This window comes from Chelativorans sp. M5D2P16 (assembly GCF_034427935.1).
GTDB lineage: Bacteria > Pseudomonadota > Alphaproteobacteria > Rhizobiales > Rhizobiaceae > Chelativorans.
Genome location: NZ_JAXQNM010000042.1, coordinates 1 through 56,222, shown reverse-complemented (window position 1 = coordinate 56,222; position 56,222 = coordinate 1). Strand labels below are relative to the sequence as shown.

Annotated in this window: 57 protein-coding genes and 1 pseudogene (1 of these 58 running past the window's edge); 42 read left to right on the top strand and 16 right to left on the bottom strand. The window is 62.3% G+C overall.

Annotation, left to right across the window (positions count from 1 at the left end; all coding sequences use genetic code 11):
* The 5 genes in view from SIN08_RS22500 to SIN08_RS22480 are tightly spaced (at most 4 nt apart) and all read left to right on the top strand, a layout consistent with a single transcriptional unit that may run on beyond the window.
* Positions 1-315 carry the final stretch of an ABC transporter permease gene (locus SIN08_RS22500; RefSeq protein ID WP_322453855.1) on the top strand. It extends 708 nt beyond the left edge of the window, so only the last 315 of its 1,023 coding nucleotides appear in the window; the start codon falls outside the window, past its left edge; it ends in the stop codon at positions 313-315.
* Position 316: 1 nt separating this feature from the next.
* Positions 317-1,243 (top strand): ABC transporter permease, encoded by a 927-nt coding sequence (locus SIN08_RS22495; RefSeq protein ID WP_322453854.1) that lies wholly within the window; start codon positions 317-319, stop codon positions 1,241-1,243.
* Complete coding sequence (locus SIN08_RS22490) at positions 1,240-2,082, top strand: ABC transporter ATP-binding protein (protein ID WP_322453852.1); 843 nt, start codon at positions 1,240-1,242, stop codon at positions 2,080-2,082. Before SIN08_RS22495 ends, SIN08_RS22490 begins: the two co-directional genes overlap by 4 nt.
* Entirely contained in the window at positions 2,082-2,849 is a 768-nt protein-coding gene (locus tag SIN08_RS22485; RefSeq protein WP_322453851.1) for an ABC transporter ATP-binding protein, read from the top strand. The genes SIN08_RS22490 and SIN08_RS22485 overlap by 1 nt, the downstream gene beginning before the upstream one ends.
* A gap of 4 nt (positions 2,850-2,853) precedes the next feature.
* Positions 2,854-3,921 (top strand): dipeptidase, encoded by a 1,068-nt coding sequence (locus SIN08_RS22480; RefSeq protein WP_322453850.1) that lies wholly within the window; start codon positions 2,854-2,856, stop codon positions 3,919-3,921.
* An 86-nt stretch (positions 3,922-4,007) separates the two neighbouring features.
* On the opposite strand, the gene SIN08_RS22475 is transcribed toward SIN08_RS22480, so the two are convergent.
* Positions 4,008-4,304, bottom strand: a complete 297-nt coding sequence (locus SIN08_RS22475; RefSeq protein WP_322453849.1) for a DUF982 domain-containing protein — start codon at positions 4,302-4,304, stop codon at positions 4,008-4,010.
* A gap of 604 nt (positions 4,305-4,908) precedes the next feature.
* On the opposite strand from SIN08_RS22475, the gene SIN08_RS22470 reads away from it, so the two are divergent.
* Complete coding sequence (locus SIN08_RS22470; RefSeq protein WP_322454059.1) at positions 4,909-5,325, top strand: DUF983 domain-containing protein; 417 nt, start codon at positions 4,909-4,911, stop codon at positions 5,323-5,325.
* 46 nt (positions 5,326-5,371) lie between these two features.
* On the opposite strand, the gene SIN08_RS22465 is transcribed toward SIN08_RS22470, so the two are convergent.
* Positions 5,372-5,800 (bottom strand): hypothetical protein, encoded by a 429-nt coding sequence (locus SIN08_RS22465; protein ID WP_322453848.1) that lies wholly within the window; start codon positions 5,798-5,800, stop codon positions 5,372-5,374.
* A gap of 197 nt (positions 5,801-5,997) precedes the next feature.
* On the opposite strand from SIN08_RS22465, the gene SIN08_RS22460 reads away from it, so the two are divergent.
* Positions 5,998-7,014 (top strand): serine hydrolase, encoded by a 1,017-nt coding sequence (locus SIN08_RS22460; RefSeq protein WP_322453847.1) that lies wholly within the window; start codon positions 5,998-6,000, stop codon positions 7,012-7,014.
* Between the two features lie 95 nt (positions 7,015-7,109).
* On the opposite strand, the gene SIN08_RS22455 is transcribed toward SIN08_RS22460, so the two are convergent.
* The gene (locus tag SIN08_RS22455) at positions 7,110-8,204 is read right to left on the bottom strand and encodes a DUF475 domain-containing protein (RefSeq protein ID WP_322453846.1); all 1,095 of its coding nucleotides are present in this window, start codon (positions 8,202-8,204) and stop codon (positions 7,110-7,112) included.
* Positions 8,205-8,558: 354 nt separating this feature from the next.
* Here SIN08_RS22455 and SIN08_RS22450 point away from each other — a divergent pair, with 354 nt between their 5' ends.
* A complete protein-coding gene (locus tag SIN08_RS22450; RefSeq protein ID WP_322453845.1) occupies positions 8,559-9,551 on the top strand; it encodes a ribonuclease Z in 993 nt (330 codons plus the stop codon).
* Positions 9,552-9,754: 203 nt separating this feature from the next.
* Here SIN08_RS22450 and SIN08_RS22445 read toward each other — a convergent pair whose 3' ends face one another.
* Genes SIN08_RS22445 through SIN08_RS22435 form a run of 3 tightly spaced genes read right to left on the bottom strand, consistent with a single transcriptional unit; the run spans position 9,755 to position 12,219 of the window.
* The gene (locus tag SIN08_RS22445) at positions 9,755-10,684 is read right to left on the bottom strand and encodes a dihydrodipicolinate synthase family protein (RefSeq protein ID WP_322453844.1); all 930 of its coding nucleotides are present in this window, start codon (positions 10,682-10,684) and stop codon (positions 9,755-9,757) included.
* Complete coding sequence (locus tag SIN08_RS22440) at positions 10,681-11,400, bottom strand: ribonuclease activity regulator RraA (protein WP_322453843.1); 720 nt, start codon at positions 11,398-11,400, stop codon at positions 10,681-10,683. Before SIN08_RS22440 ends, SIN08_RS22445 begins: the two co-directional genes overlap by 4 nt.
* A 33-nt stretch (positions 11,401-11,433) precedes the next feature.
* Positions 11,434-12,219: an SDR family oxidoreductase gene (locus tag SIN08_RS22435; RefSeq protein ID WP_322453842.1), complete on the bottom strand. Its 786-nt coding sequence runs from the start codon at positions 12,217-12,219 to the stop codon at positions 11,434-11,436.
* Positions 12,220-12,309: 90 nt separating this feature from the next.
* On the opposite strand from SIN08_RS22435, the gene SIN08_RS22430 reads away from it, so the two are divergent.
* The 3 genes from SIN08_RS22430 (at position 12,310) to SIN08_RS22420 (ending at position 15,712) form a co-directional block, all read left to right on the top strand.
* Positions 12,310-13,170, top strand: coding sequence for a LysR family transcriptional regulator (locus SIN08_RS22430; RefSeq protein ID WP_322453841.1), 861 nt, complete (start codon positions 12,310-12,312; stop codon positions 13,168-13,170).
* A 192-nt stretch (positions 13,171-13,362) separates the two neighbouring features.
* Positions 13,363-14,148 (top strand): hypothetical protein, encoded by a 786-nt coding sequence (locus SIN08_RS22425; RefSeq protein ID WP_322453840.1) that lies wholly within the window; start codon positions 13,363-13,365, stop codon positions 14,146-14,148.
* Between the two features lie 73 nt (positions 14,149-14,221).
* A complete protein-coding gene (locus SIN08_RS22420) occupies positions 14,222-15,712 on the top strand; it encodes an amidohydrolase family protein (protein ID WP_322453839.1) in 1,491 nt (496 codons plus the stop codon).
* 39 nt (positions 15,713-15,751) lie between these two features.
* Here SIN08_RS22420 and SIN08_RS22415 read toward each other — a convergent pair whose 3' ends face one another.
* Positions 15,752-17,392 (bottom strand): Na+/H+ antiporter, encoded by a 1,641-nt coding sequence (locus SIN08_RS22415; protein WP_322453838.1) that lies wholly within the window; start codon positions 17,390-17,392, stop codon positions 15,752-15,754.
* A gap of 261 nt (positions 17,393-17,653) precedes the next feature.
* Between SIN08_RS22415 and SIN08_RS22410 the strand changes: the two genes are divergently transcribed.
* Positions 17,654-18,259 carry a GNAT family N-acetyltransferase gene (locus tag SIN08_RS22410; RefSeq protein ID WP_322453837.1) on the top strand — a complete coding sequence of 202 codons (606 nt, stop codon included), beginning with the start codon at positions 17,654-17,656 and terminating at the stop codon, positions 18,257-18,259.
* A gap of 28 nt (positions 18,260-18,287) precedes the next feature.
* Here the strand turns inward: SIN08_RS22410 and SIN08_RS22405 are convergent, their stop codons facing one another.
* Positions 18,288-19,010 carry a GntR family transcriptional regulator gene (locus tag SIN08_RS22405; protein WP_322453836.1) on the bottom strand — a complete coding sequence of 241 codons (723 nt, stop codon included), beginning with the start codon at positions 19,008-19,010 and terminating at the stop codon, positions 18,288-18,290.
* Positions 19,011-19,144: 134 nt separating this feature from the next.
* Between SIN08_RS22405 and dctP the strand changes: the two genes are divergently transcribed.
* The 6 genes from dctP (at position 19,145) to SIN08_RS22375 (ending at position 24,719) form a co-directional block, all read left to right on the top strand.
* The gene (dctP, locus tag SIN08_RS22400; protein WP_322453835.1) at positions 19,145-20,170 is read left to right on the top strand and encodes a TRAP transporter substrate-binding protein DctP; all 1,026 of its coding nucleotides are present in this window, start codon (positions 19,145-19,147) and stop codon (positions 20,168-20,170) included.
* Between the two features lie 108 nt (positions 20,171-20,278).
* Entirely contained in the window at positions 20,279-20,767 is a 489-nt protein-coding gene (locus SIN08_RS22395) for a TRAP transporter small permease (protein WP_322453834.1), read from the top strand.
* Entirely contained in the window at positions 20,757-22,073 is a 1,317-nt protein-coding gene (locus SIN08_RS22390) for a TRAP transporter large permease subunit (RefSeq protein WP_322453833.1), read from the top strand. Before SIN08_RS22395 ends, SIN08_RS22390 begins: the two co-directional genes overlap by 11 nt.
* A 12-nt stretch (positions 22,074-22,085) precedes the next feature.
* Positions 22,086-22,247 carry a hypothetical protein gene (locus SIN08_RS22385; protein WP_322453832.1) on the top strand — a complete coding sequence of 54 codons (162 nt, stop codon included), beginning with the start codon at positions 22,086-22,088 and terminating at the stop codon, positions 22,245-22,247.
* Positions 22,248-22,251: 4 nt separating this feature from the next.
* A complete protein-coding gene (gene araD / locus SIN08_RS22380; RefSeq protein WP_322453831.1) occupies positions 22,252-23,985 on the top strand; it encodes an L-arabinonate dehydratase in 1,734 nt (577 codons plus the stop codon).
* An 8-nt stretch (positions 23,986-23,993) separates the two neighbouring features.
* Positions 23,994-24,719 (top strand): ribonuclease activity regulator RraA, encoded by a 726-nt coding sequence (locus SIN08_RS22375; protein ID WP_322453830.1) that lies wholly within the window; start codon positions 23,994-23,996, stop codon positions 24,717-24,719.
* Positions 24,720-24,778: 59 nt separating this feature from the next.
* Here the strand turns inward: SIN08_RS22375 and SIN08_RS22370 are convergent, their stop codons facing one another.
* Entirely contained in the window at positions 24,779-25,747 is a 969-nt protein-coding gene (locus tag SIN08_RS22370; protein WP_322453829.1) for a LysR family transcriptional regulator, read from the bottom strand.
* Between the two features lie 243 nt (positions 25,748-25,990).
* Between SIN08_RS22370 and SIN08_RS22365 the strand changes: the two genes are divergently transcribed.
* From SIN08_RS22365 to SIN08_RS22345, 5 genes are all read left to right on the top strand, one after another.
* Positions 25,991-26,974 carry a TRAP transporter substrate-binding protein gene (locus SIN08_RS22365; protein WP_322453828.1) on the top strand — a complete coding sequence of 328 codons (984 nt, stop codon included), beginning with the start codon at positions 25,991-25,993 and terminating at the stop codon, positions 26,972-26,974.
* A gap of 60 nt (positions 26,975-27,034) precedes the next feature.
* A complete protein-coding gene (locus tag SIN08_RS22360; RefSeq protein ID WP_322454058.1) occupies positions 27,035-27,829 on the top strand; it encodes an Asp/Glu racemase in 795 nt (264 codons plus the stop codon).
* On the top strand, positions 27,826-28,329 hold the full coding sequence (locus SIN08_RS22355; protein ID WP_322453827.1) for a TRAP transporter small permease: 504 nt from the start codon (positions 27,826-27,828) through the stop codon (positions 28,327-28,329). Before SIN08_RS22360 ends, SIN08_RS22355 begins: the two co-directional genes overlap by 4 nt.
* Positions 28,330-28,338: 9 nt before the next feature.
* On the top strand, positions 28,339-29,619 hold the full coding sequence (locus SIN08_RS22350; protein WP_322453826.1) for a TRAP transporter large permease: 1,281 nt from the start codon (positions 28,339-28,341) through the stop codon (positions 29,617-29,619).
* 75 nt (positions 29,620-29,694) lie between these two features.
* Complete coding sequence (locus SIN08_RS22345; RefSeq protein WP_322453825.1) at positions 29,695-30,681, top strand: glyoxylate/hydroxypyruvate reductase A; 987 nt, start codon at positions 29,695-29,697, stop codon at positions 30,679-30,681.
* Between the two features lie 175 nt (positions 30,682-30,856).
* On the opposite strand, the gene SIN08_RS22340 is transcribed toward SIN08_RS22345, so the two are convergent.
* Positions 30,857-31,510 carry a FadR/GntR family transcriptional regulator gene (locus SIN08_RS22340; RefSeq protein ID WP_322454057.1) on the bottom strand — a complete coding sequence of 218 codons (654 nt, stop codon included), beginning with the start codon at positions 31,508-31,510 and terminating at the stop codon, positions 30,857-30,859.
* 448 nt (positions 31,511-31,958) lie between these two features.
* Here SIN08_RS22340 and SIN08_RS22335 point away from each other — a divergent pair, with 448 nt between their 5' ends.
* From SIN08_RS22335 to SIN08_RS22315, 5 genes are all read left to right on the top strand, one after another.
* Positions 31,959-32,945, top strand: coding sequence for an ABC transporter substrate-binding protein (locus tag SIN08_RS22335; RefSeq protein WP_322453824.1), 987 nt, complete (start codon positions 31,959-31,961; stop codon positions 32,943-32,945).
* Positions 32,946-33,067: 122 nt separating this feature from the next.
* Complete coding sequence (locus SIN08_RS22330) at positions 33,068-33,886, top strand: ABC transporter permease (RefSeq protein ID WP_416208120.1); 819 nt, start codon at positions 33,068-33,070, stop codon at positions 33,884-33,886.
* Positions 33,883-34,689, top strand: coding sequence for an ABC transporter ATP-binding protein (locus SIN08_RS22325; protein WP_322453823.1), 807 nt, complete (start codon positions 33,883-33,885; stop codon positions 34,687-34,689). Before SIN08_RS22330 ends, SIN08_RS22325 begins: the two co-directional genes overlap by 4 nt.
* 4 nt (positions 34,690-34,693) lie before the next feature.
* A complete protein-coding gene (locus tag SIN08_RS22320) occupies positions 34,694-35,446 on the top strand; it encodes an ABC transporter permease (RefSeq protein WP_322453822.1) in 753 nt (250 codons plus the stop codon).
* Positions 35,447-35,448: 2 nt separating this feature from the next.
* Positions 35,449-36,165: a fumarylacetoacetate hydrolase family protein gene (locus SIN08_RS22315; protein WP_322453821.1), complete on the top strand. Its 717-nt coding sequence runs from the start codon at positions 35,449-35,451 to the stop codon at positions 36,163-36,165.
* A gap of 88 nt (positions 36,166-36,253) precedes the next feature.
* Here the strand turns inward: SIN08_RS22315 and SIN08_RS22310 are convergent, their stop codons facing one another.
* Positions 36,254-36,685 (bottom strand): SgcJ/EcaC family oxidoreductase, encoded by a 432-nt coding sequence (locus SIN08_RS22310; protein ID WP_322453820.1) that lies wholly within the window; start codon positions 36,683-36,685, stop codon positions 36,254-36,256.
* Positions 36,686-36,770: 85 nt separating this feature from the next.
* Positions 36,771-37,103: a hypothetical protein gene (locus SIN08_RS22305; RefSeq protein WP_322453819.1), complete on the bottom strand. Its 333-nt coding sequence runs from the start codon at positions 37,101-37,103 to the stop codon at positions 36,771-36,773.
* A gap of 548 nt (positions 37,104-37,651) precedes the next feature.
* Between SIN08_RS22305 and SIN08_RS22300 the strand changes: the two genes are divergently transcribed.
* From SIN08_RS22300 to SIN08_RS22260, 9 genes are read left to right on the top strand one after another with little or no spacing between them, the layout of a single operon-like run.
* Positions 37,652-39,067, top strand: coding sequence for a mannose-1-phosphate guanylyltransferase/mannose-6-phosphate isomerase (locus tag SIN08_RS22300; protein ID WP_322453818.1), 1,416 nt, complete (start codon positions 37,652-37,654; stop codon positions 39,065-39,067).
* A gap of 23 nt (positions 39,068-39,090) precedes the next feature.
* Positions 39,091-40,077: a GDP-mannose 4,6-dehydratase gene (gene gmd, locus SIN08_RS22295; RefSeq protein ID WP_322453817.1), complete on the top strand. Its 987-nt coding sequence runs from the start codon at positions 39,091-39,093 to the stop codon at positions 40,075-40,077.
* A gap of 22 nt (positions 40,078-40,099) precedes the next feature.
* Positions 40,100-41,059: a GDP-mannose 4,6-dehydratase gene (locus SIN08_RS22290; RefSeq protein ID WP_322453816.1), complete on the top strand. Its 960-nt coding sequence runs from the start codon at positions 40,100-40,102 to the stop codon at positions 41,057-41,059.
* A gap of 16 nt (positions 41,060-41,075) precedes the next feature.
* Positions 41,076-41,861, top strand: a complete 786-nt coding sequence (locus SIN08_RS22285) for an ABC transporter permease (protein WP_322453815.1) — start codon at positions 41,076-41,078, stop codon at positions 41,859-41,861.
* Complete coding sequence (locus SIN08_RS22280; protein WP_322453814.1) at positions 41,858-43,102, top strand: ABC transporter ATP-binding protein; 1,245 nt, start codon at positions 41,858-41,860, stop codon at positions 43,100-43,102. The genes SIN08_RS22285 and SIN08_RS22280 overlap by 4 nt, the downstream gene beginning before the upstream one ends.
* Positions 43,099-44,466, top strand: a complete 1,368-nt coding sequence (locus SIN08_RS22275; protein ID WP_322453813.1) for an FkbM family methyltransferase — start codon at positions 43,099-43,101, stop codon at positions 44,464-44,466. The genes SIN08_RS22280 and SIN08_RS22275 overlap by 4 nt, the downstream gene beginning before the upstream one ends.
* 11 nt (positions 44,467-44,477) lie before the next feature.
* Positions 44,478-46,982: a glycosyltransferase gene (locus SIN08_RS22270; protein WP_322453812.1), complete on the top strand. Its 2,505-nt coding sequence runs from the start codon at positions 44,478-44,480 to the stop codon at positions 46,980-46,982.
* Between the two features lie 32 nt (positions 46,983-47,014).
* Positions 47,015-48,259: a glycosyltransferase family 4 protein gene (locus tag SIN08_RS22265; RefSeq protein WP_322453811.1), complete on the top strand. Its 1,245-nt coding sequence runs from the start codon at positions 47,015-47,017 to the stop codon at positions 48,257-48,259.
* Between the two features lie 9 nt (positions 48,260-48,268).
* A complete protein-coding gene (locus tag SIN08_RS22260; RefSeq protein ID WP_322453810.1) occupies positions 48,269-49,444 on the top strand; it encodes a glycosyltransferase in 1,176 nt (391 codons plus the stop codon).
* Here the strand turns inward: SIN08_RS22260 and SIN08_RS22255 are convergent.
* Positions 49,404-50,507 carry a glycosyltransferase gene (locus SIN08_RS22255; protein WP_322453809.1) on the bottom strand — a complete coding sequence of 368 codons (1,104 nt, stop codon included), beginning with the start codon at positions 50,505-50,507 and terminating at the stop codon, positions 49,404-49,406. The genes SIN08_RS22260 and SIN08_RS22255 overlap by 41 nt on opposite strands.
* 196 nt (positions 50,508-50,703) lie before the next feature.
* Positions 50,704-51,276, bottom strand: coding sequence for a hypothetical protein (locus SIN08_RS22250; RefSeq protein WP_322453808.1), 573 nt, complete (start codon positions 51,274-51,276; stop codon positions 50,704-50,706).
* Between the two features lie 154 nt (positions 51,277-51,430).
* On the opposite strand from SIN08_RS22250, the gene SIN08_RS22245 reads away from it, so the two are divergent.
* From SIN08_RS22245 to SIN08_RS22235, 3 genes and pseudogenes are all read left to right on the top strand, one after another.
* A complete protein-coding gene (locus SIN08_RS22245) occupies positions 51,431-51,991 on the top strand; it encodes a glycine betaine ABC transporter substrate-binding protein (protein WP_322453807.1) in 561 nt (186 codons plus the stop codon).
* A 22-nt stretch (positions 51,992-52,013) separates the two neighbouring features.
* The gene (locus SIN08_RS22240; protein WP_322453806.1) at positions 52,014-52,517 is read left to right on the top strand and encodes a hypothetical protein; all 504 of its coding nucleotides are present in this window, start codon (positions 52,014-52,016) and stop codon (positions 52,515-52,517) included.
* A gap of 229 nt (positions 52,518-52,746) precedes the next feature.
* A pseudogene (locus SIN08_RS22235) lies at positions 52,747-53,000 on the top strand (hypothetical protein); the annotation flags it as partial.
* A 230-nt stretch (positions 53,001-53,230) separates the two neighbouring features.
* On the opposite strand, the gene SIN08_RS22230 reads toward SIN08_RS22235, so the two are convergent.
* Positions 53,231-53,428: a hypothetical protein gene (locus SIN08_RS22230; protein WP_322453805.1), complete on the bottom strand. Its 198-nt coding sequence runs from the start codon at positions 53,426-53,428 to the stop codon at positions 53,231-53,233.
* 1,313 nt (positions 53,429-54,741) lie between these two features.
* On the opposite strand from SIN08_RS22230, the gene SIN08_RS22225 reads away from it, so the two are divergent.
* Positions 54,742-55,194, top strand: a complete 453-nt coding sequence (locus SIN08_RS22225) for a hypothetical protein (protein WP_322453804.1) — start codon at positions 54,742-54,744, stop codon at positions 55,192-55,194.
* Positions 55,195-55,396: 202 nt separating this feature from the next.
* On the opposite strand, the gene SIN08_RS22220 is transcribed toward SIN08_RS22225, so the two are convergent.
* Complete coding sequence (locus SIN08_RS22220; RefSeq protein ID WP_322453803.1) at positions 55,397-55,594, bottom strand: hypothetical protein; 198 nt, start codon at positions 55,592-55,594, stop codon at positions 55,397-55,399.
* Positions 55,595-56,037: 443 nt separating this feature from the next.
* On the opposite strand from SIN08_RS22220, the gene SIN08_RS22215 reads away from it, so the two are divergent.
* Complete coding sequence (locus SIN08_RS22215) at positions 56,038-56,217, top strand: hypothetical protein (protein ID WP_322449901.1); 180 nt, start codon at positions 56,038-56,040, stop codon at positions 56,215-56,217.
* Positions 56,218-56,222 lie beyond the last annotated feature (5 nt).

Genomic DNA, 56,222 nt, shown 5'->3' with positions numbered 1-56,222 from the left:
TCGCAGGAATATGTCGTGACTGCCCGCGTGAAGGGCCTCTCGGAGCGGCGCATCATCTGGCGCCATGCCCTGCGCAACGCCATCGTGCCGCTGATCACGGTCATCGCGCTCTCCTATGCCCATCTGCTCGAAGGCTCGGTGCTGACGGAGACCGTCTTCGCCTGGCCGGGGCTCGGGCGCTACATTACCAATTCGCTGCAGAACGCGGACATGAGCGCGGTTCTCGGCGGCACGCTCGTGATCGGGGTCGTCTTCGTGGCGATCAACACCTTCTCCGATCTCCTCTACCGTCTCTTCGATCCGAGGACGCGCTGACATGACGGGCAGCCTCGAACGACCCCAAACGCTGCGCGAATGGCTGACGACGAGCGAGCCGTCCTCCCGCACGCAGGCGCGGCTCGGCCGCACCTATCTCTCGTGGCGGACCTTCTCGCGCAATCCGCTCGCCATGCTCGGCCTCCTGGTGGTGGTCGGGCTGATCATCGTCGCCATCTTCGCCGATCAACTGGCCACCCATTCGCCGATCGTCGGCGGCGATCTCCGGACGGCGCGGCTCCTGCCGCCGAGTGCCGAGCACTGGCTGGGCACAGACAGCCAGGCGCGCGACATCTATTCGCGCCTTGTCCACGGCTCGCGGCTGACCCTCATGATCGTCGCGCTGGTGACGGTGCTCGCCATGCCGGTTGGCCTCCTGATCGGCACCGTGGCGGGCTATGTCGGTGGCTGGGTGGACGCGACCTTGATGCGGATCACCGACATCTTTCTCGCTTTCCCGCGCCTGATCCTCGCGCTCGCCTTCGTCGCCGCGCTCGGGCCGGGCATCGAGAACGCCATCATCGCCATCGCAATCACCTCCTGGCCGCCCTATGCGCGCATAGCCCGCGCGGAAACGCTGACGATCCGCAACAGCGACTTCATTGCCGCGGTGCGGCTGCAGGGCGCGTCCAGGGCGCGCATCATCGCCCGCCACATCATGCCGCTCTGCGTGCCCTCGGTGATCATCCGCGTCACGCTCGACATGGCCGGCATCATCCTGACGGCCGCCGGCCTCGGCTTCCTGGGGCTCGGCGCACAGCCGCCCATGCCCGAATGGGGCGCGATGATCGCGGCCGGGCGGCAATACATCGTCGACTACTGGTGGGTCGCCACGATGCCCGGCATCGCCATTTTCGTCGTCTCTCTGGGCTTCAACCTGCTCGGCGACGGCCTGCGCGACGTCCTCGACCCGAAGGCCGCGCGATGAGCGAGCAAAAACCCCTCCTGGAGGTGGAAAACCTCAATGTCCGCTTCCACCTGCGCACCGGCACGGTTGAAGCCGTGCGCGGCGTTTCCTTCAGCCTCGGGCGCGAGCGGCTCGGCATCGTCGGCGAATCCGGGTCCGGCAAGTCGCAGACCGGCCGCGCCATTCTCGGCCTCACCCCACCGCCGGGCGAGGTGACCGCCGATCGGCTGACCTTCGACGGTATCGATCTGCTTTCCATTCCGCGGCGGCAGTTGCGCAACCTGCGCGGCGGGCGAATGACGATGGTCATGCAGGATCCGAAATACTCGCTGAACCCGGTCATGACCATCGGCGACCAGATGATCGAGGCCTATCGCGCACACAGGCGCGCCGGCCGCAAGGAGGCGCGGGAGAAGTCGCTGGAGATGCTGGAAGCCGTGCAGATGCGCGATCCGGCCCGCGTCTTCTCGCTCTATCCGCACGAGGCCTCCGGCGGCATGGGGCAGCGCGCGATGATCGCCATGATGCTTGTCACCGATCCCGATTTCCTGATCGCCGACGAGCCGACCTCGGCCCTCGACGTGACCGTGCAGCAGGAGGTGCTGCGTATCCTCGATCGGCTTGTGGCCGAGCGCGGCATGGGCCTGATCTTCATCAGCCACGACCTGCGTCTTGTCTCGTCCTTCTGCGACCGGGTGCTCGTCATGTATGGCGGCAAGGTCATGGAGGAACTGGCCGCGGGCGATCTCGACGCGGCACGGCATCCCTATACGCGCGGACTGATGAACTGCCTTCCCGCCCTTGAAGGCTCCGCCCATCCTCTCCCCACGCTCGAGCGCGATCCGGCATGGACGCAGTAATGATCGATATCCGCGACCTTTCCGTTGTCTTCGGCAGCGGCCGCCTCCGCGTGGAGGCGGTAAAGGGGCTCAGTATGCGTATCGCCGAGGGTGAATCCTTCGGCCTCGTCGGCGAGTCCGGCTCCGGCAAGTCGACCGTCCTGCGCGCCATCTGCGGCCTGGCGCCGGTGTCAGCCGGCACGATCGCGGTTGCCGGCAAGCCGGTTCCCGTACCCCGCAACCGCGCCTTTTTCGCCACGGTCCAGATGGTTTTCCAGGATCCCTACGGATCCTTGCATCCACGTCAGACCGTCGACCAGATTCTGTCGGAACCGCTCGCGATCCACCGCCTGAGCGACCGCGACAGGCGCATCGCGCGCGCCCTCGCCGATGTGGGACTCGGTTCGTCTTTCCGCTTCCGCTATCCGCACCAGCTTTCCGGCGGGCAGCGCCAGCGCGTCGCCATCGCGCGGGCGCTGATCCTCGACCCGCGCGTGATCCTGCTCGACGAGCCGACCTCCGCGCTCGACGCCTCGGTGCAGGCCGAAATCCTCAACCTTCTGGAACGGCTGCGTGCCGAACGCCGTCTCACATACATTCTGGTGAGCCACGATCTGGCGGTCGTGACGCATCTTTGCGATCGCCTGCTCGTCATGCGCAACGGCGAAACGGTCGAGGAGACCGATACGGAGCACTTGCGTGCCGGCAAGGCCGAGACCGCCTATACGCGTGCGCTGATGAAGGCGACGGAAGGTTTCACGCGGGCGGCGCCCGCCAGCACGGAATGATGCCATGGCCGATAAGATCGCGATATTCGACGGACACAACGACACGCTTCTCAGGCTTTATCTGAAAGGCGGCCCTGATCCCGAGGCCGCCTTTTTCGATGGCAGCGGAGAAGGGCACATCGATCTGCCGCGCGCCAGGGCGGGCGGCCTGGTGGGCGGGCTTTTCGCCGTCTTCATCCCCTCATCCGAACGGGGTGCCGACGCGGATCTCCTGATGCGCCAGCCGCGCTACGACGTGCCGGTACCGGGGGCGCCCGAGGTCGATGCGGCGCTTGCGGCGAGCGTGGCGATGGCCGGCATCCTGTTTCGGCTCGAACGGCGCTCCAAGGGTGGGCTCCGCGTCTGCCGGTCCGCCGCGGATATCCGCAGCGCGAAGGTCGACGGCGCGCTCGCCGCCGTACTGCACATGGAGGGCGCGGAGGCGATCGACCGCAATTTCCGCAATCTGGAGGTGCTGTACAGGGCGGGACTGCGTTCGCTCGGTCCCGTATGGAGCCGGACCAACGCCTTTGGCCATGGCGTGCCCTTTCGTTTTCCATCCTCGCCTGACACCGGGCCGGGCCTCACCGATCTCGGCCGGGAGTTGGTGCGTCAATGCAACCGCCTGGGGATCGTCGTCGATCTCTCCCATATCACCGAGAAGGGTTTTTGGGATGTGGCGGAATTGAGCGATGCGCCACTGGTCGCCTCCCATTCCAATGCCCATGCGATCAGCCCGCATGCGCGCAATCTCACCGACGGCCAGCTCGACGCCATTCGCGAGAGCGGCGGGCTCGTGGGCGTCAACTACGCGACGGCCTTTCTGCGTCCGGACGGCCGCATGGACGCCGACACCTCCCTCGATCTTCTCCTGCGCCATGTCGATCATCTGGTCGAAAAGCTGGGCATTGACGGGGTGGGGCTCGGTTCCGATTTCGACGGCGCGGTGATCCCCGCAGCCATCGGCGACGTCGCCGGTCTCCCGCGCCTTGCCGACGCCCTCCGCCAGCACGGTTATCACGCCGAGGAGGTCAGGAAGATCTGCTTCGACAACTGGGTCGCGGTTCTGGAGAGGAGCTGGAACGCGATCTGAAGGTGATGGGCGGATGGATGCGCGGCGGAACCCGGACGAAATGCGAACCGGCGCAAGCTGAACAGGCGGCCCGCGCCGGCGGCTGACTATTCCCGCAGCTGCTTCAACCGCTCGCCCTCGTAAAGGCTGTCGAGCGGGACGTCCCGGGCGAGGATACCGGCCGTCCGGGCAAAGGTGGTGAAGCTTCTTCGCGCCTCCTCGCCCACGCCGGGGTTGGCGCTGGCAGCAAGACAGGCGGCCATGGCGCGCTCGAAGATGGGGCCGTCCTGTACCGGCCAGCCCATGAGGAAGTCGCAAGCTTCCTCGGCGCTGTATATCTCCATCACCGGGTCGCCGCTCCGCACGAGGATACGGACGGGTAGATCAAACTGGGCGGTATCCATGTCGAGATCCTCCAGCGCAGTTAACCGGCAAAAGGCGGGAAGGTTGCACCACGGGGCAATCGCGCATGTCGGGTTCCTCCATCTCAGCCGGAACCGAAAATGAGATCATCGCACCTGCACGGGCGATCGGCAATACGGTCGGTCCCGGGAGCCGGTGCAAGGTTGGGTTTGTCGATGGCCGGCCGCGTCTTCCCCACGCAGCCGCCGGTTACCGTGTGCGCGGCGTTGACGGTCTCCCGCGCCAAGGACAGGCTGGCCCAGTACCACGCCGCCGGCTGCATAGACGCCGCGGCTGCGAAAGCCGTCATGGTCGTCGGAATAATGGCCGCTGTCATAGACGCAGCCCGACAGCACCGAGACCGTGAGGATTACAATCGAAACCAGCACTGCTTTATTCGGCATCGTCCTGCCTCAAGCGTACGCTGCGGTTCTATCCAGCGGGAACAGGAGGGCGCCAACCGATATTGAAGCCGCTGTTCGGGGAACGAGACCCGCGCAGGGAAGTTCCGGAAGGTGGCCCTTTGTCGCGCGACAGATGGGCGGGTTGCGGCGGAGCCGGGCCGGAACGATGAAGGGGCCGGATTGCTGGAGCCGGAGTGAACCGATGAGCAGTGAAGAATATAATGAAACCGAGGTCCCTGCGGTGACCGGCATCCGCGGCAGGTGCCCGCGCTGCCAACAGGGCCATCTGTTCGCCGGCTATCTCACCCTCGCCGACAGGTGTGACGTGTGCGGCCTGGACTTCGGCTTCGCGGACCCCGCGGATGGGCCGGCATTCTTCGCAATGAGCATTGCCGCGGTCCCGGCCCTTGCGTTCGCGCTCTGGTTCCAGTTCACGTTCGAGCCGCCGATCTGGGCTCACCTGTTCACCACCCTGCCGCTTACGGTCGGCGCCTGCCTTCTGTTGTTGAGGCCTTTGAAGGGATGGCTTGTTTGCTCGCAATATTTCCACAAGGCACAGGAAGGCACGATCGACCGCCAGTGGCATGCCGCCGAAGCGCGGCGGCGCGACGAGCATTGATGCCATGGCGGTGGCGCCGGGACGTTCTCCTTCCGCATGTCGGACGCTATTGAAAGGACCGCCCATCCCACTGGACGGTCGCGGCACGCCCGCCGGCCCCATGCATCCGGATTCGCGGAGTGGCGCCATCCTCGATGCTGACGCCGGCACCCAGCATTTCCCGTTCCAGATGCAACAATCCCCCGCGCCGGACGTAAAAGTTCACCGTACAAAGCTGCGCGCCGCAGAAGATGCTGCGCGACTGTCCCGGGCCGGCGCAGCCGATCCCCTCGTGGCTCAGGACGAGATCGGTTTCTCCATCGCCCGTCAGGTCCGTCTCGATCACGGCGGCCGGATCGATCTCGCCCGGGCGGCCCTCGCAGGCCGCGGCGATCTCCTGGGTAATGAGATACTCCGTGGCGTTGGAATAGGCGCCCGCCGGCGCACACAGCGCGGCGACGAAACCTGTGGCGAAGAGCAGGCGGATGACGGTCACGGACACACTCCCTTGACGATCCGAATTCATCCTATCCCGGCCTCGACATTCGACTAGTCGGTAAATCGGGTTAACCCCAATGTCACTTGCACGCCTGAATACCGGCCGCCGCGGCTCCACGCCTCACATTGCCGTGAAATGTCGGATTTTTGCAGCGCACCCCCATTCTCGCCGGAAACGGCACTTAGCCGATCACCATGCGCCATAGATCTTTCCTGATTCTCGTCTTTTTTCTCCTCGTTTTTTCAGTCGCGGCGCGTGCCGCGGAGGGGCTGGCAGAGCGGCTCGAACCCATTCTCGACGATGCCGAGGAGCTCACGCCGCTGCACACCGTCGTCGTGGCGCACGAGGGCACGATCGTCGCCGAGCGCGGCTATCGCGGCCATTCTCCGGAAAGCCCCGCCAACATCAAGTCCGCGTCGAAGTCCATCATGTCCGCGCTCGTCGGCATCGCCATCGATAAAGGCGTGCTCGAAGGCACCGAACAGAAAATCGCTGAACTGCTTCCGGACGATCTTCCCGCGGACCCGGATCCGAGATTGCAGGAGGTGACCGTCGGTCACCTTCTTTCAATGCAGGCCGGGCTCGGCCGAACCTCCGGCCCGAATTACGGGCGCTGGGTGGCGAGCGACAATTGGGTGCGGGCGGCGCTCGCCATGCCGTTCGATGACGAGCCGGGCGGCGCCATGCTCTATTCCACAGGTTCGACCCATCTCTTGTCGGCGATTCTCACGCGCCTGACGGGCCGCTCGACGCTGGCGCTCGCGCGGGAATGGCTGGGGCCGCAGGAGGGTTTTTCGATCGCCGCATGGGATCGTGACCCGCAGGGCATCTATTTCGGCGGCAATCAGATGTCCATGAGCCCGCGCTCGTTCCTTGCCTTCGGCGAGCTCTATCGCAATGGCGGCGTCAGCCGCGATGGCGAGCAGCTCGTGCCGGCGCGCTGGATCGAGGCCTCATGGCAGCGGCGCACCGCCTCACGCTTCACCGGCGACGGCTACGGCTATGGCTGGTTCATGCGCCGCATCGCCGGTGAGGACGTCTATTACGGCTGGGGCTATGGAGGCCAGATGCTTTATGTCGTGCCGGGGCAGGGCCTGACTGTGGTCATGACATCCGACACGAACAGTCCGGCCGGCCGCAGCGGGCACCGCGACGATCTCCACGCGCTGCTCGGCCGGATCATGGAAGCGGTCGAGGGTGAGGACCGCTGAAGCGGATTGGGGAATCCCCGCCCGTAGGGCGCCATCCCGGGCAGTTTTCCGGTTTCCCGGGATGACGCACGCTCCGAAGGGCCGGGCCGGCCGCTTTACTTCTCGCCCGTACCGTTCACCCTGTTCCAGCGCACCGAAGACCAGAACGACAGCCCGATCAGCGCCGCGCCGCCGAGGCCGGTGATCAGCTCGGGAATGTGCACGAGCGACTGGGTGTACATGATCACCGAGAGCGCGATGATCGCGTAGAAGGCGCCGTGTTCGAGATAGCGGTATTGGGCGAGCGTGCCCTTGTCGACCAGCATGATGGTCATCGAGCGGACATACATGGCGCCGATGCCCAGCCCGATGGCGATGATGAAGAGGTTCTGGGTGAGCGCGAAGGCGCCGATCACGCCGTCGAAGGAGAAGGAGGCGTCGAGAACCTCGAGATAGAGGAAGGCCCCGAGACCTCCCCTGGCGGCACTGCTCATGGTTTCCTGCGCGCGGTCCAGGAACGCGCCCACCACCTCCACCAGGAGGAAGGTCAACAATCCCCAGATGGCGGAACTGAGGAAGACGCGCGCTTCCTCGCCACCGAGCAGCCGCGAGAAGGTCAGGATCAGGATCAGCACGAAGGCTATCTCGATGCCGCGGATCGTGGCGTATTTCGCCAACCGCCGTTCCAGCCACTTAACCCAGTGCACGTCCTTCTCGTGGTCGAAGAAGAAGGACAGGCCGACCATCATCAGAAAGGTACCGCCGAAGGCGGCGATCGGCAGATGCGCCTCGCGCATGATGCGCGCATATTCCGAGGGTTCCGTGGCAGCCAGGAGAATCGCCTGCCATGGCCCGATTTTGGCGGCGATCACCACAATCAGCAGCGGAAAGACGATCCGCATGCCGAAGACCGCGATCAGAATGCCCCAGGTCAGGAACCGGCGCTGCCATTCGGGGCGCATGTCCTTGAGCTTGTTGGCATTGACGATTGCGTTGTCGAAAGACAGGGAAATTTCGAGAACGGCGAGAACGCAGCAGATGAGAAAGATGGTGAGCGTGCCGCCCACCGTGCCGGTCATCTCCCATCCCAGGAAGGCGCCGAGGACGAGTCCGAGCGCCGTGACGATGAAGGCCCACCTGAAATAATACAGGAGGGACGTCCCGGAACCTGCAGACGCGGCCTCTCTTTGAAGAGTGGTCCTGCTATCCATGATGTTTGAAGTGAATCCAGGCGGCTGGAAAAGGTCGCGGTGCCGACATCGCGAAAGCGCCGCCACTTCCGCCAGAGGGGCCCGGTCACCGAACAACTGCCCGCCAGAACGCGGCAGAACAGTAGATAGCGGCTCGGCCGCCTCCCGGCAAGCCCGATCGCACAATTGGCCATTCGAGGGACCGGCAGGCCGTACGCGCGCGCAACCCTGCTCGGAACCAAGCGCCTTTGCCCGGGCGTTGAAGTGCAGGCAAAGGAGCGCCGATATGCATTGCGTTACGGGACGTGCCGGCAAGGTGAGTACCTGCTATCGAGGAGTGACTCCACGTGGAGCGCGGACTTCCGCCGACAGCAGATGAGCGTCCTTCTGGTCCAGCCACGCCTCGCGGGCGATCCCTTCGCCGATCCGGTCCTTTATCTCGACTTCCGCTTCGGCAGGCGCGCGCTGCTGTTCGACATCGGCGACCTGGCGCCGCTTTCACCCCGTGAGATCGCGCGCGTGACACAGGTGTTCGTGTCGCACATGCACATGGATCACTTCGCCGCCTTCGATCGGCTGCTGCGCCTCAGTCTCTACCGGGACGCCAGGATCGATCTCGTCGGGCCTCCCGGGCTGGCGAATGCCGTGGAATCCAAGCTGCGCGCTTATACCTGGAACCTGCTCGACGCCGAATCGCGCGACTTTTCGCTTTCGGCGTCCGACTGGGCGGAGGGTGGGTTCATGCACGCCAGTCTCTTCCGTGCGCGCGACGCCTTCCGGCGGCAGGAGATCGCGCCACCCTCGCTGAACGGCACGGCTCTCATGGACGATCCGGAGTTCACGATTGAAGCGGCGTCGCTCGATCACGGCGTCCCCTCGCTCGCTTTCGCCTTTCAGGAAAAGACGCGCGTCAATGTGCACAAGGCGCGGCTGGACGCACTCGGTCTGCCAGTGGGGCCGTGGCTGACGGAGGCGAAGCGGTCGGTGCGTCGCGGGGACCTGTCGCGGCGTCTTTCGCCGGCCGACGGCCGGCAGGTCACCATCCGGGATCTGCTGGAGGCGGGCGCGCTGAGAACCGGTGCCGGTCAGCGGATCGCCTATGCCACCGACCTCGCTTTCACCGAGCTCAACACGAAACGGCTGGTGGCGCTCGCGCACGGCGCCGACCGCCTGTACATCGAGGCTGGATTTCTGGAGGAAGACCGGCTGCTCGCCGCATCGAAGAAGCACCTGACGGCGGCGCAAGCCGGCTCGATCGCCCGGCTGGCGGGTGTGGCGGAAGCCGTTCCGATGCATTTCTCGCCGCGCTATGCCGACCGCGCGGACGAACTCAAAGCCGAATTCGCGAGCGCAATGGCGGACGGCTAGAGTCTTCGTTCTTTCCGAAGACCGGTTTCCAAAAGCACGACGTGCAGGTTCGAAGGCCGCAAAGTCCTTTGTGCGTCCGAATGGGCGCACGGCGCTATTGCCGGGGCGCCGCTCCATGCGAATCCGCGGGCAAGATCGCCGCCGACACATCCCGTGGCGGCTGCACGCCATGCTTTTTCAGCGCGGCGATGCATCGCGATTTTTCATTGGGCGGCGCGGGGGTCGTGCCGCGCCAGCCGGGCGAGAAGGAAATCGACCTCCGCCCGCGCCTTCTGCGAAAGGGCCGCTCCGGGGACCCGCAGATCCGCATGGGCGATGACGCCCCGCTTTGCCAGAACATACTTCCGCACGGCAAGCCCCACGCCCGCCTGGTGCTCGTAGCGCAGGAGCGGCAGATGGGCATCGTAGAGGTCGTGCGCGGCCTCCCGGTCGCCCGCCTGGCTCATCCGAACGACGTCGATCAGCATTTCCGGGAAGGCATAGCCGGTCATTGCGCCGTCGGCGCCGCGCTCCATCTCGAAGTCGAGGAAGAGGGCGCCGTGGCCGCAAAGGATGGAGACGTGGCGCAGTTCGCCTTGTCCTTCCCAGTTGCGCAGCGCGCTGATCTTTTCGAGGCCCGGCCAGTCCTCGTGCTTGAGCATCACGCAGGACGGGTTCTCCGTGATGATACGGCGCACCACCGCGTTCGACATGATGACGCCGGTGGCGGTCGGGTGGTCCTGCAGAACGAAGGGGACGTCTTCGCCGATCTGCGCCACCGCCTGCCCGAAATAGCCGGCGATCTGGTCGTCGGTACGCATGGCGGCGGGCGGCGTGATCATCACGCCGGCCGCGCCCAGCCCCATGGCTTCGTGCGCCAGCCGCTTCATGGCCGCGAAGCCGGGCGCTGAGACGCCCACCACGACCGGCATGCCGCCCGCGTGGGCAACCACCTCGCGGACGACTGTCAGCGATTCCTCGGGTTCGAGCTTCTGCGCCTCGCCCATGATGCCCAGGATCGTCAGCCCGTCGCAGCCCGCCTGCGCATAGAACGCCGTCATGCGGGCAAGCGAGGCCTTGTCCAGGCTGCCGTCCGGGAGGAAGGGCGTCGGCGCGATCGCGTAAACGCCCCGGGTTTGCGTGCCGAAGCTCATGAGGTCCGTCCCTGCTTCTCCTTCAGATAGGCCGCGTAGCGCGCCTTGGTCTCCTCGTTCATGGGATAGAGGCCCGGCAGCTTTTCTCCGCGCTCGACCTCCTCCACGATCCAGCCTTCCATCTCCTCCTGCGCCGGCGCCTCCGCCAGTACCTCCTCGAGAAGCGCCTGCGGGATGACCACCGCACCGTCGGAATCGGCGACGACGATGTCGCCGGGGATGACCGCCACGCCGCCGCAGCCGATCGTCTCGCCCCAGCCGACGAAAGTCAGGCCGGCGACGGAGGGCGGTGCTGCGACCCCGCGCGCCCAGACGGGCAGGCCGGTGCCGAGAACTCCCTTGCCGTCGCGCACCACGCCATCCGTAATCAGGGCGGAAACCCCGCGTTTGCGCATTCGCGCGCAGAGGATGTCGCCGAATACACCGGCATCGGTGATGCCCATGGCGTCGATTACGGCGATACAGCCCTCCGGCATGTCCTCGATGGCCGTGCGCGTGGAAATGGGCTTGCTCCAGGCGGCGGGCGTGGCGAGATCCTCGCGCGCGGGGACGAAGCGCAGCGTGAAGGCGGGGCCGACCAGCCGTTCCTGGTCTTCCTCGAGCGGCATGGCGCCGCGGATCCACACGTTGCGCAGCCCCTTCTTCAGGAGGATGGTCGTCAGTGTCGCCGTGGTGACGTTCTTGAGGGTTTCGATCGCTTCGGGCGAAAGTGTCATGTGCGCGTTTTCCTTTTTCGATTGCGCGGAAGATCAGATACTCGAGATGTAGCCGCCGTCGACGCGGATGCTGCTTCCGTTGATGTAGGAGGCGCGTTCGCTCGCCAGGAAGGCGACGACGTCGCCATATTCGCGCGGATCGCCGTAGCGGCCCGCGGGAATGGAGGCGAGGCTCTCTTCGCGCACCTCGTCGACGCTGCGCCCCTCGCGCTTGGCCTTCTGCTCGTCGAGGAAGGTGATGCGCTTGGTGGCGACCCGGCCCGGCATGACGATGTTGGCGGTGATCCCGTCGCGCCCGACTTCGCCGGCAAGCGTCTTCGACCAGCCGACCAGCGTGCTGCGCAGCGCGTTGGAGATGCCCAGATTCGGGATGGGCGAGACGACGCCGGAGGAGGTGGAGGTGATGATGCGGCCCCACCCGCGCGCCTTCATGCCCGGCAGCACCCGATCGGTGATGGCGAAGACCGACAGCACCATGGATTCGAAGAACTTGCGCCAGGTCTCGGGCGACTGGCCGGCCACGCCTCCGGGCGGCGGCCCGCCGGTCACGGAGACGAGGATATCCACCTGTCCGAGCGTCTTTTCGATGCTTGCCACGTTCGGTTCGACGACGTCGAGTTGTCCGAGGTCCCAGGTCAGCGGCATCGCCGTGCCACCCCCTGTCTCGATGGCCTTCGCGGTCTTTTCCGCCGCATCCTTGTCGATGTCGGCCACGGCCACCTTCACGCCCTCTCGGGCAAGCGCCTCGGCGATCGCTCCACCCAGACCGCCTCCGGCCCCGAGCACCAGCGCAACCTTTCCGTCAATTCCCAGATCCACGGATCCCTCCTGTTTCCTTGTGCGGTGAGGCGGGTTATAGCAAAGGGGAAACTATGTTTTTCTGCGATCAAACAGAAAAAGAATTTCGGTTTGGATACGCGCTATATCGAGACGCTTCTCGCGGTCGCCCGCCGCGGCTCCTTCGCCGGAGCCGCCCATCAGCTCAACCTCACCGCCACCGCCGTCGCCCAGCGCATCCGGGCGCTGGAAGAGGAGTTCGGCGTACGGCTGGTCACGCGTTCAGGGCGTACGGTGCGGCCGACGGAGGCCGGCTATGCGGTTTTGACCCGCAGCGAGCAGTTCCTGCGCGAGTACCGCAGCCTGCGCGCGGCCGTCGCCGGGACGGTGACGGGTGGCCGGCTGCGGATCGGCGCGATCGCCACCGTGCTCACCGGCCTCCTGCCGGAAGTGCTGAGCACGCTTGCAAGCGAGCATCCCGACCTGCATGTCTTCGTGGAGCCGGGCACCTCGAGCGAGCTCTACGATCGGGCGCAGGCGGGCTATCTCGACGCGGCGGCGATCATCCGGCCCGCCTTCGAATTGCCCAAGGGATGGGAGTTCCGTGCCTGGCGGCGGGATCCTCTGGTCATGCTCGTGCCGAAATCCGAGACGCGCACCGACTGCGCGGCGATTTTGAAGGACTGGCACTATATCCGCTACGACCGCCAGCAATGGGGCGGGCGGCTGCCGCAGATATGGCTCGACGCGCACAGCCTGGAGCCCGACATCCGCTACGAGATGGACGCGCTGGACGCCATCGCGGTGCTTGTAGGACGGGGCCTCGGCGTTTCCATCATCCCCGATTGGGTCGGCCCCTGGCCGGAGGGAATAGAACTGAACCGGGTCGAACTGCCGGAGCCGTCTCCGCAACGCGAGATCGGCTTCATCTGGCCGCGCAACTCGCCGCAGACGCATCTTTTGCGCCTGGTCGCCAGGGCGGCGCGGATATGAGCCTTCCGCGCGGATCTGTCGTCGCTGCAGGTCTGTGCTTTAATGACAGCGGCATAGGCTTACGGAATATCAACGCAGACGTTAGGAAGTGGTCATACGTTCGCGGATCGGGATGTCATCAGGAATAAATGATGATATCATAAAGCGAGGAATACATCGTCTATATTGATCGATTTGCGATGAGGGATTTTGATGAAGGGGCGGCTGCTACTCGGGATTTGCGCCTGGCTTGCCGCGGGCGCGGCGCATGCGGATGATTCCTGGCGCTTCCAGGTGACGCCCTATATCTGGGGTCCCGGGTTGGGCGGGGACGTCCAGCCGATCTCCAGGCTGCCGCCGGTTCACTTCGACAGGTCCCTGGGTGAGATCCTGGACAACCTCGACGCAGCATTCTTCATGAATGTGACAGCACGCAAGGACCGTTTCGTCATCTTTGGCGATTTCACCTACGCCAACCTGACCGAGGACCACAGTTTTACGATTCCCTCGATCCACGTCGGCGGAATCACCATTCCTTCCGTGCACGTGCCGGTCGATGTCAAGATATCGCAGTCGTCCATGACGGTGGCTGGCGGATATTCGGTGATCGACCAGCCGCAATTCGTTCTCGACCTTCTGGGCGGTGCCCGGTTGTGGCACGTGGAGGCGGAGATCGACATCCCGGTCCATATTCCGCATTTCCCGCACCTGCCGACCAGCGCTTCCGAGACGCGCACATGGGTCGATCCCATCATCGGTGCCCGCGCCAGACTTCAGCTCACGCCCGACTGGTCGCTGATCGGCTATGCCGACGTCGGCGGATTCGGTGCCGGATCCGACACCACCTGGCAGGCGGTCGGCACAATCAACTACCGGGTGACGGACAAGTTCTTCGTGTCCGCGGGATACCGGCACATGGCCTTCGACTATGACAAGGACGGGCTCAACCTGGATGTGGAGATGGGCGGACCCTTGGTCGGCGTGACGGTGAGGTTCTGATCGGTTCACCGCATGGTGCCGGTAGACGCGTGGCGGCATCACTGGCTGAAATTACCGAACGAGTGAGGGTAGCATGTATCTTTCCGGTCCCCATACGCCGAGTGGCTTTTTCTGCGAGGAAGCCACTGCCGTTTCCAATACCCCCTGCGCCTGCTGCAGTCCCCAGGCGCGCGCGCTCAGCGAGCGCCTCGGCACTGATCTGAAACGCCGCATGTTCGTGCTCGGCGGTGTCGCCGCCGTCGTGGCGCCGTTCATGGAAATGCGTTCCGCCCATGCCCTGGGCGAGCAGCCCGCCGCGCCCGAACGGCCGCTCCTGTTCACCAATCTGCGGCTCTTCGACGGCGTGAACCAGACCGTCCGGGAAGGGGTCAACATTCTCGTCAGGGGCAACAGGATCGACGCGCTGCCGGGTGCCGCCGAGAGCGTGGAGGATGCCGAGGTCGTGGACTGCGGCGGCAGGCTGGCCATGCCGGGTCTGATAGACGCGCACTGGCATTCGACCATGTGCGCGATCAGCGAACTGGAAGCCTTCACCGCGCAGACCGCCTACCTCCATCTCGTCGCGGCCCGCGAAGCCGAGCGGACGCTGATGCGCGGCTTCACCACCGTGCGCGATGCGGGCGGCCCCGCCTTCGCATTGAAGACGGCGATCGATCGCGGGATCATCAACGGTCCGCGCATCTATCCTTCGGGTTCGATCGTCTCGCAGACCTCCGGCCATGGCGATTTCCGCTTTCCGAACGAGCTTCCGCGCGGGAACACGACGCCGCGCAGCTATGCGGAGGTTGCGGGGATGTCGTCGCTCGCCGACGGCGAAGCGGAGGTTTTGCAGTCCGTACGCGAAAACCTCATGCTGGGGGCGACCCAGATAAAGCTCGCCGCCGGAGGCGGCGTCTCGTCCTTTTTCGACCCGATCGACAGCACGCAGTTCCTGGAGGAAGAACTGCGCGCGGCGGTGCGGGCGGCGGAGGACTGGGGCACCTATGTCACCGTCCACGTCTACGTGCCGCGTGGCATCCAGCGCGCCATCCGCGCCGGCGTGAAGTGCATCGAGCATGGCCAGCTGGCCGACGAGGAGACGGCACGCATGATTGCCGATGAAGGCATCTGGTGGAGTCTTCAGCCCTTCCTGGCCGATGAGGATGCCAACGTGAAGCCCACGCCTGAGCAGCGTGCGCAGCAGGAGGAGATATCCAAGGGCACGGTGCGGGTCTACGGAGAACTGCTCAAGAAGTTCGATATCAAGTCCGCCTGGGGCACCGACATCCTGTTCGGGCCGCAGCAACTGCCGAATCACGGGCGGCAGATCGCCAAGCTCACGCGCTTCTACGATCCGCTCGAACTGCTCAGCATCGTCACCGGCAACAATGGCGAGCTTTGCCGCATGTGTGGTCCGCGCAATCCCTATGACGGCAATCTGGGCGTTATCGAGCCGGGGGCTCTCGCCGATCTCCTGATCGCCGAGGGCGATCCCACGCAGGATCTCGATTTCCTGATGGATCCGGAGGAAAACCTCAAGGTCATCGTCAAGGACGGCCGGATTCACAAGAACACGCTCGCGTGAATCGACGCGCCGCGGCCGGGGCGTGGTGCCGGCTGCGGGTCAGGATGCGGTGAGATGCGTCTCGAGCAGGTCGATTTCGCGTATGAGGTCGCGCGCCTGCTCTTCCGAGATCTCGTGCATCCGGCGCAGACGGAAGAGTTCGTCCCGCTCGGCCCGCAAGGCCGAGAGGCGCAGTTCACGCTCGACCCTTTCGACGGCGCGGGCGCGCTTTGCTTCGTCGCCGGTTTTCGCGCCGCCGTCGATGCGCTGGCGATAGGTTTCAATCACGCGCGCGCCGGCCTCGGTGTAGAGTTCGCCGTCTCCATATCGCGCATCCGGTGCGCGCTGTGCGCGTGTCACGGCCTTGATTGCCGCTTCGGCAGCGGCGACCCGCGCCCGGTCCTCCTTCTCCTGGAGGGAAGGCTCGGGCGGCAGTTGCAGTCCCTTCAGAACGAAAGGCAGACCTATGCTCGCCGCCAGCAGCGAGACGACAATGACGCCGGCCGCAAGAAAGACGGCGAGTTCGCGCGCGGGAAAGGGCGAGCCGTCGGCCATGGCAAGAGGCAGGGTCAGAACGCCCGCCAGGGTGACGGCGCCGCGTGCGCCCGCCAGTGTGGTCGCGGCCAGCAGGCGCCAGCCGGGACTGCGCACACGCTGGCTTTGACGGGACGCGCGAAACAGAATGAAGCGCAACGTCACCCAGGCCCAGACGAAGCGCAGAAGCGCCAGCATGCCGGTAATGGCCAGGACGTAGATCGCGAGCAGGGCCGGATCGAAGTGATCTGCCTCGCTCACCGCTTCACTGGCATCGCCGATGATGTCGGGGATCTGTTCGCCGAGCAGGACGAAGATAGTGCCGTTCGCCGCGAACTGGAGCGTATCCCACACGGCCGTCCTGTTGACGCGCGTCGAAGCCAGTCCCGCGCGCGACTGGTCGGCGTAGCTCATGGTGATCCCGGCTGCGACCGCGGCGAGAATCGCCGAGCAGCCCAACCGATCGGCAAGAAGGTAGGCGCCGAAGGGGATGAGCAAGCTGACCAGGATGTGCGCGCCCACTTCCTCCCCAATCCGTCTTGCCACCATTTCCTGCACCTTTGTGACACCCCATGTCACGCCGATGCCGATTGCGACGCCGCCCGTGGCGAGCCAGAGGAAGGTGCCGACGGCGTCGACGAGAGAGAACGCCCCGGTCAGTGCCGCCGCCACGGCAAACCGCATGCAGACGAGACCGGATGCATCGTTGAGCAGCGATTCGCCTTCCAGCACATGCATCAGCCGCTTGGGAACGGGCACGCGCGCGGCGATCCCCGAAACGGCCACGGGATCCGTCGGGGAAATGACGGCGGCAAGCGCAAATGCCACCGCGAGCGGCATTGCCGGGATCATCCAATGAATGAAGAAGCCCAGCCCGAGAACGGTGAAAACCACCAGGCCGAAGGCCAGCGCCAGGATGGTTTCCCTGTCCCGCAGTAGGCCCTCCTTTGGGATCCGCCAGCCGTCGAGAAACAGGAGTGGCGGCAGGAACAGGAGGAAGAAGACGTCCGGGTGCAACTCCACCTTGAGATCGGCGATGGCGGCCAGGAACGCCCCCAGGCCGATCTGGACGACAGGCAGCGGCAGCGGAACAGGCAAGGCGCGGGCAATCGCGCCGCTGATCACGACCGAAAGAATGAGAACGAGGATTGTCGCGATAATTTCCAAGGCCGTACCTGCCCCTCGATTGTGAACACCTACCAAGTCCCGCCTCAGCGCTCAACGCGATACGGGTTTGAAGCGATCACGCCTTTCCCGTGGCGAACGCCCCAAACGTCCTCGTCTATCGGGGGCAGATGGCCGAAAAGCCCCGGCCTTGTCCCATTCCGCCCTTTAAGAATCCCCGCCGGTGCCTATCAGGTTCGCTCCCCATGCCGAAGGAGGAGGAGCGATGAACACGATCCTTGTGCGCGCACGGTTGAAGTCGCCATGCTCGACCATGTGAACCCTGTCCTGATCCGTGACGCGGTACCCGGCGATGCCCGGATGCTGGCCGAGTTGATGGCCATCGCGGGCGCAGGCATTCCGCAATGGCTCTGGTCTTCCCAGGCGGCGCCCGGCGAGGCGCCGATCGATGTCGGCACGCGTCGCGCAATGCGTGAGGAGGGCGGTTTTTCCTGGCGCAACGCCATCGTGGCCGAAAGGGAAGGCGCCGTCGTCGGCATGATCCTCGGCTATCCGCTGGAAGCCGACGAGACCGATCTTGCCGAGATCGATCCGCTCCTGCGGCCTTTCATCGTCTTGGAGCGTCTCGTGCCGGGGAGCTGGTACATCAACGCCTTCGCCGTCTTCGCGCCCTGGCGGTCGACGGGGATCGGCGCCCGGCTCATCGACGCGGCAAGAGACCGGACCCGAGCCCTCGGTCTTGCCCGCATGAGCGTGCAGTACTTCTCCGAAAATCCGCGCGCGGGCGCCTTCTACGCCCGCCACGGTTTCGTGGAGACGGCATCGAAGGCGTTGCCGGACAACGATGTCTGTACCTATCGCGGCGATACGGTGCTGATGGTGGCGCAGATTCCCGCAAGGGATGGATAGGCAGGAAGCGGGCCGGGGCCGGCCCGTGTCAGAAATATTCCGGATACCGTGCCATGATCTGGTCGGCGGCGCCGAGCGTGCCCGACAGGTGCTCGCGCACCGCCGATTGCGCGGCCGCCGTATCGCCGGCCTCGATCGCTTCGAGGATGCGCTGGTGGTAGAACAGGATGTTGGCGGGCTTGCCGGGTTCCGGCAGGTTGAGGTTGCGCAGGCGGTCGATGTGCCCGGAGCGCGCGGTGACGAGCTGCCAGAGATTAGCCACGCCGACGGCCTGGCAAAGTGCTTCGTGAAAGAACCGGTCGAGCCTTGAAAAGCGCTCGATCTCACCGGCCTCCAGCGCGGCCTGTTGCAGGGCGAATACCTTGCGTGCGCTCGAAACAGCCTCCTTTTTGCCTTTCGCCGCCAGCCGCCGCATCACTTCCAGTTCGATCGACAGGCGCAGAAACTGAGTCTCGCGCGCCTGTTCGACATCGATCTTTGAGACCTGGGTTCGCGATTGCGGATAGATCACGAGGAGGCCTTCCTCCTCGAGCTTGAGCATCGCATCGCGTACCGGCGTCTGACTGACGCCATAGTGCTCGGCGATTTCGGCGCGCGAGAGGTTTTGTCCCGGGGCGAGTTCGAGCGAGATGATTCGCTCACGCAGCGCTTCGTGAATCTGCTGGCTGACGGAGACGCGCTTGATTCGCGTGCGCTGGTGCGCGCCCGGAAACGCTTCCCTCTCGGCGGTCAGGGCAATGTTCTCTCTCATCGTATCAGCCGCTTTTTGCGTGCATGAATCTCGTCCATTCCTATACACGTCGCTTGACGTAAATGCACTAATATTTTAGTGCATCAGAGTCGCGGGGCCGTGTCGGTCTCGTCACTGTTCCCAGGGAGGACAATATGGCATTCGCAAGAACCGCGTTCCTGGCGGCATCCGTCTCGCTTCTGGCCGGAGCCGCCCACGCCGAGACGTTCAATATCCAGACCTCTTTCAACGCAGGCGATTTCTCGACCAAGTACATGACAGAGAACTGGCTGCCCAAGATCGAGGAGATGACCGAGGGCCGCGTTGAAATCGTCTTTACGCCGAACGGTTCCGTCGTTCCGGCAAAGGACACGCCGGAAGCCGTTGCGGCCGGCGTGCTCGACGGCGACTTCACGTCGGTGAACTATTTCTCCGGTCTCGAGCCGGCCTACGCCATCATGGGCGACCTGATCTCGGGCTATGACACGCCGGAGCAGATGCTCGATTTCTGCCGCGAGGGCGGCGGCGAAGCGGTGATGCAGAAGGCCGCCGATGCCGTGACCGGCGGCGAGGTACACGTGGTGGCTTGCGGCCCCTATTCACGCGAGGCGCTGGTTGCCCGCGTGCCGATCCGCACCTTCGAGGACCTCGAGGGCAAGAAGATCCGCTCTCCCGAAGGCCTGGCGGCAGCCGTCTTCCAGGCGGCCGGCGCTTCGCCCGTGTCGATCCCCTTTTCGGAGGTCTTCGGCGCGCTGGAGAAGGGTATCGTCGATGCGGCGGACGCCTCCGCCTATGTGAACAACGACGCAACCGGCATGCACGACGTGGCGCCCTATCCGCTCTATCCGGGCATCCACTCCATGCCGTCGATGCAGTTCACCATCAACAAGGCCAAGTGGGACGCGCTCTCGGAGGCGGACCAGCAGGCGCTGCGTGACTGGTGGTACGAGGCCATGTACGCCATGGCCGCCGAGGTTTCGAAGCAGGACGCCGAGCTTGCGGCCCGCGACGACGCCACAGACGACATCGAGGTCATCGATTGGGCGCAAGAGGACCGCGATCAGCTGAGGGTCGTGGCCCGCGAGCAGTGGGAGATCTACGCCGAGAAATCCGATCTCGCCAAGGAGGCGCTCGACGCGAACATCGCCTACATGACCGAGATCGGCCTGTTCGGCGAATAGGCCTCCGCTCACGCGCCGCCTGCAGTAATGCCGGGCGGCGCCCCCTTCTTCCTATAGATGTCCGGGGGATGCGCGATGAGGCGCGCTCTTGCTTCCTACGCGGGGTACATGGACAGGTTCAGCGTCTTCATCGGCCAGGCCTGTTCGGTTCTCCTTTTCACCTGCGTTGCGGTTTCCGCCTTCGAGGTGGTGATGCGCTACGGCTTCGATAGCCCGACGGTGTGGAGCATCGAGCTGGCGATGGCGCTTTGCGCGAGCGCCTGGGTGCTTTCGGTCGGATATGTGACCCAGCGCAACCGCCACATCTCCATCACCATGCTGGAGCTGCTGGTCGGTCCGCGTGTCTGGCGCCTGTTCCGTCTCTTCCAGATGCTGATATCCATCGGCGCCGTCTTCGTTCTCACGCTGGCGCTCTGGGATCCGGCAATGAAGGTGTTCGAGCGGCCCGAGCGCTCCGGCACCGCGATGAACTCGATCCAGCCGAGCTATCTCAAGGTCCTGCTCGTCGTCGGCTGCGTTCTCTACCTGCTGCAGCTCCTGGCGAATGTCGTTCGGTGGGCGCAGCGCACCGAGGGGGAGGTGGACGGTGGGCATTGAGACCATCACCCTTCTCATCGTCCTTGCGCTGCTGGCGCTCATGGCGCTCGGCGTGCCGCTGGGCATCACCACGCTCACCGTCTCGCTGGTCACTGCGATCCTCTATTTCGGCGAGCGCGCAGGCTTCTTCATCGTCGCCGCGAACGTCACCGAGGTCCTGCACAAATACGAGCTCATCGCCGTCCCCTTCTTCGTCTTCATGGCGAATGTGCTGGAGCGCTCGGGCATCGCCAAGTCGCTCTTCGATTCCATGGCCATCATGGGCGGGCGCTTTCGCGGCTCGGTCGCCGTCCAGACCTGCATCGTCGCGGTGGTCCTTGCCGCCATGTCGGGCATCATGGGCGGCGAGATCGTCATGCTCGGGCTGATCGCCCTGCCGCAGATGCTGCGACTCGGCTACGACCGCAAGCTGTCGATCGGCATCATCTGCGCCGCCGGGGCGCTCGCCACCCTCATCCCGCCGTCCGTGGTGCTGATTATCTACGGGCTTGCCGCGCAGGTCTCGATCACAAAGCTTTTTGCGGCCTCGGCCGTGCCGGGCCTGATTCTGGCGTCGCTCTACATCACCTACATCCTCGTTCGCGTGCGCATCAGTCCCGAGATGGCGCCTATCTACGACATCCCCGAGACCGGCCTGCCATTTATCAAGCGCTTGAAGTTCCTGAAGGGCGTCATCCTGCCGGGCCTTTTGATCGGCGCCGTCCTCGGCGTCATCTATTCCGGCGTGGCCACGGTCACCGAGGCAGCCGCCATCGGCGCCGTGGGGGCTCTGTTCGTTGCCGCGGCGCGCAAGGAACTCACCTGGGTGATGGCGCGCGACGCCATGCGCCAGACCGCGCTCACGGTCGGCTCGATCATCTGGCTCGTGCTCGGCGCTGTGTCGCTGATCGGCATCTACAACCGGATCGGCGGCGGCGACTTCCTGCGCGGGGTGCTCACGTCGCTGGACATCGCGCCGATCTGGGTGATCGTCGTCATGATGCTGATCGTGATGGTGCTCGGCACCTTCCTCGAGTGGATCGCCATCATCTTCATCACGGTGCCGATCTTTGCGCCGGTGGTGGTCGATCTCGGCTTCGATCCGGTCTGGTTCGGTGTCCTCTTCGCCATGAACATCCAGATCTACTACCTGTCTCCGCCCTTCGGACCGGCCTGTTTCTTCCTCAAATCGGTGGCGCCGAAGAGCGTGGAGCTGCAGGAGATATTCGCCGCCGTCCTTCCCTTCATCGCGCTGCAGGCGGTAGGCCTGTTCCTGGTCCTGTTCTTCCCGGACCTGGCACTGTGGCTTCCCGCCATGCTGGATTGAGGAGGTGCTGAAATGAGCGACCCTGAACTGACCCGGCAGGACGAAGAGATCTCGGCGGCCGCCTTCAGCGACGAAGAGGAGCGGGACCGGCATGATTTCGGAAACCGGCCGGAGGCGGCGGGTGTCGTCCTGACGCTCTTCGTCGTCTGGCTCATCTTTGCGTTTACTGGATAGGACAATGCCCACACGTGACCCCAAGCGACTGCGTTCGGCACGCTGGTTCGCCCCCGACGATCTGCGCAGCTTCGGACACCGCTCGCGCATGATGCAGCTCGGCTACGCGGAGGAAGACTTTCGCGACCGGCCGATTATCGGCGTGCTCAGCACCTGGTCGGAGCTGAACACCTGCCATTCGCATTTCCCCGAGCGCGTGCAGGACGTGAAGCGTGGGGTTGCCCAGGCGGGCGGCTTTGCCGTGGAAATGCCCGCCCTCTCGGTGGACGAGAGCTTCACCAAGCCGACCTCCATGCTCTACCGCAACCTGCTTGCCATGGAGACGGAGGAGATGATCCGCTCCCATCCGCTCGACGGCGTCGTGCTGATGGGCGGCTGCGACAAGACCACGCCCGGCCTCGTCATGGGCGCGCTGTCGGCCGGCGTGCCGACGATCTATCTGCCGGCCGGCCCGATGCTGCGCGGCAACTATGCCGGCAAGGTGCTCGGCTCAGGCTCCGATGCCTGGAAATACTGGGACGAGCGCCGCGCCGGCAACATTACCGACGACGAATGGCTGGGCATCCAGGCGGGCATCGCACGCTCGGCCGGTACGTGCATGACCATGGGCACGGCCTCGACCATGACGGCGATCGCCGAGGCGTTGGGGCTTTCGCTGACCGGCGCTTCCTCGATCCCGGCCGTCGACTCCGGCCACCAGCGCATGGCCGCCGCATGCGGGCGGCGGATCGTCGAGATGGTCTGGGACGAGGTGACGCCCGACAGGATCGTCACGGAGGCCGCCTGCCGCAACGCGGCGACCGTCGCCATGGCGACCGGCTGCTCCACGAACGCCGTCGTTCACCTGATCGCCATGGCACGGCGGGCCGGCGTGCACCTGACGCTCGACGATCTGGACGCGCTCGGCCGGACGACGCCGCTCATCGCCAATGTCCGCCCAGCCGGCAAGGAGTACCTCATGGAGGATTTCTACTATGCGGGCGGCCTGAGCGCGCTGATGAAGCAGATTGAGAACCGGCTCGACTGCTCCGTCATGACCGTCACCGGGAAGACCCTGGGAGAGAATCTCGAAGGCGTGCAGGTCTACAACGAGGACGTCATCCGACCCCTGTCGAACCCCGTCTACCATGAGGGCTCGCTGGCGGTGCTGCGCGGCAATCTCTGCCCGGACGGCGCGGTGATGAAGCCCGCCGCCTGCGATCCGAAATTCCACGTCCACGAGGGCCCGGCTCTGGTATTCGACAGCTATCCGGAGATGAAGGCGGCCGTCGACGACGAAACCCTCGACGTCACGCCCGATCACGTCATGGTACTGCGCAACGCCGGTCCGCAGGGCGGCCCGGGCTTTCCCGAATGGGGCATGCTGCCCATTCCGAAGGCCCTGATCCGGCAGGGCCACCGGGACATGCTGCGCATTTCGGATGCGCGCATGTCGGGCACGTCCTACGGCGCCTGCATCTTGCACGTGGCGCCCGAAAGCTACATCGGCGGGCCGCTCGGCCTCCTGAAGACGGGCGACATCGTTCGTCTCGATCTGCCCAACCGGCGGCTCGACATGCTGGTGGCCGAGGACGAGCTCGCCCGCCGGCGGGAAGCCTGGGCGCCGCCGGCGCCGCGTTTCGAGCGCGGCTACGGCTACATGTTCTCGCAGCACGTGACCCAGGCCGACCAGGGCTGCGACTTTAACTTTCTGCAAACCGACTTCGGCCGCACCGCCGGCGAACCGGACATCTTCTGAGGGATCCCATGACCGACTACATCCTTTCCGACGAAACGCGCACCAAGCTCAAGACGGTCTCCACCGCCTCCATCGCCACTGCCCTCTACAAGCGCGGCCTGCGCAAGCAGTTCATCCAGGACGTGGTGCCGGTGAGCCCCAAGAAGGAGAACATGGTGGGGCAGGCCTTCACTTTGCGCTACATCCCCGCGCGCGAGGACCGAAACCCCATCACCGTCTTCCGCAACCCCGATCATCCCCAGCGCGTGGCCATCGAAGAATGCCCACCCGGCCATGTGCTGGTGATGGATGCGCGCAAGGATGCCCGGGCGGCCACCGCCGGCTCGATCCTCCTGACGCGGCTTGCCCTGCGCGGTGCGGCCGGTGTGGTGTCGGACGGCGGGTTCCGCGATGCCGAGGGGATCGGTGCGCTGGATATGCCCGCCTACTATGCCAAGCCTTCCGCGCCGACGAACCTCACATTGCACGAGGCGCTCGACCTCAACGTGCCGATCTCCTGCGGCGATGCGCCGGTATTCCCGGGCGACGTGGTGGTCGGTGACGGTGACGGCGTCATCGTCATCCCGGCCCATCTGGCCGACGAGATCGCCGAGGAATGCAGCGGCATGGAAGCGTTTGAGGCCTTCGTGCTCGAGGAGGTCAAGGCCGGTGCGCCGATCATCGGTCTTTATCCCTGCACCAAGGAAGAGAACCAGAAGAAATTCGATGCGTGGCGGGCGAAGACCGGGCGCTGACAGTCCCGGCGCACCCGGTCAGGCCGCTGCTGGAAACGAGCGGCCTCAGACCGGTTTGCTCAATATACAGCTTCGGCGCGCCGTGCCTTTGCATCGAGACTCATGAGATGCGTGTCCGAGTGGAACATGCCGCCGGGCGCGAAGGCCTCCTCGAGGAAATGCGCGAATGTCTGCACCGCGGGGCGCATCCTGCTGCGACCGAGATGGAGGCACATCACCTGCACGGCCGGCAGCTTCTCGACGATGGGACGGGCCGTGACGAAGCTCCCGTCATAGGTGAGCGAGGTGCCGGGCAGCGCATTGTGGATCGTGTAGCCGCAGCTGCGGCCGACCAGCCCCCTGATCAGCTCGTATGATTGCGATCGGTAGATGATCTTCGGCAGCACGCCGCAGGTCATGAAGAGGTTCATGAAATAATCGCGCGAGTGCGGCAGGTCGAGCAGGATGAAGGGCTCGCCCGCGACCTCCTTCAGGCTCACTGCGGGTTTCGAGGCCGCCGGATGGTCCGCCGACAGAAGGAGATAGGGCGGCAGATCGATCAGCCGCTCGCCCTCGATCTCGCCGGGCAGTGCGTAGGCGTAGGCCAGCGCCAGTTCCGTGCGCCCCGTCAGAAGATCCTCCACCACTTCCTGCTGGTTGCCCTCCTTCAGCCGCACGGTGATCCCCGGCATCCTGGTCGCGAACTCCGACAGGAGTCCGGGCATGTAGCGTGTAGCGAGCGTGACGAACGCGCCGACGGTGATCTCGCCCGTCATGCTGGCGCCCAGGGAATCGATGCTGCGCTCGAAATCCCGCGCCTGCTTGAGCAGGAGCCGGGCCTCGTTGACGAAGCGCCGTCCGGCCACGGTCGGCGTGACGCCGCGGGCGTGGTGGCGCACGAAAAGCTGGATGCCCAGGGCCTCTTCCGCGGCATTGAGTGCGCTCGAAATCGACGGCTGGGAGATGTTGAGTTGACGCGCGGCCTCCGTCATCGCGCCGGTGTCGGCGATCGCTACGATGTATTTGAGGGTCCGCAGGGAGAACTGCATAGACCCAGCCTATCACAAACAACGAATAATACTATTTTAATTATGCAAGGGCGTGCGGCAACATGTCTGTATGCGCCGACGAACGGCCCGCCAAAGCGGCTCCGGTTGTCTGTCTGGGACATCAGGTAGAGATTGGTCGCACGTTGGGACCGATTGCATCGTTGCCGGAAAATCGGCGCTGAGAGCGTGAGCGGACTTAACCCGCCACAGCTTCGAATGCAAACCATAAAAGGGGAATGAAGAATGGGAATCCTGGGCAGAAAAGTACTTGGACTTGCGGCCGCGGCAGCCCTCGCGCTCTCCGCGCACGGAGCGGCCGCGCAAACGGAGTTGCGCCTCGCCGTCGAAACGACGCCGGGTGATCCCTTGAACGTGATGCTGACGCATTTCCGGGATGCGCTTTCAGAGAGTGCCGGCGACGAGGTGACGCTCGACTTCTATGAAGGCGGCGCACTCGGCGACGAAGTCGCATTGATGGAGATGATCCGTGTCGGGGAGGCGGATGTCGTTCCGCTCGGATCGGACGTGGTGCAACTCGACGAGAAGTTCGCCATCTTCGATGCGCCGTTTCTGTTCGGCTCCAAGGAGGATGCTCGCGCGGCGCTGGACGGTGAGCTCGGAGACATCCTGGCCGAATCCCTGCGGGAAAAAGCCAATCTCCAGGTCCTCGCCTTCGGAGAGCTCGGATTCCGGGCCATCAGCAACAATGTCCGCCCGATCGAGACTCCCGACGACCTTCAGGGCCTGAAGCTGCGCACGCCGGGCAGCGAGACCCGCATCATGGCCTTCGAAATGCTCGGTGCGGCACCGACGCCGATGTCGCTCGGCGACGTCTATGTGGCGCTGCGCCAGGGTGCGCTCGACGGGCAGGAGAACCCGCTGTCGGTGATCAAGGAGTTCTCGCTGCACGAGGTGCAGGACTACATCTCCCTGACCAACCACGTCTATTCGCCGATCACGCTCGCCATGAACGGCGACACCTGGGACAGCCTGTCCGAAGACCTGCAGGCCAAGGTGGTCGAGGCCGCCAAGATCGGAGCCGAGGCGACGCGCGAACTTTCCGAGGAGAGTGACAACAACCTGATCTCCGAGTTCGAGGAAGCCGGCGTTGCCGTCAACGAGCCGGACATTGCCGCCTTCAAGGAAGCCGCCGCGCCCATCCATGAAGAGATCGGCCAGATCGTCACGCCGGAATTCATGGCGAAGGTCGTCGAGCTGACGCAGTAGCAAGGCGCAAGCTCAGACCGGAAAGACAGGCGAGACGTCCCAGGGAGGTTTGACGTGGCAATGGACAACAACAGCGCGCGGCAACCCGTGTTCCGCTATGACGGAAACGGCACGCGTGCCCGGATCGGCTTGATCTTCATGGCTTCCAGCATCGTGATGGAATCCGAAATGTGGGCGATGGCCGCGCCGGGCGTGGCGGTCCATACCACCCGCATCAAGCTTCCCAAGGTAACGGTCGAGGGCATCGAAGAGATGATGAATGCCCCCGAACTCAAGCAGGCGGCGGAGCTTCTGGGCTCCGCCCCCATCGACGTCTTATGCTTCGGCGGCACCAGCGCTTCCTTCCTGCACGGCACCGCCTATGACCATGGGCTGATCGAAAAGCTGAAAAGCTGGGCGCCCGGCCCGAAGGTCACCACCGCCTCGACCGCCACGCTCGCCGCGTTGGCGAAGGTCAAGGCGGGCCCGGTCGCGTTGGCCACGCCCTATGTGGACGGCGTCCATGCGCGTGCCATCCGTTTTCTGGAGGAGAACGGACACAAGGTCGTCTCACATAGCAATCTGGGCATCGACAGCGACCAGGCATTGGCCGAAGTGCCGATTTCGAAGGTCTACGACCTCGTGCGCGCGGTCGATACGCCGGAAGCCAGCGCCGTCTTCATCAGCTGCACGAATTTCTGGTCGGTGGGCGCCATCGACGCGCTCGAACAGGCGCTCGGAAAGCCGGTGGTTTCGGCCGTACAGGCCTCCTTCTGGCATTGTCTGGAAATTGCCGACGTCAACGGCGCCAAGCCGGGCTACGGGTGCCTCTTCGACGGCCGCGTCGCTGCCGACCCGGACGAGGGCCGAACATGAGCCGGGTTTCGGAAATCGAGGCTTTGAAATCGGAAACCGTCGTCCGCCGGAACTGGATCGAAGCCGGTATCACCGTGGCCCTGGAATGGGCGGCGACGTTCCTGATCGGCACGCTCACCGCACTGGTCTTTGCCAACGCCGTCGGCCGCTATTTCCTGGCCAAACCGTTGCCGTGGACGGAAGAGATGGCCATCAATCTCCTGATCTGGATCGCCGGTGTGGGGATCGTGCTGGCCGGGATGCGCCAGAGTCTCATCTGCTGCAACATTCTGTCCGAGCGTATGTCCGGCCGCCAGATGCGCGTGCTCGCGGCTTTCTGCGCGCTCCTTGGGGCCGTCGTCATGGCCTATCTCTCCTGGCTGACTTGGCGCTACATCGGAAAATTCGGCGGCGATCTCTCGCCGATCCTGAAAATTCCGAAATATGTCGGCATCTCTGGGCTGTTCTTCGCGACGGCCGGGCTGACCGCCACGCTCCTTCTCTCGATCTTCAAGCGCTGAGGTCAGGTCATGCTCCTCCTCGCACTTGCCACCATCCTCACCCTTTGCACCCTGGCCGTGCTCGGGATGCCGATCATCATATCGCTCGCCACCTCGGTGGTGGTCTTCCTTCTCCTGAGCGGCGGGTGGGACCTTGCCATCCCACAGCAGACCCTGAGCGGGATCACGGACTACATCCTCGTCACCCTGCCGCTGTTCATCCTGGCCGGCGGCATCATGAACGCCTCCGGCATCGCCGACAGGCTCTTCGCCTTCGCGAGCGCCATGTTCGGCTGGCTCAGGGGCGGCCTTGCGCATGTCAACGTGGCGGTCAGCCTCATGTTCGGCGGCATGATCGGCACCTCGGTGGCGGACCTTGCCGGAAGTGGCTCGATCGTCATCCCCAAGATGAAGCAGAACGGTTATCCGGGTCCCTTTTCGGCAGCGCTGACGGCGACGTCCTCCGGTATCGGTATTCTGGTCCCGCCGAGCTCGCCGATGATCCTCTATTCGGCGGTGACGGGGACGTCGCTGGGCGCGCTGTTTCTCGCCGGCCTGATCCCGGGGCTGCTGCTTGCGGCGGTCCTGATGCTGGTCGTGTCGATCCTCGCGCGCCGGCACGGCTGGAAGCCGATGCAGGGCTTCGCCTGGAGCGAGCTCATACGTACCGGCAGGCAGGCGATCCTGCCCATGGGCCTTCCCACCCTGGTGCTCGGCGGCCTCGTCTTCGGCCTCTTCACGCCGTCCGAGGCTGGGGCGTTCGCCGTCGCATACGCATTGTTCCTGGCCATGGCCATCTATCGCACGCTCAGGCTCGCCGATCTGCGCCGGGTGACCGTGGAAGCGGTGGTGCTCACCGGCGAGGTGCTGATCGTGGTCGGCTTTTCAGTGGCGCTCGGTTGGGCGCTGTCCCAGGCGCGGGTCCCGGTCGCCCTTTCGGACGGGCTGCAGTATCTCTTCCCCTTCGATTCGAATGTCGTCCAGATCTGTCTGCTGCTGCTCCTGGCGCTGATCGCCGGCATGATCCTCGATCCGCTGATTCCGATGATCATGCCGGTTCTGCTGCCCTCGCTCCTGATGCTCGATGTCGATCTGGTTCACTTCGGCGTGCTGATCGTCGTCACCGTCGTCATCGGCCAGATCACGCCGCCGGTGGCGCTGGCGCTTCTGGTGGCAGCCCGAATCGGCCAGGAGGAAGTGGTCTCCGTGATAAGGGCCAACACGCCCTTTCTGATCGGCCTCGTCATCTTTCTCTTCGTGCTGATCCTCTTTCCCAGCCTGTCGACATGGCTGCCGAGCTTCATGAAGTAACAGTGCCCGGCCGGCATTCCCGCCGGCCGGCGCACCCAATCGAAAAATATCGTCGCCGAATTAAGGGAGGACATCATGTCTGACGTCATCAATTCGCCTGTGGCTCGGGGGCAGGGCCGACCGGCGGACGACCTGGGGGCTCTCGTCTTCTACTCCGAGTTCGACGAGCCGGAGCCGTGGGCTGAAGCGCTGCAGCAGTTGCTGCCCGCGCTCGACTTTCGGGTGCATCCGGATATCGGCAACCCGGACGATGTGCGCTACGCACTCGTCTGGCGGCCGAAGCCGGGCTTCTTCCGGGATTTCAAGAATATCCGGCTTGTCGTGAATCTCGGTGCCGGGGTGGACTCTCTAACAAACCGCGACGACCTGCCGGACGTGCCGATCTCGCGTTTGTCGGATCCCGGCATGGTCGCCCTGATGCGCAGTTATGTCCACTTCGCCGTCATCCGCTATGCCCGCGACATGCCGGAGTTCGAACGCGCCAAGCAGCGCCGCGATTGGCATTATATCCACCCGCGGCCGCTGCATCACACACGTGTCGGTATCCTGGGGCTCGGCGCGCTGGGTGCGGCGGTGGCGGAATCCCTGGCCGGACTGGGCTTCGACGTGCGTGGCTGGGACCATGCGGCCAAGCAGGTGCCTTCCGTCACCTGCTTTCACGATCCGAAGGACTGGCAGCGTTTCGTCGGGGAATTGGACATCCTGGTAAACATGATGCCGCTGACCCCGCAGACGCGGAAATTCATCGGCGCCGAACTCTTCGACCGTCTGCCGCGCGGTGCCAAGTTCGTGAACGCCTCGCGGGGTGAGGTGGTTGAAGAGGATGCGCTTGTGGCGGCCCTGCGCAGCGGCCATCTGGGGGGTGCCACGCTGGACGTGTTCGAAAACGAACCCCTGCCGGGCGACCATCCCTTTTGGGAGATGGAAAACGTCTACATCACGCCGCACCTTGCAAGCATCACCGTGCCGGAAATGGCCTCCCGTGACGTGGCCGAAAGCATCCGCCGCGTGCATCAGGGGCAGGACCCGCTGCACCGCATCGATCCGCGGAAGGGCTATTGAGCCAGGATCGGCTGGTACGGTGCGCAAGCGCCCGGTGGAAGCCGGTTTTCCGGTTGGAATTGCGTGGAATCAAATGGTTAGATCAGTTCACCGTTTCCGTGAAGGTGAACTGATCTAGCGTACGAAGCCCTTGCGCAAGCCTGAAGGACACGCGGCGCTGTGGCAGCGGCTGAACTCAGTCTCCGGCGAAGTCGCGCTCGATCAGGTTGCGCTCCACCGCGCGCAAGTGCAGGTACATGGCGCGGCCGGCACTCTCCAGATCACGGCTTTCGATCGCTTCGATGATGCGGTCGTGCTCGGCAAAGGAGTGATGGTCCTCAGGAGGCCGGTCGGTGTTGGCGCGCAGGAGTCCCCAAACGACGGCACGGCGCACCGCATTGAGGGCGTCGAAAAGAGCCAGGAGCAGCCGGTTGTCGGTGGCTTCGGCGATGCAGCGGTGCAGCTCGTTGTCGGCGGTCTCGTACTGTCGCCAGGTGGTGGCCTTGTGCGTCCGGCGCACGCAGCGCCGCAAAGCTTCGAGATGCTTCGACGTGGCGTTCAGCGCCGCCTCGCGGGCGATGATCGGCTCTATAAGGAGGCGGGTCCGCATGACCTCGGCCGGATTGGTTTCGCGATCGATCTCGGCGAGGCTCATGACCTCCATCTTGCGGGCGCCGATGAAGGTGCCCTTGCCGACATGCCGCCACAGATGCCCCTCGGCTTCGAGCGTGGCGAGCGCCTTGCGCAGATCGCCACGCGAGACGCCGAGGATGACGGCCAGTTCCCGCTCCGGCGGTAGCCGCGTGTCGGGCGGGAAGTCGTGTCGCGTCAGCCATGCGCGCAGTTGCACGAGTGTCGCGTCATGGGGGGCGTGAGCTTCGCCCGTGCTCTGGACGTTCGCCTCCGGCTCGCTGTTCCTGTCCGTTTCACCGCGCAAAGCCTTGTTCCCTTGCCCTTACTTGTTTAACCAATTCAAATTGGTTCAAGCACCCTAGGAATATCGCGCTCCCTTGTCAATCGGGAGCGTTACCAGCTCATAGGGTCAACGGCAGTTTCACGTCGGTTTTGCTCTTTGCCACTACCGGTGCCGCTTAGGGCGGATATTCGGCTGTGGGCAGCTGTTTCTCCCATGATGAAAACAGCGAAAACAGCGGGATGTCTCCTGTTGACCTATAACCAATCGTGTGTTTTCATCTAACCAATATGAAAATTGGCCACGGTATTGGAGGTGTCGTGGCCGCGCCGGCACTGCCCGGCACCGCCCGGCCGTCTTCGGGCAGTTCACAGGGAGGATCGCAATGACAATTTCACGCCGAACATTCACAACACTTGCGGGCGGTGCCTTCGCCCTTGTCGCCACGGCCTTCACTTTGCCGGCAGCCGCTCAGGACGACTCGATCCACGTCGCCATGGGCGATGTCGCCAGCGTCGAAAGCCTTGGCCTGCTGATTGCCATGGAGCGCACCAAGGAGCGGGGTGTGCCCATGGAGATCACCTTCTTCAACTCCGAAGACGTGGCGACCCAGGCTGTCGTCGGGGGCCAGGCCGATGTGGGCGTAGGCGCGCCCTATGCCTTCATCCAGAACTCGGGGGCGCCGATCCGCATGTTCTACCGCATGAGCACGCTCCTCTTCTTCCCCGTCGTCAATACGGAAGTCTATTCCGGCTGGGAGGACCTCGACGGGCAGGAGGTGACCGTCCATTCACGCGGCTCCGGCACCGAGGCGCTGATGCGGCTGATGGAGAAGGTGCACGGGATCGAGTATTCCAACATCAGCTACGTGCCCGGCTCGGAAGTGCGCGCCGGCGCCATGCTGCAGGGCACGGTCAACGCCTCGATCGTCGATGCGGCGGCGTTCCGTTTGCTGCAGGATCAGGGCGGCGGCAAGTTCGCGCGGCTGCCGCTGGAAGGCGTCAACGCCACCGACGAGGCTCTCTACGGCAACACCACCTTCCTCGAGGAGCGTGCCGACGATGTGACCGTCTTCGTCGAGGAGCTTTTGCGTACCTGGCAGGATATCAACGACGATCCAACGATCGTTGCGGAACTGCGTGAGCAATACGGCCTTCTGCCCGACCTGCCGGAGGAAGCGGCCGCCGATATAACGCCCTTCTACCAGGAGGTTGTCGAGAGCGGCATCTTCCCCACTGACGGCGGCGCGCCGGAAGATGCGCGCGACGATCTGGAGTTCCTCGCCGCGGCCGGTCAGGTGGAGGTGCCGGGCGAGGATTTCGACCCCGGCATGTATTGGGACTTCACCGCGCTCGAGGCGGCGAAGAACTAGGACGGATGGTGCCGGCCCGCAGTACCTGCGGGCCGGCAACCGCGCCGCCTGACGTCTCGCGCGCCCGGCGATATGCGCGGCGCGGTCTCCCGCCTTCGCGGCCCACGGAACGGTATTTCGACATGACCCAAACAGCAGCCGTCGCTTCCGCCCGTCGCCGGGACAGGCCCGGCCTTATGCAATGGCTGGGCGAAACGACGCTCTTCTGGAAGATTCTTTCGGTCGTGCTTTTCGCGACGACTTGGGAAATCGCCGGCCGCACCGGGTTCAACTTTTCCTTCCCGACGTTCCTGGAAACGGCCACGGCCTTCTTCGAGATGGTCGCCGATGGGTCCATGGGTGCGGCTTACTTGCGTACCGCCGAGCCGCTTTTGATCGGCCTCGCATTCTCCATCGTCGTCGGTGTCTCTTCGGGTATTGCCATGGGGTTGCGCCAGGACGTCGAATGGTTCTCGCTGCCGCTCTTCATCGTCATGCAGGCCGCGCCGATGAGCGCGCTCATTCCGCTCGTCACCTTCGTCTACGGCATCGGCCTGACGGCCAAGGTGCTCGCCGTCGTCATGCTCGCCCTGCCGGTGATCGCGATGAACAGCTACAAGGCCGTGCGCAACGTGCCGCCGTCGCTCATCGCCATGTGCAGCTCCTTCATGGGCAGTCGCCGCCAGCAGGTCCTGCAGATCATCCTGCCGGCGGCGAGCCCGATGATGTTCGCTGGCCTGCGGCTCGGCGTGGCGGAGGGTTTTTCCGGCGTGGTCCTGGCCGAACTGCTGATCACGCCGACCGGCATCGGCGACCTCATCACCTTCCATCGCTCGGTGGCGAATTTCGCCCACATGTACGCGACGATCGTCTCGATCGTGCTCGTGGCGATCATCACCGTCGGTTTCCTTCAATGGGTCGAAGGCAAGCTCTTCCGGCCCGAGAAACGGAGTTCCGCATGAACCTCGCCCTGGCCAGAAACGATATACCGTCAGATCGCATGCAGTCCACCGATCCGATCATCCAGGTCCGCGGCGTCTCCAAGACCTATGGCGACGTTCAGGCGCTCGAGAACATCGATTTGGAATTCGAGGCCGGGCACCTGACAAGTCTCCTCGGTCCCTCGGGATGCGGGAAGACCACGCTTCTGAAGATCGTCGCCGGCCTGTTGGCGCCGACCGCCGGTGATGTGTTGGTGAAGGGAAAGCCCGTCGAAGGGCCCGGTCCCGAGCGCGCCTTCGTCTTCCAGGATTTCGCCCTGATGCCCTGGGCCTCGGTGCTGGACAACGCCGCTTTCGGCCTGAAGATGCATGGTGTCGGCAAGGCCGAGCGGGAAGAGCGGGCCCGCCACTACATCAATGAAGTCGGGCTCACCGGGTTCGAGGGCAAGTATCCGCACGAACTGTCCGGTGGCATGCGCCAGCGTGTCGGCCTGGCGCGGGCTCTGGCGGTCAATGCCGACGTGCTCTTGATGGATGAGCCCTTCTCGGCGGTCGACGAGCAGACCCGCCGCAAGTTCCAGGAAGATCTGATAAGGCTGCGCGAGGTGGAGAAGAAGACGTTTCTCTTCGTGACTCACTCGATCGAGGAGGCGGTCTACGTCTCCGACAGGATCGTTCTTCTCTCGCCGCGTCCGGGTCGCCTGTCGCAGATCATCGAACCGCAGGTTCCGAAGGACATCGATCCCGACGATCTGCGCCGCGATCGTGTCTACCTCGATACGGTCGAGGAGATCTGGCACGCCATCAAGCAGTATGTGGAATGAGCGGATGACGTTGTTCGGCAAAAAACTACCGATGATGAGTTCGCTCATCGTCTGGCTGATCCTCTGGGAAATCATCGGCCGGTTCGAGCTCCTGATGCTGTTCCCGCCCTTCAGCGAGGTGCTGATGGCCCTCGGCGACGTCGTCACCTCGAGCAGTTTCGCCGAGGCGATACGGATCACGGCTGTTTCCTATGTCGGCGGTCTGGCGCTGGCGCTCGTGGTGGGAATACCGATCGGCATCGCCATGGGGCTGGTTCCGGCGATCGACAAGCTCTTGAACATGTGGGTCAACACCTTCCTGTCGGCACCGCTTTCCGCGCTCGTGCCGATCTTCATGATCCTCTTCGGGCTGGGCACGCCGACGGTGATCGTGACCGTCTTCATGTTCGCCGTCTTCATCATCATCCTCGACGCGCGCGCCGGCGTGCAGAACATCTCGTCCTCGCTTCTGGAGATGTCGCATTCCTTCGGCGCCTCGCGCTTCGAGCGCGGCAAGATCATCGTGCTTGCCGCGCTGCCGGAAATCCTCGCCGGGATCCGCCTCGGCATGATCCGCGGGGTGAAGGGCGTCGTGATCGGCCAGCTTCTGGTCTCGATCATCGGTGTCGGCGCCCTGTTTTCCCTCTACCAGCAGAACTTCCTGATGGCGCATTTCTGGGCCCTGATTCTGCTGTTGTTCGCCTTCGCCCTCACGCTCGCCGAGCTGGTGGCGCGCCTTGAAAAACGCATCGAGTACTATGCAGGAGTCAGGAGCTGACGATGTCCGAAAGTGCCCTCAAGAAGACCAACCAAGAAGCCTATGTGATCGCGCCGCCGGCCATTGTCGCGCTGCCGGTGGAGGGGAGCGATCAGCTCTTTCCCGTCAACAGGGTCTTCTGCATCGGTCGAAACTACGCCGCCCATGCTGTCGAGATGGGTCACGATCCGGACAAGGAGCCGCCCTTCTTTTTCCTGAAGAGCGCGGGCAACGTGGCTACCGGCGGCGAATTTCCTTACCCGAGCAAGACTTCCGACGTGCATCACGAGATCGAGATGGTCGTCGGGTTGGCAAAAGGTGGCGTCAACATTTCCGTCGATAACGCCCTCGACCATATCTACGGCTACGGCCTCGGCCTCGACATGACGCGCCGGGACCTGCAGGCGGAGGCAAAGAAGCTGGGGCGCCCGTGGGAGGTCGCCAAGGCGTTCGAGAAATCGGCTCCCTGCGGGGCGATCGTGCCGGCCTCCAGGATCGGCCATCCGAGCGAAGGCGCGGTGACCCTCGATGTCAACGGCGAGCGCCGCCAAGCCGGAGACCTGAACCAGATGATCTGGAAGGTGCCGGAAATGATCGCCATTCTTTCGGACTATTTCGAGTTGCAGCCGGGCGACCTGATCATGACCGGCACGCCTTCGGGCGTGAATGCTGTCACAAGGGGCGACACCATGGTCGGCAGGATCGAAGGTGTGGGAGAGATCTCCGTGCGCGTGGTCTGATCCCGGCCCGCTTGCCATCGCCCGGTTGCAATCGGGGAGGCTGGCGGGGCGCCGTTCGCGGCGCTCCGCTTCGCCAGTCTGTCACCCGTCAGTCGGCATGGATATGCGTGACGTCCTGGCGAGCATCCATGTAGATTTCCGAGAGGATCTTCCACGAGCCGTCCAGTTGCCGGGCGATGAGCTTGAGTGAATAGTTGTGGCGAACCGGCAAGGTGCCGCCGTCCACCGTGCGCTGCCCCTTGACTTGCGTGTAGATTTTTGCGGCGACCACGTCCTCGCCCACCGCACGGACCGAGACCTCCGGTTCTCCGACGAGCTCTCCATTGGAAAAATTGGTGTCGGCGAAGAGCTCCTCCAGGTAGGCAACAATGTTGTCGCGCCCCTTGATCGTGCGGCCGAAGGCGTTGGTCCAGTCGGCGTCCTCGACGTAAACCTCGCGCATGAGCGCGGCGTCGCGCGTGGCAAATGCCCGATACTGCGTCATGAGCAGCGATTCGATAGGGTTTTCGTCTGCGCTCAATGCACCGCTCCCGTTATTGAATGTGGGTAGCCGGATGCCTAACACAGCATCGTGCAGTTTCAAGCGGGAGGGGGTGCAGGCGGCCTCAGGCCGCGCTTTCGCAGCCTTGCCTGCGCAAGGAGTGGTTCATGGCGGCGATCCTGCCGCGGGCCTTCCCCGCCTCGCGCGCCGTCCTTGACCGCATGTCGGGCAGGATCGAGCCGAGCGGCGGATGGTTCCGGATCCACTCCGCCCACCTCTGGTCGATCTCGGCGTCGCGCGGCAGGCCGAAGCGGCTGGCTTCCTGGTCTCGTAGAGCGGTCAGTTCCCTGCACGAATAGCGGTCATAGGGAATGGACGAGACGACCTCGTTCAGCGTCGCCTTCGTCACGCTTTCGCATCCGGTAAGCAGACCGATCACGGCGAAGAGCGCGCCCACCCTCGCACCGCGTGATCTTTGCTCTAGGGATCGGATGCCGGTTCCGGGCAAGGTGCTTCTCCTCTGAAATCGCGTGACAGGCAATCGGCTCGGTCAAATCCTTCCGCCGTGTGGCGAACGGTCTTCGTTATCCCGCAGCCCGTCAGCAGGGCAGCGAGCACCACCATTTTGACGATGTAAGACATGTTAGCCACCAATCATTTCATGCATTGCCTGGAAAATCCCCACGCTGGCGCCAACCGGGTTGCGGCGATGAGCGCCGCCTGATCCTTGCGCCACGGTGATTCGTTGCCGTGTCGACCGATCAGTTGGGCGCCTGGTGCGGTCGGCAGACAAACCGGAGTCACCCTTGCGACCATGGGTGAAAACACAAAACCAGCCTATTGACCATCGCCCAGAAGACAGTATTTTCCGCGCGATCTCGGCGTCGGCATTCAAATCTGATGATTGCCAGAAAAAAGCCCTACAAGAGTATTAGCGACTTCGACTTGTCGTAAAAGCTGGTGTCCGTGAAAAGCATCAGCGCACGTGCAAATTTGAGGGGACAGATGACGATTGTTCCGGTAATTATCAGCGGCGGTGCGGGCGCGCGGCTTTGGCCGCTCTCCCGAGAGGCGCATCCCAAGCCGTTCATCGAACTGCCCGAGGGCGGAACGCTGATCGGCAAAACCTATTTGCGGGCCACGGCACTCGCCAATGTGGATGAACTGATTACCGTCACCAGCCGTGATTCGCTGTTCCTTACGGTGGACGCTTATGCCGAGGCGGGTGAAGCCGCGTGCAAGAACACGTTCCTGCTGGAGCCGGTGGGGCGCGACACGGCAGCCGCCGTTGCGCTCGCCTGCGTTCATGCGGCTGAGACGCTTGGCGGTGACACGCTTCTCCTCATTCTTCCGGCCGATCACCTGATTCAGGACGAGGTATCGTTCAGCGCGGCTGTCGAAAAGGCGGCCTCCCTGGCAACAGAGGGGGCGATCGTCACTTTTGGGATCAAGCCCGACCGCCCTGAGACGGGCTACGGCTACGTCGAAGCGGAGGACGGGAAAGTCCTGCGTTTCGTTGAGAAGCCCGACGCTCAGACGGCTGCGGACTATATGGAAAGCGGCCGTTTCTTCTGGAATTCGGGCATGTTCTGCTTTAGCGCCGAGAGCATGTTGAAGGCCTTTTCGGCCCATCGGCCTGACATATTGAGCGGTGCGCGCGCAGCCTATCTGGCCGCGCGGCGCAGCGATTCCTCCGATCGTGTGGTTTACGAGATCGACAAGGAGACCTTCGCCGAGACGCCCGCCACCTCGATCGACTATGCGGTGATGGAAAAGGCGGACAATATGGCCTGCGTTCCGGTCGATTGCGGCTGGTCGGACATCGGCTCCTGGTCCGCGGTGGCCGAACTGCTGGAACCGGACGAGAAGAACAACCGGGCGACGGGCGAGACGATCCTGGAGGACACGACCAACTGCTTCGTGCATGCCGAGGACAGGCTGGTAGGCCTTGTCGGCGTTTCCGACCTGCTTGTCATCGACACGCCGGATGCGTTGCTTGTGGCCGACAAGGGCAAGGCCCAGCAGGTCAAGTCGGTCTTCAACCGCCTGAGATCGCAGGGGCACGAGGCGGCCAAGCTTCACCGTACCGCGCACCGCCCCTGGGGCACCTACACGGTGCTTGAGGAAGGGGACCGCTTCAAGATCAAGCGCATTGAGGTGAAGCCGGGGCACCGGCTTTCCCTGCAGGCCCACCACCACCGCTCCGAGCACTGGGTGGTGGTGTCGGGAACGGCACGCGTGATGAATGGCGACCGAGAGGTCCTGCTGTCCACCAACCAGTCGACTTACATTCCCTGCGGGCACAAGCACCGGATGGAAAATCCCGGCATCCTGCCCCTCGTCCTGATCGAGGTGCAGAGCGGTGAGTATCTGGGTGAAGACGACATTGTCCGGTTCGAGGATGTGTACGGGCGGACCTAACTCACAAAAGCAGAGAGTTCCTAATGAAGAAAGTGACGCTGATCACCGGGGTGACCGGGCAGGACGGGGCCTATCTATCCAAGTTCCTGCTTAATCAGGGCTATGAGGTCCACGGACTGTTGCGTCGCAGCGCATCTGCCGATGTCGTCGATGCTCGTCTGAAATGGCTCGGCATCAACGGCAAGATCAAGCTCCATGACGGCAATCTCACGGATCTTTCGGGCCTTATTCGCGTCATGCAGGAGGTCCGGCCTGCCGAGGTCTACAATCTCGCGGCACAATCTTTCGTCAAGTCGTCCTGGCAGCAGCCGCTGCTGACGGGGCAAGTGACCGGAGTGGGCGCGGCCAACATGCTGGAGGCCGTCCGTATCGCCTGTCCGGAGGCGCGCTTCTACCAGGCGTCTTCGTCGGAAATGTTCGGGCTTATCCAGGAGCCGGTGCAATCTGAAACGACGCCATTCTATCCGCGCTCTCCCTATGCGGCTGCAAAGCTCTATGCGCACTGGATGACGGTGAACTACCGGGAAAGCTTCCATATGCACGCTTCGAGCGGCATTCTCTTCAACCATGAATCACCGCTGCGCGGCATCGAGTTTGTCACGCGCAAGATCACCGACGGCGTGGCTCGTATCAAGCTTGGGCTTGAGAAGACCCTGGCGCTGGGTAATCTTGACGCAAAGCGGGACTGGGGGCACGCGCGCGATTACGTGAAGGCCATGTGGCTCATGCTGCAGCAGGATAAGCCCGACGACTATGTGATCGCGACCGGCCGAACGGCTTCCGTCCGTGAGTTCTGCCAGCTGGCCTTTGGCCATGTGGGGCTGAAGATGGAAGACCACGTCGTCGTGGACGAACGGTTCCTGCGGCCCGCTGAGGTGGACGTTCTCTTGGGAAATCCGGCCAAGGCGAAGCAGAAGCTGGGTTGGGCGCCGGAGACCTCGTTGGAAGACCTCGTCGGCGAGATGGTTGAAGCGGATCTTCAACGCCTGAGAGGTCAAGAGCATCTGTAAGCGCATTACAGAGGCAGGCTCTATGCATGTTCTGATCACCGGAGGAGCAGGGTTTGTAGGATCGCATGTGGTGCAGGCGTTGCGGCAGGTCTTCGGCGATCGGGCCGACCTTATCGTGACGTCCAAGGGTGCGGCCCATGCGGATGCAAAAGGACTGCATACGCTTGATGTTACCGACCGGGAGGCCGTGCGGGGGGCGATCGAACATTGGCAACCCGCGCATGTGATCCATCTGGCGGGGGTTGCCGCGCCGCGAGCGGCCGCGGCCGACCCGGATCTGGCCTGGCGCGTCCATGTTTTCGGCGCACTCAATCTCGCGCACGCCATTCTGGACAAGGCCCCGCATTGTCAACTGGTTCATGTCGGCTCCGGCCTCATCTATGGCGATAGCGCCCGCGCGGGCGTGCCTCTTGACGAGAGTGCGGTTCCGGCGCCGCTGGACGACTATGGTGTGACCAAAGCAGCCGCGGATCTCGCTATCGGCGCTTTGGCGCAGCGGGGTCTGCGGTCGGTCCGCTTCCGGCCCTTCAATCATACCGGGCCGGGGCAAAGCGAAGACTTTGTCGTGCCGGCCTTCGCCATGCAGATCGCCCGCATTGAAGCGGGGCTCGCCGAGCCGGTGCTGCGTGTTGGCAATCTCGATTCCGAGCGTGACTTTCTGGACGTTCGCGATGTTGCGCTTTGTTATGCCCTTGCTGTAGCGAAAGCGGATTCGATCGAGCCGGGAACGATACTGAACGTTGCCTCCGGAAAGGCCCTTCGCATCGGGAGTATCCTCGATATGCTTCTCTCCCTTGCGACCTCCAGGATAAAGGTCGAGCCGGACCCCGCGCGCATGCGGGCGAGCGACATTCAGCGCGTCGTCGGCGATGCCAGCAGGGCACAGAACCTCCTTGGATGGAAGCCAAGCTATCGGTTCGAACAAACTTTGGCCGATATCCTCGATGATAGCCGTCATCGCGTCGCGGGGCAGGGTCTGTAAGAAAGAGAGAAGGGACATGCTGAGCGCGCTCTGGCGTTATCGATATTTCGTGATGGCCTCGATCGTCGGGGAGTTGAGAGGGCGTTTCGCGCGCTCGCGGCTGGGCCTGCTCTGGTCGATCCTGCACCCGCTTGCGCAGGCGGCCATCTTCGCGCTCGTTCTGGCGGAGGTTCTCGGCGCGAAGCTCGGCGGCATCGACGACAAGGCCGCCTATCCGATGTACCTCTTGGCGGGAATGGCCGCGTGGACGCTGTTCAGCGAGATCGTGAGCCGCAGCATGACGGTCTTCATCGAATATTCCGCGACACTCAAGAAGATCGCCTTTCCAAGAATCTGCCTTCCGGTGATCGTGTGGGGAAGCGCGCTGGTCAACCATGCGCTGTTGCTGGTGGCGATCGCCGTGGTCTTCCTGTTCCTGGGCAAGGTGCCCGGCGTGGCCTGGCTCGCGCTGCCGCTCGGCATTCTGTTGATCTCCGTCTTCGCCTTCGGCCTGGGCATGCTGCTCGGCGTCTTCAACGTCTTCGTGCGCGATATCGGCCAGGCGGTGGGCGTCGTCCTCCAGCTCTGGTTCTGGCTCACCCCGATCGTCTATCCCGTCTCGGTCGTGCCGGATCATCTGCGCTGGGTGATCAACCTCAACCCCATGGTTCCGCTGGTGGAGATCTATCACGAGGCAATGGTGTTCGATCGCTGGCCGGATTTTGCGCCTCTGATCGTCCCCGTGATCCTGTCGGTCGTGCTGCTCGTCCTGTCGTTCATGGTCTTTAAACGCGCCAGCCCTGAACTGGTGGATGCGCTATGAAACCGGTCGTGCTTCATGTTGAGGATGTCGGCAAGTGCTATGCGGCCTATTCGTCCAATATGGCCCGCTTCGCCTCCTGGTTCGGCGCCAAGGTGCGCCCGGTCAGCGAATCCTGGGCCGTGCGCGACGTCGGTTTCACCCTGAACCGCGGCGAGGCGCTGGCGCTGATCGGGCAGAACGGCGCCGGCAAGAGCACGCTGCTCAAGCTGATCACGGGCACGGTGCGGCCGACGACGGGCCGCATCTCCGTTGCCGGGCGCATCAGCGCCATCCTGGAGCTGGGGCTCGGCTTCAACCCCGAATTCACCGGCCGGCAGAATGTCTACCAGGCGGGCGGCCTGATGGGGTTTTCCCAGGAGGAGCTCACCCGCCTCATGCCCGAGATCGAGGCCTTCGCCGAGCTCGACGAATATTTCGACGAGCCCCTGCGCGTCTATTCCTCCGGCATGCAGGCGCGCCTCGCCTTCTCGCTGGCGACCGCCGTGCGGCCGGAGGTGCTCATCGTCGACGAGGTCCTGTCCGTCGGCGACAGCTATTTCCAGCACAAGAGCTTCGACCGCATCCGCCGGTTCAAGGAGGAGGGCACGGCAATCCTCTTCGTCACCCACAGCATGGGCGACGTGCGCGCCCTGTGCGAACGGGTCATCCTCCTCGACCAGGGAAAGGTTCTGCGCGACGGCGCCCCCGACGAGGTGGTGGACTACTACAACGCGCTGATCGCCGAAAAGGACAACGCGCGGCTCACCGTGGAGCAGCGGCGCGAAAGCAACGGGTGGCAATACACGCGCTCGGGCACGTTCGAGATTACAGCCAAGAAATTTGAATTGCTCGATGCCGAGACGCGCAAGCCCGTCGCGACGGCCCGTGTGGGGCAGAAGTTGGCGCTGCGGCTCGTGGCAATGGCGGAATCAGACATTCCACAGCTCGTGTTGGGTGTCATGCTGCGCGACCGCACCGGCCATATAGTCTGGGGCACGAACACTTGGCACACGGAGCAGATCCAGAGGGAAATCAGGAAGGGTGACGAAGTAGAGTTCACGCTGAGCTTCACCTGTAGCCTCGGCCCGGGTTCCTATTCCTTCTCACCGGCGCTCACGAGCTCCGACACGCATCTCGTGAACAATTACGAATGGCAGGACAACGCCGTCGTGTTTGACGTGTTGAATGCGGACCGGACCTTCTTCGTCGGTAGTTCCTGGCTGGACGCGAAATTCACTGTTGATCATCGGGTCGAAGCGTGACGATAACCTCCTACGCACAGAATTTAGAAGACGTCATCCTGTGGCGCGCGCTGAAGCATGTTGAGAACGGCTTCTATATCGACGTAGGCGCGCAGGACCCAGTATTTGATTCTGTTAGCCTTGCATTTTATGAGCAAGGCTGGCGCGGAGTCCATGTAGAGCCATCCACTGATTTTGCTAATAAGCTCCGTGTCGCGCGCCCCGACGAAGAAATTATTGAAGTAGCAGTCGGCGGGACGAACGGCGAGATACGTTTTTTTGAAATCCCTCAAACTGGTCTCAGCACAGGGGATGAGAATGTGGCACGTCAGCACGAGGAGAGAGGTTATACCGTAAGACCTATTCTGGTCCCGTGTAGACCACTTTCCACCATCCTGGATACATACAAGGGCCGTGAAATTCATTGGCTCAAGATTGACGTGGAGGGGATGGAAGAGAATGTAATAAACAGCTGGGAGCCGTCAAAGGTGCGGCCATGGATCGTTGTAGTAGAGAGTACAAAGCCTACTACGGCAGACCCGAGTCATGCCGGGTGGGAATCGAAACTCCTATCTATGGGGTATGATTTTGCATATTTTGATGGTCTAAATAGATTTTTCATTAGTAAAGACAATGTCGATATAAAGAGTGTTTTTGGACCAGGTCCAAATATATTTGATAACTTTTTGATAGCTAACGATGCCTATTTCTCTCCACGCTTCAGCACTCTAAAAATAGCTGAAGAAGAGCTTTCGAATGAGCGAAATTTGAGGGCTGTTCTAGAGCAGGATCTGGCAGATGAACGGCGTGCCAAAGGGGCAGCCGAGCAGGATCTGATAGCTGAACGGCGTGCCAAAGGGGCAGCCGAGCAGGAGTTGGCAGCTGAACGGCGCGCCAAGGGAACAGCCGTGCAGAAGTTATTTTCCGTACTTGACGCCAAGCAGGTTGCAGAGCAGAGCGCTCATGAGTGGAAAGAAAATGCTGAACGCCTGTCCGAAGAACTTCACAGCGTCTATAGGAGCCGCTCTTGGCGTCTCACCAAGCCGTATCGATTTGCCGGCCGATCGCTAGGACGGATACGTTCGCTGCTGCGGGATACCATCAAGACCCGCAGTGTCCGACCGGCAATGCGAGCGTGCGCAATGCTGGGCCTTACTGTCGTTAGGCGTTACCCTTCGATCAAAATGATCCTCCTCAAGAGCATGCAGCCTTTTCCAAATTTTAGTGGACGATTGGGCTTGTTTGCCGCCAGGAACCCTCCAACTGGCCTATCGCCTCAGATTGAAGGCACACATGGGCAACTGAAGTGGGCAAACGCATCGCGACGTCTAAAGAAGCGTCGCGACAGCCGCGTGGCTGATGTACTATCTCAAATCCGCGAATAAAAAAGGTAACAATGCGAGTTGCAATCGATTTACAGTGCTGCCAGTCGGGAAGCCGCTTGGGAGGCATTGGTCGTTATTCGCTGGAACTGGCTAAAGCGATGATCGCTTCATCGCCGGATGATGAGTTCCTGATTCTTCTCAACAATCGCTATAAAGATAGCATAGTCAGCATTCGCTCAGAATTCTCAAATCTGTTGCCGCCCAGCAACTTCTGCGTATTCGATGTGCCTGCGGGATGTTCGTTTAGCCAAGGAGTTCCTGAGCGGTTATCTACCGCCGAAATCATCCGTGAGGAGTTTGTTCGACAACTCAATCCTGATGTGCTCCACATTGGCAGTGTTATCGAAGGTCTCGATGAAGAGGTGGTTACCTCTGTCAAATTAATACCGACGGGAATTCCAACTGCCAGTACGTTGTATGATTTGATTCCGCTCGTAAACCAAGAAAGATATCTGAGCCATGAAGTTGCTCGTGAGCACTACATGCAGAGGATCTCATATTTAGAGAGATCCGATCTCCTCCTTGCTATTTCTCAGTACTCCGCGGATGAGGGGCGTAGACTGCTGAAAAATTTTTCTGGAGACATTGTTAATATATCCGGAGGAATAGATAATAAATTCATATATAGAAATCATTCAAAATATATATTTAAGGACGGAATTAATAAATTTGGAATTAAATCGCCATACATTCTTTACACGGCTAGCTTTGACACTAGGAAAAACCAAGATGGCCTAATTAAGGCGTTTTCTATGTTGCCTGACAACCTGCGCAACAGCTACCAGTTGGTCTTTGTAGGTAATGGGTGGCCAGAAATTTATCAGAAATTGCAATCTGCTGCGATCAAGGCGGGGCTGGCGGCAGATGCGATAGTTTTTACCGGGCGTGTTGATGATGAAGAGCTTGTCGAGCTTTACAGGAGATGTCATCTCTTTGTCTTCCCGTCTTTTTGGGAAGGTCTTGGCCTTCCTCTAATTGAGGCGATGGCATGCGGAGCTCCGGTTATTGGATCAAACACCACGAGTCTCCCCGAATTCCTGCCCCACCCAAGTGCTGGCTTTGACCCGAAATCACCCGAAGCGATCGCTGAAAAGATGGCGGAATTCTTGCAAGACAGGGATAAACTTCAGTGGCTTCGGGAAATTGGACAGCAATACGCCACACAATTTACTTGGAGGGCTAGCGCCGAAAAAGCAATGCGCGCTCTAAGAGTTTTATATAAGTCCCGTGTAACGCCATTCCCATTGCACGACGCTGTGTCGACGACAGGTGAAGCTAATGCTTTTGGCAAGTTGAAGAAAATTAATCTAAGTGAAGATGATTTAGGCGAAGCCGTGAAGTGCATTGTCAATAATGAAGCAGAAAGCGATCAGGATTGGCTTCATGCCGACGATATGAAAATTGGTTGGATCTCTTCTTGGAAGACTAGGTGCGGAATTGCGTCTTATTCTGAAAATCTTATAGAGTTTTTTGGCAAAAAACCTATAATTCTTGCTCCCTATGCAGTTGATCGATTTCCAAGTCCTGAAGTGGACGTTATTCCATGCTGGCATCAGGGAAAGGATGATGATCTATCAAATTTAAGACTACTAGTTTCTGATCTCGATTTGGATCATATTATTATCCAGTTCAACTATGGATTTTTTGATTTTGAATCTCTTTCAAAGTTGCTCGATGAACAGGTGCGTTGCGGCGTTTCAGTGTCCCTAGTTCTCCATTCCACAACAGATCCGACTAACGCAGCTCCAAATGATCAGCTGCAGACTCTGTTGCCATCGCTTGCAAAAGTGGACGCAGTTTTTGTGCATAGCCTATCAGATTGCTTGCGCTTATCCGATCGCGGCTTGTCATCAAACGTTCATTTGCTGCCCCAGGGAGTGCGCCTAAGAGATGTAAAAAGACCCAAGAGAAGCAGCAATCGGAGACGAAGTATTGCTTCCTACGGGTTTTTTCTGCCCGGAAAGGGCCTTCCTGAGTTGATTGAGTCGATGTCATTTATGCTTCGAGATGGTAGAGATTTTGAACTTCTCATGGTCAATGCTAATTACGGAGATATAGGTGGCGTGTCTTCCGGATTGATATCTCAATGCAAAGAGATGATTTGTTCTCTAAATCTGGAAGATAGAGTGAAGGTTATTGACGAATACCTGGAGGATGAGGAAAGTTTATATCACCTCTCAAATTCTGATATTGTTGTTTTTCCATATCAAAACACGAAGGAGTCATCCAGTGCCGCAGTGCGGATGGGACTGGCAAGCGGAGTACCCGTTGCAGTTACTCCTTTGCCCATCTTTGACGATGTGAAGGATGCGGTTCATCACTTACCGGGACGAACACCCGAAGAAATTGCTGTGGGGGTCAGTACGATTTTGGATGCAATCGAACGCGAGGAAAATGAAACCCGTATGGTGGCTGAAGCAGCTGAGCGATGGCGGCGCTCTCATGATGTCAGCCAAATCTCGCGGCATCTTGAGCATCGAATTCGTGTGATGACATTCGGGAGAAGCGATCAATAACAGAATTTGCCGTTTCCCTTCGGAATTCTCCGGTGCCTTGGTTCTCGCAGATGCTGCATTCTAACAGTTTAGCCAAGCGCTATCTCCGGTTGCTCTGGCGGCGTCTGCCACGCAGCGCTCGCGACAGGCTTGCTGGGCTGATTCTTGGTAAGTTGGTGCCTGTTGCCGCACCAAATCAACCAAATAAATACCCGGTAATTGTGGTCGGCTATCTTAGGTCAGCTTCGGGGGTCGGAAGCGCTGCTCGTGCGTGTCATGATGCACTGCGGTCCAGTGGGATACAAGTTTTCGGTATCGACCTCACTGCCCGGTTGGGGACTGCTGTTGATCATCCGGCCTTTAATTTCAGGGACGGAAGGGACGTGCAGGAGGGGACCGTATTGTTGCATGTGGCAGGGTTGCACGTACCTTTTGCTCTCCTTTTCTTGGGCCGGAACTATTTAAAGAAAAAGAAAGTTATCGCGCACTGGTTTTGGGAGCTGCCGAGAGTACCTAGAAATTGGAACTTGGCTGCCCGCTGCGTGCACGAAATCTGGGTGAATACCCGATTTGTGGCACAAGCAGTGCGCCCGATTGCCGGCAATAAGCCGGTGCACGTGGTTCCCTATCCTCTCAAGCCTATTCACGTTGCAAGAAGAGCTTTCCACATCCGACCTTCTGGGCACCCCTTCACAGTGCTGGTTGTCTTCAACGTTGCATCGAACTTCACGCGAAAGAATCCCTGTGCCGCAATAGCCGCGTTCAAGCAGGCATTTGATGATGATTTCGATACACGACTGATCGTGAAGCATGCACGTGCAGATACTTGGCCAGAGTCGCTCCGCCAGATGGAACTTGCAGTAGACGGAGCCGAGAACATCACATTGATCGGAGATACAATAACTGATCAGGATATGTCCGACCTCTATGACCAGGCGGATGTCGTGATGTCACTCCATCGCTCGGAAGGATTGGGACTTATCCTTGCAGAAGCGATGCAGCGCGAAATCCCCGTTGTTGCGACCAATTGGTCTGGAAATGTCGATTTTTTTGATTCCGATGTCGGAATCCCGATTGGTTTCGATCTCGTCCCGGTGGAGGACCCTCAGGATTTCTACCGTGATAAAGGAGTGGTATGGGCCGAACCAAGGATCAACGAAGCGGTAGATGCCCTGCGCATTTTGAAGGCAGATGAAGCGCTTCGAGCCCGCTTGGGCCAAGCTGCTGCAGGACGCATTGCGGCTATGTATAGTCCGAAGCAGTATGTTCGATTTGTCAGAAGTGCTTTCTCCTCCTGAAGAAGACTGATGAGAGCTTCGGGCACTCCTGCCGGTATCAATCTGAAGGATGGCAGCATCTCGTCGCAAAGAAACATCGCCCTCTTCCACGACTACTTCGCCATCCGAGGGGGCGGGGAGCGGCTTGTGCTGGTGCTGGCGCGGGAGCTCGAGGGCTGCACCTTGGTCCACGGCTACCGGACGCAGGACTCCTATGACGGGGAGGCGTTTCCGGAGCGGTCCGTCTCGCTCGACCTTCCTTTGCCGTTTCGGCGCTCGGGCCTGCGGGTTATGGCGCTCGCGGCGGCGTTTACGCGCCGCCGCGGGTGGGCTGCGTCGGTTCCCGTGCGCATCTTTTCCGGCGTTGCCGCGCCCTTTGCGGCCCCGGCGAAGGGGAAGGGGGGTGTCAACATCTTCTACTGCCACACGCCGCCGCGCTTCCTTTTCGACCAGCGCGACCATTTCCTCGCCCGGCAGGGAGCGGTGAGAGGGCTCGCCGCCGGCGTGGCGATGCGGCGCTTCGAAAAGGGTTATCGCGCGGCCGTCCGGCGCATGGATGTCGTCGTCGCCAATTCGCAGAACACGCGCGCCCGCATCAGCCGCTATCTCGGCCGTGACAGTGTCGTGGTGCCGCCGCCGGTCGACACGGACGAATTTTCCTGGGGCGGGCAGGGGGACTACTATCTCTCGACGGCGCGCCTGACGCCGCTGAAGCAGGTCGACCGCATCGTCGAGGCCTTTCGCGAGATGCCCGACAGGAAACTCGTCGTCGTCTCCGGCGGCGAGGAACTGGAAGTCCTGACGCGCCGGGCCGCCGGTGCGCCCAACATCACCTTTCGAGGCTGGGTGGACGATGCCGAGCTGCGCGCGCTCGTCGGCAATGCGATCGCCACCGTCTACCTGCCCCTGGACGAGGATTTCGGCATGTCGCCGGTCGAATCCATGGCCGCGGGAAAGCCCGTCATCGGCGTCGCCGAGGGCGGTCTTCTGGAGACGGTGCTGCCGGACGAGACGGGTGTCCTTCTTCCTCCGGACTTTTCGAACGATCAGCTCAAACAGGCCGTCGCGGCCATGACGCCGCAGCGCGCGGCGGCGATGCGGGCGGCCTGCGAGGCGCGTGCCCAGGCCTTCACGCGGGAAAAGTTCGTCGCCGGCATGAAGGCCGTCATCGAGGAGGCTTTGCGGCAAGCCGCTCGTAAAGCCTGAGATAGGCGCGGCACATATCCTCGGCCCGGAAGAGCTGCTCGAAGCGCGCGCGCGCGTTCCGCCCCATCCGCATCGCCTCGTCGGGATTTTCCGCCAGCCAGGCCATTGCGCTTGCGAGCTCCTGTGCGTCGGCAGGGGCGACCGTGATGCCGGTCTGGCCGTCGGCGTTGACGTAGCTCGTCCCAGAGCCCATTTTGCAGGAGATCATCGGCTTTCCCGCCCGCGCGGCTTCCAGAAGCGCCACGCCGAAGGCTTCCGAGCGCAAATGCGAGGGAAAGACGAAGGCCCGGCAGAGAGACAGAAGCGCTTCCTTGTCCGTCTCCGAAACCGCGCCGACGAGGGTGACGTTCGCGGGCGCGTTGGCCGCCGCCCATCCCTCCAGATCGCCGCTTCCCGCAACGACGACGGGCAGCCCCGTGCGCTCGGCGGCTTCGATGAGGAAGGGCAGGCCCTTGTAGTAGCGCAGCGCGCCGATGAAGAGGAAGAAACTATCGCCCACCCGCCGGCGCCAACGATCCAGATCCGCGGCCGCCGGCGGCACCCTGTCTGCCGCGCCGATCGGAATGATCGACAGCCTGGCGCGATGGTGCCTCAGAACCGGGCTTGTTTCGGCATAGTCGGGCGAGGTCGCCACGATCACGTCCGCCCGATCAAGAAAGCGCCGCATGAGGGGCAGGTAGAGGCGCTTGAGATGGCGCTGGCGCACGATGTCGGAATGGTAGGTGACCAGGGCGGGCTTGCCGCGGCCATGGAGAAAATAAAGCGCGTCGGCCACCGGCCAGGGGAAGTGATAGTGCACCACGTCCGCCATCCCGGCGAGCGCGCGAAAGCGCGTGAAGACGGAGAGCGAAAGCCCGGTCGAAGCGATTTGCAGGTCCTGCTTGGCGTGATGGGCGTAATGGCTGCCCACGCGCAACGGCCCCTCGCGCTTTTCCCTGGAAAGGGAAAGCACGTGGCTCTCCACGCCGTGGGGCGCCAATCCCTCCGCCAGGGTGTGTATGACGCGCGCCACGCCCGTGAAGTCGTCAGGCAGGTAGGCTTTGTAGACGTGGAGAACTTTCAATGCATCCCGGTGTCTGGAAAACGCGCAACGGCGACCCTGTTCCAAATGCGGCTGGGAAGGGATGGATCCTCCTTCTCACCCTGAAGCCTGATCGAGTCGAGCAGAGTGATACCCTATCCCGCCTCGCTTGGACAAAGAAGAGGAGGCTGCTCCGGAAGTCAATCCGAGGTAGGAGGCATTGCCGGTCTGCGTGCTCTCAGGCAAGCGAAGCTGAAAGCGGGCATTCCCTCCTTCTGAATCCTCTCGCCGCTCCTGTGGTCGCCTTTGACCGTCCGGCTCGCATCGCTCCGGCAGCGCTTTCCGCCGATTTCGATGCACTCGTAGACAAGACGGACACCACGATTGCCGACAGCGAACCCGCCATGACGAGATCCTCGGCCGCTTTGTCGGACTGGCATCGCGGATCCGCTCGGTCGCCTTCCATGAAGGCAAATTGCTCGAACAAGGGTTCATCGCCATCGCGCAATCCCAACCGGGCATCCTGGTTCTGCCCCAGGAGCTGCGACTGCCGATTGTCTCCGCAGCACTGGAAGCACTGAAAGCAAACGATTGGAAGGCCCTTGAGGGCTTGTCCTTCGATGCGGATGCGCGCACCCGCAAATGCTACACCCCTGACCTGATCGTCATCAATCGCAGGAAGCGCACGGCGCTGGTGATCGACCTGAAGCGTTCTCTCGCTTCCTATGGCGACACCCACAGGCTCGAAGAACTGAAGCTCAAGATGATGGCGGCGGCACTTGTGGTTCCGAATTGGCTGTACAAGGAGCACAAACGCCTCTCGGTGGATACGGTGGGCATTGCCATCATCGACGGGGCGAGCCGCCCGAGCGATCACGAGAAGGGTATTTGGGCCTTGTCAGAGATCTACGCCTTGCTTGAGATTGACGGAGCGGCGGCGGCCATGGCGGAGCTGAGAGCGCGCTTTGCCAGAGGCGGGTGTAGAGAGCTTCGGCGTTCTGGACGAACACGCGGAGAAGTTCGGCCGCAAGATCTACGGCATCGAGCCCGGCAACAACAGCAACCGGATGATCCTCGAGATGATCGAGAAGGACGCATTCGGGCTATCGGGGTGGGAACTCATCGAATCTTCCGAGCAGGGCATGCTGGCGGAGGTGGACCGCGCAATCCGCAACGAAAAATGGATCGTCTTTCTGGGTCGGGAACCGCATCCCATGAACACGCGCTATGACATCGCCTATCTGGCTGGCGGAGACGACTACTTCGGCCCCAACTACGGCGGCGCCGAAGTGCTGACGAACATCCGCACGGGCTACGCCGAAGAGTGTCCGAACGCCGCGAAATTCGTCTCCAATCTCCGCTTCACCCTGGATATGGAGAACGAGATGATGGGTATGATCCTCGATGAGGGTATGAAGCCGCAGGCAGCGGCCGCGAAATGGCTGCAGAAAAATTCCGGTGTCATCGAGCCCTGGCTCGACGGTGGGGATGCGCGCGCCGCGGTTCGCCAGGAACTGGGCCTCTAGGGCCCCGGGGGAGAGCCCAGTCATGACAATGCGTATGGGGTTGACCGGAGCGGCCGACAAGCTGCCGTTCTTTACCGGCGAAGGCGTAATGGACCTGAGGGCCTTGACGGCGTTCGCGAGAACGTTTCTGGCCGGTACGGACGCGGCAGCGATGCGAGGCACGATCGGTGCCGTCAACAAGGCCGGCGACACGATGACCGGTGCTCTTCAAGTGCCGGGTCTCACGTCGACCTTTCCCATACTGTCGCGCCCTATTCCCTGGGGCTCTCAGAGCGTCACCCTCAGTACGGGTGAGGTCGAGACCGTTCTCGGTGGGGGCCAGGCATTCGTGTGGGCCAACTTCTCCGGGCTGATGATTATAAACAATAAGAATCTTGGCGGGGTGCAGGTCGCCATAGGCGGAGGCGGAAGTGTCGCCGTCATTGCTACTGTCGGGGCCATAGGTGCAGGAACAAGCTGGACGCACACACCAGCACAGAGCGGATACGGATTCGTGAACGACCGGATGCAACGCCGTATGGCGTAATGGGACTTCGAACGAGGATGGCCAACTGATGATGAACTATACTCACGAACTGCTGATCGACAACGGCGACCTCGGGAAGCTCTACAGGGTCACGGAGGTTCTGCCGTCCGACGCGGACGACGAGCCGCGCGTGGTGCACGTCGTTGCCTCTGACGAGTCTGGAATTCCTGAACTCGTGGACATCGCTGTTGGTCCCTCGACCGTGCCGACCGGACCGACAGTCGATGACTTCCGCCGCGCCGTTCAAGCGCATCTCGACGCGAAGGCGCAGGAGCGGCAGTACGACAGCATTCAAACGGCAGTGACCTATAGAGACGATCCGAATCCGCGTTTCGCGGCCGAGGCGACCACGCTTTTCAATTGGCGCTCCGAGATCTGGACTTATGCTCTTGCCGAACTGGACAAAGTGACGGCCGGCGAGCGCGCGCGCCGACCGTGGACGGCTTCATTGCCGAACTGCCGGCGATGGAGTGGCCCTCATAGCTTGAGATGCCGGCCCAGGTGGGGGATGCCTGGGCCGGTTGACGCAAGGGAGGAATAGCAACTGGCGTTGCTCCTCGACGAACTGCCCGCGCGCCGATTTGTTCCCGCTTAAGCCTGCATTAACCAACATGCCGCAGCCTGATCGTGGCGGCATGGTAATGAGTACCACCGCTCAGGCAGCGTGTTACCCTACCGTCCACGCTCGCGGGGGCGGTGGGCTTGGCCATTTATCAAAAAATGATTGTCGCGATCACAGCAAAGATCGAGACGACAATAAGGCCCACCAGCGAGACCGACCAAATGGCTAGGTCTCGCTCCGAATCGTGAACCTCTTTGGATTTCTGCGCTCGTTCATGGGTCGCTTCGAGGCGTGGTTGAACGTCCTGCGGGTCGCCTTGCGGGGACTTGATATCGGAAGAAAAAGGCATGGTGCTCTCCTCAAACTGGACGGGAGCACTCAATCTTCTAGTGGACCGAACAAACTCTCAGTCGCTGGTTGTCGGATAATTGCCCAGCGATCAGCAAACCATATCACATTCGGAGCCTGGGCGTCGAAGGATTTCCCCTCGACGCCACTTTTGTCACGCATGTGAAAAAGCGGCGACCGGCTGGCAGGAAGAGGCGGCGTTGGGCAGTAGCTCTTCAAAGTGCCATCATGGCGGCAGTTATGCTGATCATCAGGATTAGCAGCGCGATGCCGATCAGGATGCATGCTAACGGGTTCATGCGCGCACTTGGTCTGCTGGAGTATGGTGTCGGTGTTGGAACCGCGGCAAACGCGGCCTGTTCCCAGCGCGGCGTGATTTCCTTCTGGGGCCGGGCCGGGTGTGGAGCCAGACGTACCGGTCAGCGTGTGAACCTCACCGCCGGAGGAGCGGATGAAGACCAAGGTAGGGCGCCAGGCGGAAATCCGCTGGGTGCGTAGGTGATCTGACGGGATGAGGGAGCCGGAAGGGAACCCGGACCGCCATAGAGGCATTGACGTGTTCTATCTAGACAGAAGGGCTGAACATGAGCGCTCCGTTGATCAAAGACAGGGTATTCCCAACACGCGAGGCACCACCGAAGGACGGATGGGCGAACACCAAATCTGCGGCACATGAAATAATCAGGAATGAGGTTGCCGATCGAGACGCCAAGTCTGCCAGACTCCGAAAGCAGCGCTTGGCACGCGAAGCGGTGGAGAGTCCGGCGCCGACTAGAGGGCGGAAGAAGCGCTGATCAGTGCGCCATAGGCGCGTGTCGGGCTATTTCAATTACTAATCTTGGCCATTCTCCGGGGCTGCAACGCTAGGAGGGCTTTCTTCCTCCCCATCAGTGGCGCGCAGGTTCTCCCTTCCTAGAAGGACGATGCCAGCTGCGAGGACAGCAAGGCCTATCAGCGCCAATAAGGCCGCAGTTCGATTGCGCATGTGCACCTCCCCTTATAGGGGCCCGTAACGGCTGACTGGCTAGGTTGCCTCCACAGATTTTCGCGCCAGTTCAGTAAGCAGGCTCGGAGCCCATCCGTTCTCATAAGCCGGGAAGACAGCGTTTGACTCACTGGCCAACCACCGTAACCGCCACGCCGCAATTCGATGCAGTAGGTTGAGTTCGGAACACCGCCCTCGGCAAAAATGTTTCTTTGCCGGACGAGAGTCCGGAGAGGCCTGGCGTCGGCTGGTGACCGTGGCTGGTCCTACGAAAATTTTCGATGTGTCCGTCACGGACTTGGATGCCTCCTATGCGGAAAATTTACGAGATGGCGGCCTTCACCTATTACTCGGTTGCCACCGCGACGTTGCTAATATCCGCTTTCCTTCTGGTGGGTTATGCCATATGGGAGGTCATCAGCGGCATCATAGCGACTGAAATCCTAGGCTTTGATCGCGTCCGCCGGATGCTGGATGGCGTTGGGCTGATGATCATCGGCTTCGCCGTCGTCGAGGCGGGAACCTTCATCGCTGAGGAAGAGCTCTTCCGAAAACGGCAACTACGCTCTGCTCGGGAATCGCGGCACTCGATCACCAAATTCATCACAATCATCGTTATTGCCGCAAGTCTGCAAGCTTTGGTGATGGTCTCCAAGGTCAGCCGCGATCAGATTCCAGCAGTCATCTACCCGGCGGTCCTGTTCGCCTCGGCGATGCTGGCACTGGTTGCGCTGGGCGTTTATCAGTGGCTTTCCAGTCGCGTCGATGAAAAGGACGAATAGCTAGGCGGTGTGGACAGATTTGAGCAAGATGAAGCTTGTGGCGAGACCAGCCGGCATAGTGCTGAGAGCAGCGGTCGATTCCCCGTCCACAGACAAAAAATCGACCGCCGCGAACCTCCTCACCTTTCGGTCAGGAGGTCTGTCACAAAACAAGCTTGCTGAAAGATTGCTCCGGATTATCTCGCCGCCGATCTTGGGTGCCTCAGAGATCCTGAAACCTCCCGAGAAGCGCAATGATCGCACCGGCGCCCAAGAGGGCAATCTGTATCAGTCTCTCGACCATTATCTTCCGCGTGTCACGCTGGGGCGTGTCGTCAAGCGCCACCAGCACCCCCGCAGCTACGGCGCTCGCGACGGTAATGCCCAATGCGGAGAAGAAGACCATATGAAACGTGCTCATCACCATCTCCAGATCTGTTTTTCCGGAACACAGTGTGAGGGCATTTGGAGGGGCGTGGACAAATAGACCGCGAGCCGCCCGGTCTCCCTAAGGTTCACGCCGAATTTATCCACGCATCGGACATTCACGAAGTCAGGGGCCAATCGGAAGGATCCGGAGCGCACACCGCCGATAGCCGCCGCTGCTCGTGGAGCCTGTGCGGCCGCCGCAGTGAAACTTTGTGCCCCCGAGTTCTGACCGTCGCAAGGGTACTCCCGGCCTGATCGGCCTCGTTCTCGATCCGGTCGAAACTGCCGACGAACGTCTGCTCGGCGCTCTTGATGTTGCGCAGAAATGTGTCCGCCTTGGCCTGCAAGACAACCGTCACTTCAGAGGATCTGTCGCTTAAACCGGGGAACATTCAGACCGCGGGCATGTTGATTCCGCAGACGATGGAGAGTCCCATGAACAAAGACATGAAGAACCAACCGCATTCCGATCAAGAGAAAGAGAAAATCCGCAAGGCCGGCGGCGATAAGCCGATGAAAGAAGGGGGTACTGCTGGTGGGCTCGACGAGCGCACGAAGCATGGCCTTGGCGAGACCGAAGACAAGATCCGGAAACGCTTGAAAGACAAAGAGTAACAGTG

Coding starts and splice junctions, on each gene's coding strand:
- SIN08_RS22260 (WP_322453810.1), top strand. CDS start 48,269: ATGAGAGCTTCGGGCACTCCTGCCGGTATCAATCTGAAGGATGGCAGC.
- SIN08_RS22490 (WP_322453852.1), top strand. CDS start 1,240: ATGAGCGAGCAAAAACCCCTCCTGGAGGTGGAAAACCTCAATGTCCGC.
- SIN08_RS22320 (WP_322453822.1), top strand. CDS start 34,694: ATGACGTTGTTCGGCAAAAAACTACCGATGATGAGTTCGCTCATCGTC.
- SIN08_RS22365 (WP_322453828.1), top strand. CDS start 25,991: ATGGGAATCCTGGGCAGAAAAGTACTTGGACTTGCGGCCGCGGCAGCC.
- SIN08_RS22215 (WP_322449901.1), top strand. CDS start 56,038: ATGAACAAAGACATGAAGAACCAACCGCATTCCGATCAAGAGAAAGAG.
- SIN08_RS22270 (WP_322453812.1), top strand. CDS start 44,478: ATGCGAGTTGCAATCGATTTACAGTGCTGCCAGTCGGGAAGCCGCTTG.
- SIN08_RS22460 (WP_322453847.1), top strand. CDS start 5,998: ATGCGCCATAGATCTTTCCTGATTCTCGTCTTTTTTCTCCTCGTTTTT.
- SIN08_RS22350 (WP_322453826.1), top strand. CDS start 28,339: ATGCTCCTCCTCGCACTTGCCACCATCCTCACCCTTTGCACCCTGGCC.
- SIN08_RS22290 (WP_322453816.1), top strand. CDS start 40,100: ATGCATGTTCTGATCACCGGAGGAGCAGGGTTTGTAGGATCGCATGTG.
- SIN08_RS22455 (WP_322453846.1), bottom strand. CDS start 8,204: ATGGATAGCAGGACCACTCTTCAAAGAGAGGCCGCGTCTGCAGGTTCC.
- SIN08_RS22225 (WP_322453804.1), top strand. CDS start 54,742: ATGGCGGCCTTCACCTATTACTCGGTTGCCACCGCGACGTTGCTAATA.
- SIN08_RS22360 (WP_322454058.1), top strand. CDS start 27,035: ATGGACAACAACAGCGCGCGGCAACCCGTGTTCCGCTATGACGGAAAC.
- SIN08_RS22240 (WP_322453806.1), top strand. CDS start 52,014: ATGACAATGCGTATGGGGTTGACCGGAGCGGCCGACAAGCTGCCGTTC.
- SIN08_RS22300 (WP_322453818.1), top strand. CDS start 37,652: ATGACGATTGTTCCGGTAATTATCAGCGGCGGTGCGGGCGCGCGGCTT.
- SIN08_RS22345 (WP_322453825.1), top strand. CDS start 29,695: ATGTCTGACGTCATCAATTCGCCTGTGGCTCGGGGGCAGGGCCGACCG.
- SIN08_RS22405 (WP_322453836.1), bottom strand. CDS start 19,010: ATGAGAGAGAACATTGCCCTGACCGCCGAGAGGGAAGCGTTTCCGGGC.
- SIN08_RS22355 (WP_322453827.1), top strand. CDS start 27,826: ATGAGCCGGGTTTCGGAAATCGAGGCTTTGAAATCGGAAACCGTCGTC.
- SIN08_RS22440 (WP_322453843.1), bottom strand. CDS start 11,400: ATGACACTTTCGCCCGAAGCGATCGAAACCCTCAAGAACGTCACCACG.
- SIN08_RS22420 (WP_322453839.1), top strand. CDS start 14,222: ATGTATCTTTCCGGTCCCCATACGCCGAGTGGCTTTTTCTGCGAGGAA.
- SIN08_RS22315 (WP_322453821.1), top strand. CDS start 35,449: ATGTCCGAAAGTGCCCTCAAGAAGACCAACCAAGAAGCCTATGTGATC.
- SIN08_RS22425 (WP_322453840.1), top strand. CDS start 13,363: ATGAAGGGGCGGCTGCTACTCGGGATTTGCGCCTGGCTTGCCGCGGGC.
- SIN08_RS22480 (WP_322453850.1), top strand. CDS start 2,854: ATGGCCGATAAGATCGCGATATTCGACGGACACAACGACACGCTTCTC.
- SIN08_RS22330 (WP_416208120.1), top strand. CDS start 33,068: ATGACCCAAACAGCAGCCGTCGCTTCCGCCCGTCGCCGGGACAGGCCC.
- SIN08_RS22495 (WP_322453854.1), top strand. CDS start 317: ATGACGGGCAGCCTCGAACGACCCCAAACGCTGCGCGAATGGCTGACG.
- SIN08_RS22335 (WP_322453824.1), top strand. CDS start 31,959: ATGACAATTTCACGCCGAACATTCACAACACTTGCGGGCGGTGCCTTC.
- SIN08_RS22470 (WP_322454059.1), top strand. CDS start 4,909: ATGAGCAGTGAAGAATATAATGAAACCGAGGTCCCTGCGGTGACCGGC.
- SIN08_RS22395 (WP_322453834.1), top strand. CDS start 20,279: ATGGACAGGTTCAGCGTCTTCATCGGCCAGGCCTGTTCGGTTCTCCTT.
- SIN08_RS22450 (WP_322453845.1), top strand. CDS start 8,559: ATGAGCGTCCTTCTGGTCCAGCCACGCCTCGCGGGCGATCCCTTCGCC.
- araD (WP_322453831.1), top strand. CDS start 22,252: ATGCCCACACGTGACCCCAAGCGACTGCGTTCGGCACGCTGGTTCGCC.
- SIN08_RS22445 (WP_322453844.1), bottom strand. CDS start 10,684: ATGAGCTTCGGCACGCAAACCCGGGGCGTTTACGCGATCGCGCCGACG.
- SIN08_RS22285 (WP_322453815.1), top strand. CDS start 41,076: ATGCTGAGCGCGCTCTGGCGTTATCGATATTTCGTGATGGCCTCGATC.
- SIN08_RS22220 (WP_322453803.1), bottom strand. CDS start 55,594: ATGAGCACGTTTCATATGGTCTTCTTCTCCGCATTGGGCATTACCGTC.
- SIN08_RS22475 (WP_322453849.1), bottom strand. CDS start 4,304: ATGGATACCGCCCAGTTTGATCTACCCGTCCGTATCCTCGTGCGGAGC.
- SIN08_RS22230 (WP_322453805.1), bottom strand. CDS start 53,428: ATGCCTTTTTCTTCCGATATCAAGTCCCCGCAAGGCGACCCGCAGGAC.
- SIN08_RS22375 (WP_322453830.1), top strand. CDS start 23,994: ATGACCGACTACATCCTTTCCGACGAAACGCGCACCAAGCTCAAGACG.
- SIN08_RS22280 (WP_322453814.1), top strand. CDS start 41,858: ATGAAACCGGTCGTGCTTCATGTTGAGGATGTCGGCAAGTGCTATGCG.
- gmd (WP_322453817.1), top strand. CDS start 39,091: ATGAAGAAAGTGACGCTGATCACCGGGGTGACCGGGCAGGACGGGGCC.
- SIN08_RS22485 (WP_322453851.1), top strand. CDS start 2,082: ATGATCGATATCCGCGACCTTTCCGTTGTCTTCGGCAGCGGCCGCCTC.
- dctP (WP_322453835.1), top strand. CDS start 19,145: ATGGCATTCGCAAGAACCGCGTTCCTGGCGGCATCCGTCTCGCTTCTG.
- SIN08_RS22325 (WP_322453823.1), top strand. CDS start 33,883: ATGAACCTCGCCCTGGCCAGAAACGATATACCGTCAGATCGCATGCAG.
- SIN08_RS22385 (WP_322453832.1), top strand. CDS start 22,086: ATGAGCGACCCTGAACTGACCCGGCAGGACGAAGAGATCTCGGCGGCC.
- SIN08_RS22370 (WP_322453829.1), bottom strand. CDS start 25,747: ATGCAGTTCTCCCTGCGGACCCTCAAATACATCGTAGCGATCGCCGAC.
- SIN08_RS22410 (WP_322453837.1), top strand. CDS start 17,654: ATGCTCGACCATGTGAACCCTGTCCTGATCCGTGACGCGGTACCCGGC.